Origin of the sequence: Leisingera sp. S232, from assembly GCF_049800895.1 — a bacterium.
Taxonomy (GTDB): Bacteria; Pseudomonadota; Alphaproteobacteria; order Rhodobacterales; family Rhodobacteraceae; genus Leisingera.
Map to the genome: position 1 here is coordinate 1 of NZ_JBNAFX010000016.1, position 56,663 is coordinate 56,663.

The window sequence follows — 56,663 nt, forward strand, 5'->3', positions numbered from 1 at the left end:
ATGGGGCTGGTTAATGATGCGGGCGCATGTGTAATGCGTTGTTAATAAACAAGGTTTCGCAGCGAAACCTCCGGTTGAAGATGGCTGTTTGCAGGCCGCCATACCGGTTGCAGCGTGTTGCCGGGGTCGGGGAGGTCAAATTGGGCGGGGCAATTCGGGGCGGGGCAATTTGGGCCGGTCAGCCCCGTCGGCTCTGCCGCGCCGGAGCTGTCGTGTCATTAGGGCCTACTATTAGGCCCTGTCGCATTGCGGGCCTGCCGGTCTGGGCCTGCTGCCCTCCTGCGCCCTGCCAAAGAAAAACCGCCGCAGGCCAAGGGGCCGCGGCGGTTTGCTGTTTCAGGTCCGGACCGGATCAGAGGTTCGGATACAGCGGGAACTGGCCGCAGAGATCGGCGACTTTGGCGCGCACCGATGCTTCCACATCCGCATTGCCCTCTTCACCGTTGGCCGCCAGCCCGTCGATCACCTCGATGATCAGGTCAGCGATCTGGCGGAACTCCGCCTCGCCAAAGCCGCGGGTGGTGCCGGCAGGCGTGCCCAGACGCAGGCCGGAAGTCACGGTGGGCTTTTCCGGGTCGAACGGGATGCCGTTCTTGTTGGTGGTGATATGGGCGCGTCCCAGCGCCTTGTCGGCGATGTTGCCGGTGACGCCTTTGGGGCGCAGATCGACCAGCATGACATGGGTGTCGGTGCCGCCGGTCACAATGTCCAGCCCGCCCTGGATCAGCTGATCCGCCAGCGCCGCCGCATTGGCCTTGACCTGCTGCTGGTAGGTCTTGAACTCCGGCTTCAGCGCCTCGCCAAAGGCCGCCGCCTTGCCGGCGATCACATGCATCAGCGGGCCGCCCTGGATGCCGGGGAAGATCGCCGAGTTCACTTTCTTGGCGATGGCCTCGTCATTGGTCAGGATCATGCCGCCACGCGGCCCGCGCAGGGTCTTGTGGGTGGTGGTGGTCGCCACATGCGCATGCGGGAACGGCGAGGGGTGCTCGCCGGCCGCAACCAGGCCTGCGAAATGCGCCATATCCACATGCAGGAGGGCGCCGACCTTGTCGGCAATGGCGCGGAACCGGGCAAAGTCGATGACCCGCGGGATCGCCGAGCCGCCGGCGATGATCAGCTTGGGCTGATGCTCCACGGCCAGCGCTTCCAGCTGGTCATAGTCGATCAGATTGTCGTCGCGGCGCACCCCGTAAGAGACCGCGTTGAACCATTTGCCCGACTGGTTGGGGGCGGCGCCGTGGGTCAGGTGGCCGCCAGAGGCCAGATCCATGCCCAGGATGGTGTCGCCGGGCTTCAGCAGCGCCTGGAACACGCCCTGGTTGGCCTGCGAGCCGGAGTTCGGCTGCACATTTGCGTATTCGCAGCCAAACAGCTGCTTGGCGCGGTCGATGGCCAGGTTTTCGGCAACATCAACATACTGGCAACCGCCATAATAGCGGCGTCCCGGATAGCCTTCGGCGTATTTGTTGGTCAGCACGGACCCCTGTGCTTCCATCACCGCGGCAGAGACGATGTTCTCAGAGGCAATCAGCTCGATCTCGTCGCGCTGGCGGCCCAGTTCCGCCGTGATCGACGCATAAAGCTCAGGATCGCGCTCAGACAGCGCTTGGGTGAAAAAGCCGGTGTCACGGGTCGCTTCAGTCATGGTGGCTCCGTTGGAGTTAGGTTCAGAATTGGGGATTTCCTATCGGAAACTTCCTTGGGCAGGAAGCCTGTAAAGCGACAATTCCCTGCGACAGAACGGCAACTATGGTCATCGGCGGAAAGCTGTGATTGTTTCGGAACCAGTTGCCTAATACCGGAAACAGATTTTATGAGTTTGAGAATCGCCTTTCTGGCCAGCGACGCCGGCGTGGCACAGGATGCCCTGGCGGAGCTGAGCTGCCGCTACGGCCATGTGCCGCCGGATGAGGCGCAGGTGATCGTGGCCCTTGGCGGTGACGGTTTCATGCTGCGGACCCTGCATGCGATGGTGGACCACCCGGCGCCGGTTTATGGCATGAACCGCGGCACGGTCGGGTTCCTGATGAATGAATACCGAGAAGACGGGCTGATCGAGCGGCTTGAAGAAGCCGTGCAGGAGATCATCAACCCGCTGTCGATGACAGCCATGGATCGCCGCGGCGACGTGCATAAGGCTTTGGCAATCAATGAGGTCTCGCTGTTGCGGGCGGGTCCGCAGGCGGCGCGGCTCCGGATTTCGGTGGACGGCAGAATGCGGTTGGAGGAGCTGGTCTGCGACGGGGCGCTGGTGGCAACGCCTGCAGGATCGACAGCATACAACTACTCCGCCCATGGCCCGATCCTGCCGATCGGCTCTGATGTGCTGGCGCTGACTGCCATCGCCGCGTTCCGGCCGCGGCGCTGGCGTGGGGCGCTGCTGCCCAGCAATGCAATGGTGCGTTTTGATGTTCTGGAAGCTGACAAACGCCCGGTGATGGCAGACGCTGATTCAATATCGGTGGCGGATATCGACTGGGTGGAGATCCGGACCGATACGCAAATTCGGCATAAAATCCTGTTCGATCCAGGCCACGGGCTGGAGGAAAGACTGATTTCCGAACAGTTTACCTAAGAATTTGATGCAGGCTTCACGTGACTGTGAACGCCCCGGTAACCATTCTATGGGAAGATTTTCCCACAGGCAGGTGCCGGGTGCATTTGCCTGCGGCTGCAATGCCGAAGTGCCAGACCAGCGGATTTAGTGTGTTTTAGTGTTGAGTTTCCCGCAGGCCTGGTCCGGTACACCTGCATCTTTGCATGTGGGTGGAAAATGCAGCGTTGGTAGCGAGTGTCTTAGGTCAGGAAGACCCCGGGGGCAGCTGGCCCTGCTCCCGGGGAGTTCGCTGTATATTTTCGCCATCACGCCAGCAGCATGATTGCTCCGTTCCGGCCATAGGCAGTGTTGGGCAGGGGTTAAAGGCTGCTGCCGTCTGCCATATTCTGCCACAGCGGCAGGCACATGCGGCCTGCGCGGGTCTCGATTGCAGCGCAGGCATCCACCGCCAGATCCTCGCGCCAGCGGCGGGCGGCGATCTGCACATTGATGGGCTGCGGCCCCTTGGGCAGGCTGGCCAGCCGGGCCGGAACCGAGGCCGCAGGCAGGCCAAGGAAATTCATCGCATAGGAATAGACAGCGCAGCCCAGCACTTCATGCACGCCGTCTGCGCCCTCGGTGTCGCGGTCCGGCTTGAAGAAAGGCTGCGGCAGGAAGGGCGACAACACCAGCGGGTAGTCCTCCATGAACAGCGACCACTGGCGTGCGTAATGGGTCCGCTTGGCCATCATCTGCAACAGTTCGTCACCGGCAAAAGGCGGGAATTCCTGAAAGTAGACGGCAAAGATGTCGCGCACGGTCTGCGAGCCGGCCGCATCCACATCGTGCTTCATCAAAGCGTAGATCTCGCCCATCAATGCACGGTAGCCGGTGCGGCCGGCCTCGAACACATTGGGCGGCTCCGCGTCTTCGACCACATAGCCCGCGTCGGTCAGCGCATCGCGGGCGAATTCCAGCGCGGCTTCGACTTCGGGATGCAGATCATATCCATGGGTGTTTCTGGTAAAGGCCACTTTGATGGGGCCGTCCAGCGGTGCGCCGCGCCAGGGCATCGGCACATGGAAAGGGTCGCGCGGGTCAGCCGCGATCAACGCCGGCATCGACAGATGCAGATCCGCCGCCGTGCGGGTGATCAGCCCCTGTACCGACATCATCTGTGCCAGCAATCCGCGTTCAGCCGTTTGGCTGGGGTTCCAGGCGGGCACCCGGCCAAGGCCCGGTTTGACCGTCACCGCGCCATTGGCGGCGGCAGGAAAGCGCAAGGAACCGCCGATGTCATTGCCATGCGCCAACGCGCCGATCCCGGCCATCACCGCAGCCCCGGCACCGCCGGAGGACCCGCCAGGCGAGATATGTCGCCCCCAGGGGTTGTGAGTGCGGCCAAACAGCGGGTTGTCAGTATCCGCGCGAAAGGAAAACTCCGGCGTGTTGGTGCGCCCAATCACCACGGCACCGGCTTTCTGCAGGTTCTCCACGACCGGGGCGTCCGCAGGGGCAAGCAGGTCCCTGAATGCGGTGACACCATTGGAGGTGGCATGGCCCTTCTGGTCGACATTGATCTTGATGGTGACAGGCACCCCGTGCAGCGGTCCGGGCGCCGCGCCGTTTGCGCGCATTTTGTCCAGGCCATGGGCGCGTTCCAGCGCTTTGGTGCTCAGGTCCTCGACGACGGCATTCAGGCCCGGGTTCACCGCGTTCATCCGGCTGATCGAGGCCTGTACCGCGTCTTCAGCGCTGACATCGCCGGTGCGGGTCAAAGCTGTCAATTCCGTTGCGCTCAGGCGCCATAAGTCATCATTTGCCATCTGCTCTTCTCCCTGACCCGCAGCCTAGGCGGGCAGGGCAGAGTTGCAAGCAAAACCGGGCGGAAAGCCCACCCGGTTTCAAGAATTTCACGGCTGATGCAGGATCAGCTCTTGGCGTAGCCGATGCTTTGCAGTGCTGCTGTGATTTCATCCAGGATTGCCGGGTCGTCGATTGTGGCAGGCATTTTCCACGGCGTGCCGTCGGCGATATTCACCATGGTGCCGCGCAGGATCTTGCCGGACCGGGTCTTGGGCAGCCGGTCGACCACCACCGCCAGTTTGAAGGCGGCCACCGGGCCGATTTTCTCGCGCACCAGTTTGACGACCTCGGACACCACCTCTGCATTGTCGCGGTCGACGCCTGCATTCAGGCAGAGAAAACCAACCGGCATCTGACCTTTGAGGCTGTCCGTGACGCCGATCACAGCGCATTCTGCAACATCCGGATGGCCCGCCAGCACTTCTTCCATGCCGCCGGTCGACAGCCGGTGGCCGGCCACGTTGATCACATCATCGGTGCGCGCCATGATATAGAGATAGCCATCCTCGTCCTTCATGCCGGCATCGCCGGTTTCATAATAGCCGGGGAAGGTGGTCAGGTAGCTTTTCCTGAAACGGTCCTCGGCATTCCACAGGGTCGGCAATGTGCCCGGCGGCAGCGGCAGTTTGACGGCAATGGCCCCCAGTTCGCCCGGCGCCACCGGGTTGCCGCCATCGTCCAGAATATCGACCTCATATCCCGGCATCGGCACCGCCGGAGAGCCCAGCTTGGTTGGCAGTTCCTCGATCCCCAAGGGGTTCGCCGCAATCGACCAGCCGGTTTCGGTCTGCCACCAGTGATCCACCACCGGCACCTTCAGCTGCGCCTGTGCCCAGGTGATGGTGTCCGGGTCTGCGCGCTCACCGGCCAGATAGACCTGGCAGAGATTGCTCAGGTCGTATTTGCCGACGAATTCGCCCTTTGGATCCTCCCGTTTCACGGCCCGAAATGCGGTTGGCGCGGTGAAGAAGCTTTTCACCTTATGCTCGGAGATCACCCGCCAGAAGGTGCTTGCATCGGGTGTGCCCACCGGTTTGCCTTCAAACACGATGGTGGTGTTGCCGTGAATGAGCGGCGCATAGCAGATATAGCTGTGGCCCACGACCCAGCCCACATCCGACGCCGCCCAGAACACATCGCCGGGATCGACGTTGTAGATGTTTTTCATGGTCCAGTTCAGCGCCACCAGCTGGCCCGCAGTGTGGCGGATCACGCCCTTGGGCTGGCCGGTGGTGCCAGAGGTATAGAGGATATAGGAGGGGTGGTTGCCCTCAACCGGTACACATTCGGCGGGGTCCACGCCATACTGAAAACCATGCCAGTTCACATCGCGGCCCGGGATCAGTTCCGCCACGTCCTGCTCGCGCTGGAAGATCACGCAGAACTCCGGTTTATGTGCGGCCAGATCAATGGCGCCGTCCAGCAGCGGTTTGTAATGCACGGTGCGGCCCGGCTCGATCCCGCAGGAGGCAGCGATGATCGCCTTGGGTTTGGAATCGTCGATCCGCACCGCCAGTTCATTGGCGGCAAAGCCGCCGAACACCACTGAATGCACAGCGCCGAGGCGGGCGCAGGCCAGCATCGCCTCCAGCGCCTCGGGGATCATCGGCATGTAAATGATGACCCGGTCGCCCTTTTCCACGCCTTTTGCGCGCAGGGCGCCGGCCAGGGTGGCAACACGGTTGCGCAGCTCAACATAGGAGATTTCACGTTTGGTCTGGGTCACCGGGCTGTCATAGATGATTGCGGTCTGCTCGCCGCGGCCCTGCTCGACATGGCGGTCGACAGCGTTGTAGCAGGTGTTCACCTTGGCATCGGCAAACCATTCGTAAAGCCCGTTGCCCTTGTCATACAGCGCCTGCTTCGGGGCCTCGTCCCAGCTGATTGCCTGAGCGGCCTCCATCCAGAAGCCTTCCGGATCCTGTTTCCAGGCGGCATAAATGTCCTGATATCCCATGGTGTTCATCTCCTCCTGCCTTCTGGGTAGGCGAGAAGGGGTTGAACGGGCAAGTTTTGCGCAGTCCGAATGCAAGGTTGGTCAAGGAATTTACAGGTTTTCGGCGGTGAATTCCTTCAAATTTACACAATTTACACACCTTGCGCGCTTTGCGGCAGTGATAGTTTGCAAACCGGGATTTGCTGCAGGAAATTCCTGTGAAACTGGGCGATTTTTGCAAATCTGCAAATCCATCCGCTGCAAACTGCCCGGATGGGCCGGATGGGCCGGGAATCACCTGTCGCAGGATTTGGCCTCCCTGAAAAGGGCGGCCAGACAGGGCATCTGCCGCCCGGCTTAACCGTAGTGTGCCACCGGGGTTCCGGCAATGGCGGCCATGTTCAAAAGCCCGCGGGCGGTGATTGAGGGCGAAACGATATGCGCCCGGTTGCCCATGCCCATCAGGATCGGCCCCACTTCCAACCCTCCGGCCCGCATTTTCAGAATGTTACGCACACCCGAGGCCGCATCCGCATGGGCAAAGATCAGTACATTCGCCGCCCCGTCCAGCCGGGAGTTCGGGAAGATCCGGGCCCGCAGCTCCGGGTCCAGCGCGGTGTCGATGTTCATCTCACCCTCATATGCGAAATCCCGGCGCTTATCGTCGAGGATCTCCAGCGCATCCCGCAGGCGAGATCCTGTATCGCAGGCGGTATTGCCGAACTGCGACTGCGAGCACAGCGCGATCTTCGGCTCTAAACCGAATCGGCGCACGTGACGGGCAGCGCCCAGAACCGTTTCGGCGATCTGCTCCGGTGTCGGTTCGATCCGCACATGGGTGTCGGCAATGAACAGCGGGCCGTCTTCCAGTATCATCATCGACAGCGCCCCATGCGGGGAATAGCTGTTGCCGCCCAGAACCTGCTCCACATAGTTCATATGCCAACGGTATTCGCCGAAGGTGCCGCAAATCAGTGAATCCGCCTCGCCCCGGTGCACCATGATGGCGCCGATGGCGGTGGTGTTGGTGCGCATGATTGCCTTGGCCAGATCCGGCGTCACACCCCGGCGTTGCATCACTTTGTGGTAGCTGTTCCAGTAGTCATAATAGCGCGGGTCGTTTTCCGGGTTCACCAGCTGGAAATCGCGGCCCGGACGCACATCCAGCCCCAGCCGTTCGCAGCGCCGTTCGATCACCTCAGGCCGGCCGATCAGCAGCGGGGTTTCGGTGGTTTCTTCCAGGATGGCTTGGGCTGCACGCAGCACCCGCTCGTCCTCACCCTCGGCAAAGACAATGCGGCGGGCGGCAGCGCGGGCAGCCTCGAACACCGGGCGCATCAGCAGGGCGGATTTGAATACTGTCTGGTTCAGCTTCTGGCGGTAGGCCTCCATGTCCTCGATCGGGCGGGTGGCCACGCCGCTGTCCATCGCGGCCTTGGCCACGGCAGAGGAAACAACCGCCACCAGGCGCGGGTCAAAAGGTTTGGGGATCAGGTAATCGGCCCCGAAATTCAGCTGCTCGCCCTTATAGGCCGCGGCGGCTTCGGCCGAGGTCGTGGCGCGGGCCAGCTCGGCGATGCCGTCGACGCAGGCGATCTGCATCGCGTCGTTTATCTCAGTTGCGCCGACGTCCAGCGCCCCGCGAAAGATGAAAGGAAAGCACAGCACGTTGTTGACCTGATTGGGAAAATCGCTGCGTCCAGTGGCGATAATCGCATTCGGCGCCACTTTGCGCGCGGCCTCCGGCATGATTTCCGGGTTTGGATTGGCCAGGGCAAAGATGATCGGGCGCTCTGCCATTTTCGCCGCCATTTCCGGCTTTAGCACATTGGGTCCAGAGAGGCCCAGGAACAGGTCGGCGCCATCAATCACCTCCTCTAGCGTGCGCAGGTCCGTGGCTTGGGCAAAGGCGGCTTTTTCCGGGTTCATATCCTCTTTGCGGCCTTCATAGACCAGCCCGTGAATGTCGCAGAGCCAGATATTCGTGCGCTTTACGCCCAGCTTTACCAGCATGTTGAGGCAGGCAATCCCCGCCGCGCCGCCGCCGGTGGAGACGATTTTGATATTTTCAAAAGACTTGCCCGCCACATGCAACGCGTTCTTGGCGGCAGCCCCCACAACAATTGCAGTGCCATGCTGATCGTCGTGAAAAACCGGGATGTTCATCCGCTCGCGGCAGAGTTTTTCGACCACAAAACAATCCGGTGCCTTGATGTCTTCAAGGTTGATCGCGCCGAAGGTCGGCTCCAGCGAGCAGACGATATCGGCCAGCTTTTCCGGATCGCTTTCGTTCACCTCAATGTCAAAACAGTCGATGCCTGCAAAATTCTTGAACAGGACGGCCTTGCCTTCCATCACAGGCTTGGAGGCCAGCGCGCCGATGTTGCCCAGCCCCAGAACCGCCGAACCGTTCGACACAACCGCCACCAGATTTCCGCGCGACGTATAGCGGGCGGCATTGGCGGCATCCGCCTTGATCTCGGTGCAGGCCTCGGCCACGCCGGGCGAATAGGCGCGGGCCAGATCCCGACCATTGGCCATTGGCTTGGTTGCGCGGATCTCCAGCTTACCGGGCTGCGGAAGCTCGTGATAGTTGAGCGCGGCTTGGCGCAGGTTCTGTGAATCGGACATCTGGCGCTCCTCGGGAAGGGTATTGTTTAGTGTTAAACCATTTTTCCTGCCGGAAACCTAGCTTAAACTGACGCAAATGGACGCGGCGGCAGAACAGGCGGCGGCTTCTTGCATTCACTCTGCCGCACGGCCACTCTTCTGCCAAATGAAATGGGAGTGAAAAATGAGCGGTGCAATCGCCGAATTCCGCCTGCCAACAGACGAGTTGCGCAACGATATTCCGTTTTTTACCAAGGTTTTGGGTATGAAAATGGATATGATTTATCCGGCAGATGATCCGCGCATCGCGGTCTTTTCGGGCTATGGGCTGCGGCTCAGGGTTGAAAAAGGGGCAGAGGAAAGCCCCGGCACACTCCGCATTCTGACGGAAGATCCTGATGGATTTGCCGCAGGGCAACGCCGCCTGACAGCGCCCAATGGCACCAGGATTGAAATCGAGGAGCGGTATCCGCCGATGGTGATGCCGCAAACCGTGCACAGTTTTGTGGTACGGCGCCTGAAAGACCAGGCGCCCTGGATCATCGGCCGGGCCGGCATGCACTACCGTGACCTGGTGCCGGACCGGCTGGGCGGGTCGATCATCGCCAGCCACATCCGCATTCCCGACGGCGGCCCGGTGCCGGACATGGTGCATTTCCACCGGGTCGGCTTTCAGCTGATTTTCTGCATCCACGGTTGGGTTGATGTGGTCTATGAGGATCAGGGCGAGACGATGCGTCTGACCGCGGGCGACTGTTTCATCCAGCCGCCGGAAATCCGCCACCGGGTGCTGGAGGCCAGCGACAATGTGCAGGTGATCGAGATTGGTGTGCCGGCGGAACATGTCACCGAGATCGACCACGAGATGACACTGCCGACGCCGCATTACCGCCCCGAGCGGGAATGGCAGGGCCAGCGCTTTGTCTACAACAAGGCTGAAGGCGCGGAATGGGTGCCGTTCCGCCTGCCGGGCTATATCTGCCGCGACACCACCATTGCTGAAAACACCAAGGGTGTTGCGGGCGTGCAAGTGGTGCGCCGGGGCGACGGCGTCCCCCAATGGGCGGCGCATGACACCGATATCCACTTTACCTTCGTGATGAATGGCACGGTGACGCTGGAGGGGGAGGGCCGCGCGCCGTTCCGGCTGGAGCAGGGCGATGCCTTTGTCATTCCGCCGGGCATGAAGACCCGCCTCAGCGACCCATCGCAGGATGTGGAGCTGCTGGAAGTGTCTTTGCCCGGTGTCTTCAACACCAGACTGGGCTGACAGCGCCGGTGTTCCTGCCTGCCACCACCGGGGCGGGCAGTGAATAGGCCGGAAAATCCAGCCGGCAGGGCTTCCCCTTTGCCTGCCACTGCCGTTATTCTGCATCATCTTGACCAATCGATCAAAAATGGGGAAACGCCATGAGCCTCAAGGCCGCTGCCACTGCCGTCCGTGAAAACGCCCACGCGCCATACTCCAACTTCAAGGTCGGCGCGGCCATCCGCGCGGCGTCCGGCCAGATCTATGTCGGCTGCAACGTCGAAAATGTGGCCTATCCCGAAGGCACCTGTGCGGAAGCCGGCGCCATTGCCGCCATGGTCGCAGCCGGAGAGACGGACCTGGCAGAGGTCTATGTGATCGCCGACTGCCCGACGCCGATCCCGCCCTGCGGCGGCTGCCGCCAGAAGCTCAAGGAGTTCGGCACCGGCGAGGTCAAGGTGACCATGGGCACCACGGATGGCGCAGAGCGGGAAACCACCATCGCGGACCTGCTGCCCGGCGCCTTTGATGCGGGCCATATGGAGCGCAGCTGATGGATGCCCGCGCCATAAACGCCAAGCTGCGGCGCCGCGAAGTGCCCAGCGAAGAGGAGCTGCGCTGGTTTGCCAATGGCCTGGCCAATGGCGACGTCACTGACGCCCAGGCGGCGGCCTTTGCCATGGCCGCCTGTTTCCAAAGCATCGGCACCGAAGGCTGCCGGGCGCTGACGCTGGCAATGCGTGACACCGGCGACGTGCTGACCTGGGATCTGAACGGGCCGGTGATCGACAAGCATTCGACCGGCGGTGTCGGCGACTGCGTCTCGCTGCTGCTGGCGCCGGCGCTGGCCGCCTGCGGCGCTTATGTCCCGATGATTTCGGGGCGCGGGCTGAGCCATACCGGAGGCACCCTGGACAAGCTGGAGGCGATCCCCGGCGTCTCCACCCAGGTGAGCGAAGATCATCTGCGGCGCATGATGCAGGACATCGGCTGCGCCATTGTTGGCGCCACTGCGCAGATTGCGCCGGCGGACAAACGGTTCTACGCCATCCGCGATGTCACCGCGACCGTTGAAAGCATTGAGCTGATCACCGCCTCGATCCTGTCCAAGAAACTTGCGGCCTCGCCGGATGCTCTGGTTCTGGACGTGAAAATCGGCTCTGGCGCGTTTATGAAAACCGCAGACGACGCGCGGGCGCTGGCGCAATCCATGTGCGACGTGGCCAATGCCGCAGGCTGCCGCACCTCGGCGCTGATCACCGATATGAACCAGCCGCTGGCGCCCGCGCTTGGCAATGCGCTGGAAGTGGCCTCGGTGATGCGGCTGCTGACCGGCACGGCAGAGGGGCGGCTGGTTGACATCAGCACAGCCCTGGGCGGCGAATTGCTGGGTCTTGCTGGATTGGCTGCAGATGCGACAGAGGGGGCCGCCAGGATTGCGGCTGCCCTGACGGATGGCCGCGCCGCAGAGATTTTCGCGCGGATGATTGCGGCGATGGGCGGGCCTGCGGATTTTGCTGCAAACTGGCAGCGCCATCTGCCCGGCGCAGAGGTGCAGCGCGCGGTCAAAGCGCCGTCTGCAGGCCGCATTGCGGCGATGAATGGCGAGGCGCTTGGCCTTGCGGTTGTTGGTCTGGGCGGCGGCCGCATGGTGGAAAGCGACAGAATTCATCCCGGCGTCGGGATCTCGGATATTGTCAGCCTGGGCCAGCAGGTGGGGGCAGGGGACAGGATTTGTCTGATCCACGCCGCCAGCGAAGATGCGGCAGACATGGCAGAGGCGGCGGTTCTTGCAGCTGTTTCCATCCGCGAGGCGCCGCTCTCCCCGCCGCCGCTGGTGCACGAAAGGATTTCCTGATGTCCCGGGCCTTTCTCGTGGTGATGGATTCCGTTGGCATCGGCGGCGCGCCGGATGCCGGGGCGTTCTTCAATGGTGATCTGCCGGATCTGGGGGCCAATACGCTGGCCCATATCGCCCAGGCCTGTGCTGCAGGCGTGGCAGCAGAGGGCCGCAGCGGGCCTTTGCAGCTGCCCAATATGGCGCGTCTTGGTCTTGGTGCAGCTATGCGGCTGGCGTCGGCGGTGCCATTTGCGGGCATGGACGCAGAGCCGCAGGGCCGCTGGGGCTGCGCCCGCGCGTTCAGCCGTGGCAAGGATACGCCTTCGGGCCACTGGGAACTGGCCGGCCTGCCGGTGCCCTGGGACTGGCATTACTTCCCGGACGCGGTGCAGTCTTTCCCAGAGGCGCTGACAGCCTTTGTGGCACAGCAGGCCGGCACGGATGGTATTCTTGGCAACTGCCATGCCTCCGGCACGGTGATCATCAATGTCCTGGGGGCCGAACATATGCGCAGCGGCAAGCCGATCTGCTACACGTCTGCCGACAGTGTCTTTCAGATTGCCGCGCATGAGGAGAGCTTTGGCCTCGGCCGTCTGCTGGCGCTTTGCGAGGCGGTCGCGCCGCGGCTGCACGCCATGAAGCTGGGCCGGGTCATCGCGCGTCCTTTTACCGGCTCGCCAGAGCAGGGGTTCACCCGCACCGTCAACCGCCGCGACTATGCCATCCTCCCGCCGGCCCCGGTGTTGACCAACTGGGTGCAGGCGGCAGGTGGCAAGGTTCATGCCATCGGCAAAATCGGTGATATCTTTACAATGTCCGGCATCGACACCTTGAAAAAAGGCACGGACGCCCGGCTGATGGAACATCTGTTCGATGCGGTGGAAACAGCCGAAGACGGCAGTCTGACCTTTGCCAATTTTGTCGAGTTCGACAGCCTGTTTGGCCACACCCGCGACATCTCCGGCTATGCCCGCGCGCTTGAATGGTTCGACCGCGCGCTAGGCCGCCTGCTGCCGAAGCTGCGAAAGAACGACATGCTGGTGCTAACGGCGGATCACGGGAATGATCCCAGCTGGCCCGGCTCCGACCACACCCGCGAACAGGTTCCGGTGCTGATTGCAGGGCTTGACGCCGGGGGCATCGGGCAGGTCAAATTCGCCGATGTGGCGGCGTCCATCGCAGGCCATCTGAATATTCCGGCCCAGGGTCCCGGCAAGAGCTTTCTTTGACCTCATGGTCAAAACCTGCTTGCCTGTCCCGGCCAAGCCCGTAAAAGCGCGCAGAACCAAATTTGAGGAGTGCCCCATGACCGACCACCTGACCGTTGTTGATCACCCGCTTGTGCAGCACAAGTTGACGCTGATGCGGGACAAAAGCACGTCCACCGCCGGTTTCCGCCGCCTGCTGCGCGAAATCACCCAGCTGCTGGCCTATGAGATCACCCGCGAAATGCCGCTGACCACCACCACCATCGACACTCCGATGGAGGAAATGGAGGCGCCGATCCTGGCCGGCAAGAAACTGGCGCTGGTGTCGATCCTGCGCGCGGGCAACGGCATGCTGGACGGGGTGCTGGAGCTGATCCCTTCGGCGCGTGTCGGCTTTGTCGGCCTTTACCGCGATGAAGAAACGCTGGAACCGGTGCAGTATTATTTCAAGGCGCCCGAAGGGCTGAAAGACCGCCTGGTGATTGCAGTGGACCCGATGCTGGCCACCGGCAACAGCTCGGCTGCTGCGATTGATCTTCTAAAGGATGCCGGTGCAAACGACATCCGTTTCCTGTGTCTGCTGGCCTCGCCTGAAGGTGTTGAACGCATGAAAGAGGCGCATCCCGATGTGCCGATTGTCACCGCTTCGATGGACCGGCAGCTGAATGAAAAAGGCTACATCCTGCCAGGGCTTGGCGACGCTGGCGACCGGATGTTCGGCACCAAATGATATCAGCCGCCAGGGCGGAATTTTCCGTCTTGGCGGCCCGGCACCGCGAATTCATTACAGTTTGCGCAAAAATTGCCGGTATGCGGCCTTATTGTTGTTCAAATTCTTTACTCACAGGCCAGAGTCAGGCATCCTGCTGCCACATTTTGTGGGGCTCAGGAATGAAAATAACTAGAATTATTGCACTGGCCATCATCGCGGGGGCAACCGGCGCCGCAGGGATACAAGCACAAACTCTGCGTGAAACCCGCCCGCCTGCGGAATATCCACCCCTGTCTTACACCGGCAAGCAATATGTCGACAGCCGTGGCTGTATCTATATCCGCGCGGGCATCGGCGGAGACGTCAACTGGGTGCCGCGCGTCAGCCGCTCACGCAAGCAGATCTGTGGCTACGCGCCGACCAACGTCCAAGGCACAACCCGTCAGCGGCAGCGGGCCGCAACCCCTGAGCTGATCACCCTTGAGCCCAGCCAGCAGCCGCAACAGGCGACAGCGGGCACTCCGCCGCGGACAGTGACCACCACCAAACCGCGCCGGGCACCGGCAGCCGCAGTCGAACAGCCGACCACGGCGGCGTCCAAACCTGTCGTCAAGAAAGTTGTGCGGGCAGCCCCTGCGCCAGCCGCAGCACCGCAACCCGCCGCGGCCGCGGCAGTACGGCAACCGGCAGGCAATTCGGCCTGCGCCGGGCTTTCGGATATCAGCCGCCAGTACACCAATTCCAGCGATGTGCGCTGCGGTCCGCAGGGGGAGGCGCCCGTGTCCTTCGGCGGCCAGGCCGTTGGGCCGCAAAGCTCCTTGCTGCTGACGCCGAACACCCGTGTGGTGCAAAAGCACATCTATCAGGACCGTCGGCTCAGCAACAGTTTCACGGTGCCGGAAGGCTACCGCCCGGTCTGGACCGATGGGCGGCTGAATCCGCAGCGGGCAGAGCGCACCGCTCGCTCTGCGGTGGTCACCGGATTTGTTGAAGCCCCGGCTGGTTATGAAACGGTTGAGCGCGCAGATGGAAGGATGAATCCGATGCGCGGTGTGCGCACGCCGGAAGGCGACGTGCAGATGGCGCGGATTTGGACTCGTGGCCTGCCGCGCAGGCTGGTTGAGCTGCCGCTGGACCGCCAGACTGTGACGCTGCCGCGCAAAGCCCGTGTCAGCGCGGCTGAAGCCCGGCACAGCGTGCTGCACCTGTCCACCCGTTCAGCACCGGGTGCCGAAGCGTCGGCAGCGCAAACCGCCAGCCGCCGTTATGTGCGGGCGGCGACCTATGCCGACCCGGCGCAGGCCAAGGCGGCCGCCCGGAAACTGGCTGCCGCCGGCCTCAGCGTGCGGCTTGGCACTGTCAGCCGCAAGGGGCAGCCTTACAAAGTGGTTCTGGCGGGGCCGTATCGGGACACAACCCAGGCAGCAGCGGCGCTGGCCGACATCCGCCAAGCCGGTTTCAGCGGCGCCCGTATCAGCAAGTAAGCGCGAAAAAATCATTGTATCAGGCCGGGCTGCAGCCCGGCCTTTTTCTTGAGCAGCCCCTTGCATATGGCGCGCGCGCCTGACCGCAGCTGTTGCCGGCCAGTTCATCGGCCTAGCGAATAAAGACAATCGGCCTCTGGCAGCCTCGGGCAGCCTCGGGCCGTTGCCGGAACAGCCGGGAATATCTCAGCAAAAACTGACAGAGTGGTCCGGCTTGGCTGGCTTAGGCCCCTGGATGTATGTGCGCGGCTTTGACGGTCCTGGTCGATCGGGCTGATATTTGCGATTGGGCAGCGGCGGAGGCAGCCGCAGGATCAGCCGCAAATATTTTGCAGCTGCACCCAGTCGCGATCATTCAGCACCGGCTGCAGCTCGCGACCGGCCATCGGGTCGGCCTCGATCAGCCCCAGCACGGTTTCCCCGGTAATATCCAGCGCATAGGCATAGGGAGAGGAGGGCAGGGCAGCACGGGCAAATTCCGCCAGCAGCACCTCGTCTGGGAGCTGCGGCCGGGCACTGGCCAATGTGGCCTCAGAATAGGCATCCAGCGCCGCACGGTCCAGTTCACCTGTGGTCAGCAGCTTGAACGTGGCGCCGAAACCCGCAGCGTCCAGCAGCTCCTGCATCGGATCGCTGGCCGCAGACCGCGCCCGTTCCACCAGCACCGCGCCTGCGGCGACTGCCGGGTCTTCGAAATCCTCCACAAAGGAGCGGTTCAAAAGCACGATGCCGCCGGGCAGATGCAGGCTGCCGGGGATGCCGGAGCGCAGGATCGCCAGTTGCCGCACGCCGGTGCGCTGTGCCAGGTTTTTCAGGATCGGAACGGCCTCGGGTGTGGCGCAGGCGGGGCCGGAAACCCGTTCGATCCGCCCCAACAGAGCTTGGCCGATCGCCTTGCGCTTGATGTCCGGCACGACGCTGACTGCATGGCGGGTCACCGCACCGGGCAGCCATAGCACCAGCAATGCGGCCAGCAGTGCCAGGGTGCCCAGGATGCTGACTGCCCGCAACCGCCCGGGCCGGGCGCGGGAGCGGCCAATGGCGTTCTGCACCCGCGCGATGGCCTCCAGCATGGCGGTTTCGTCCTCCGCCAGCTCCAGCGTTTCGCCGGCGTCTCCGTCAGGGTGGAACAGGGCGGGGAACGCGCCGGGATTGGCACGCTCTACGGCCGCCAGCGACCAATGTGCCAAAGGCTGGTCATTCATGCTGGCAATGGTCAGTGTCGCATCGCCCAGCGAGATGATCACATCCCGCCGCTGTGCCTCAGGGCCTGCGCGCCACAGGCCCGCAGCCTCCAGCCGCTCGAATTCCTTCAATGCCGTCATGCAGCCTGCCCGGTCCCCATCCGTATCGTTGGCATCAGAATAAGCACATAAAACAGGGGCGGCAATTTGCTTTGCCGCCCCGGAAGCTGTTTCACCGTGAAAAATCACAAAGACTTGGCGATTTTCCTCAGTTCGAACTTCTGGATCTTTCCGGTGGAGGTTTTAGGAAGCTCCTGGAACACAACTTTCTTGGGGGCTTTGAACCCGGCAAGCGTCTCGCGGGTGAATGCGATCAGTGCTGCGGCGTCCGCGCTTGCGCCCGGTTTCAGTTCCACAAAAGCGCATGGCACCTCGCCCCATTTCTCGTCCGGCATCGCAGCAACCGCGGCCAGCAGCACATCCGGATGCGCCATCAGCACACCCTCCACCTCGACCGATGAGATGTTCTCGCCGCCAGAGATGATGATATCCTTGGCCCGGTCAGCGATCTGAATGTAGCCATCGGGGTGCTGCACAGCGAGGTCGCCGGAGTTAAAGTACCCTCCCTTGAAAGCCTCTGCCGTTGCCTCGGGGTTCTTCAGATAGCCTTTCATCACCACATTGCCGCGCAGGGCGATCTCACCCTGGGCTTGGCCGTCCATCGGCAGCGGGTTATGCGCGCTGTCGCGCACCACCACCGGCTCCAGCATCGGCATGGCGACGCCCTGACGGGATTTTTTGGCAGCAATGCCAGCCTTGTCCAGCCCGTCCCATTCATCCGCCTTCCAGTAGCATTCGGTGACATGGCCAAAGGTTTCGGTCAGCCCGTAAACATGGGTGATGTTGAAGCCGAGGTTTTCGATCTTGGACAGGGTTGCAGGGGCCGGCGGGGCGCCGGCGGTGAAGACCTCAACCGTGTGATCAAAGCTGCGGCGTTCCTCGTCCAGCGCGTTGACGATCATGTTCAGCACAATCGGTGCGCCGCCGAAATGGGAGACGCCTTCGGAATGGATGGCATTGTAGATGGCCTGCGCAGAGATGTCGCGGCAGCAGACCAGCGTGCCGCCCACCACCGGCATCATCCAGGTGTGGTTCCAGCCGTTGCAATGAAACAGCGGCACAATGGTCAGGTATACGGGGTGCAGGGTCATCCGCCAGGAAATCACCGTGCCGGTGGTCATGAGGTAAGCGCCGCGGTGGTGATACACCACGCCCTTGGGCCGCCCGGTGGTGCCGGAGGTGTAATTCAGCGCCAGGCTTTCCCATTCATCCTCGGGCATGATCCACTGGAATTCCGGATCGCCGTCGGCCAGCAGCGCTTCATAGTCCAAGTGTTTGCCGGTGGCATGCCAGCCAGCCTGGTCATCCGCGACCTCGATCAGCACCGGGGCAGGGCCTTCCATTTCTTCCACGGCGGCCTCGGCCAGTTCCAGGAATTGCGGGTCGACCAGAACAGCCTTGGCCTCCCCGTGGCCAAAGATATAGGCCACAGTGCCGACATCTAGCCGCGTGTTGATGGTGTTCAGTACCGCACCGCAGGCCGGTACACCAAAATGCGCCTCGGCCTGGGCCGGGATGTTGGGCAGCAGCGTTGCCACCACGTCACCGGGCTTGACGCCCAGCTGCGCAAGGCCAGAGGCCAGCCGGCTGCAGCGTGCGTGGTATTCGGCATAGGTTTTGCGGTGTTTGCCATAGCTGACGGCCAGATGCTCCGGAAACACCTGCGCTGCCCGCTGCAGATGGCTGAGCGGCGTCAGCGGCACATAATTCGCGGCGGTCTTCTCCAGACCGGTCTCATCCGCCATCCACCCCATCAGTTTCCTCCCCTGAATCACTTTGGTGTCGCCTAGGGAACAGATATTGCGGAAAGTTGCTGGCAATGGAAAGAGCATGAAGCAAACAGCAACTCTTACCCATGACAGCAGCAGTCAGCCAGCCGCGGCACATTCCATGCTGGCTGCGATGCTGATTATCGGTGTGACAGACAACGCAGTGCCGCTGATGGCCGAGCAGATCGGCCTTGGCCAGTTCTATCTTCTGCGCACATTTGTCGCGCTGCCATTTCTGTGGATCATGGCCCGCGCCGGGCTGGGCGCGTTGGCCCCGCGGCGGTTCGCAGCTGTTCTGCTGCGAGCGGTTCTGGTGGCGGTGTCGATGGTGTTTTACTTCTCGGCAGTGGCGCTGATGCCGATTGCGCAGGCGCTGGCCGGGCTGTTTACCTCGCCCATTCTGATTGTCATCATTTCGGTGATCTTCCTGCGGATGCGGATCGGCTGGCTGAGGGTGGCGGCGGTGCTGTGCGGCTTTGCCGGAGTTCTTTTGGTGCTGCAGCTCAATCCTGGCGATTTCAATTGGCTGCTTCTGTTGCCGGTTGCGGGCGGGCTGTTCTATGCGCTTGGCTCCATGGCAACCGGGCTTTACTGCCAGGGGGAAAGCACGGTTTCGATGCTGTTTTTCTATCTGCTGGTGCAGGGGGTTCTGGGGGCCATGCTGCTGCTGGGGCTGGAAATCTGGCCACAGCCCGTGCCGCAGGGGACGGATGGGTTTGTGACCCGGGGCTGGGTCTGGCCGCTGTGGGAGATGTCGCATCTGATCCTGCTGCAGGGCTGCGCGGCGGTGGGCGGTGTTTTCCTGATCACCAAAGCCTATCAGCTGGGTGAGGCCTCCTTTGTGGCGGTGTTCGAGTATGCGGTGATCATCATCGGACCGGGGGTTGCCTGGGCCTATTGGGGGCAGGCGCTCAATTCCTGGCAGATTTTTGGAATTGGCTTGATCATTGCGGCAGGGGCAACCATCGCGCTGCGGTCGAGATAGGCGAGGCTGAAGACACGGGAGGGGGCGCTGCCCCCGCCGCCCGTTGGGCGGCTCCCCCGGAGTATTTTTGCAAAGATGAAAAGCAGGGCGCTGCCATGCGGACGGGCATTTTCAACCCGTGGTCAATGCCCTAGGGTCGGCTTATGATCCTGTCCCTGGGCCGCAGATACGTCTTTATCCATATCCCCAAGACCGGTGGTACCGCTTTGGCGCTGGCGCTTGAGGCGCGCGCGATGGCGGATGACATGATGCTGGGCGATACGCCCAAAGCTGTGAAACGCCGCCGCCGCCTGCAGGGCGCTGAGACGCGCGGGCGGCTGTGGAAACACTCCACTCTGGCGGACATCGAAGGGCTGGTGCCGGATCAGACCCTGCGGAGCCTGTTTGCCTTTACATTGGTCCGCAATCCCTGGGATCGGGCGGTCAGCTATTATCACTGGCTGCGCGAACAGAGTTTTGATCATCCGGCAATCGGGCTGGCCCGGCGGCTGGATTTCCGGGCATTTGTGCAGCACCCGGGCATTGTTGCCGCCTTCAGCGGCACGCCGACCTCTTCCTATATGCGTCACGCTGACGGAACGGAGCAATGTCAGTTGTATATCCGGTTGGAACATTTCACCGACGACGCCCAGCCGTTGTTTGACCACCTGGGATTTTCCCTGCAGCTGCCGGTGGCCAATGAAAGCGGCCGGGAGCCGGATTGGCGGATCTATTACGATGACGCCGCGGCGGAGGCGATTGCAAAGGCCTGCGCACAGGAAATTGCCCAATTTGAATATTCTTTTAACGATTGTCCTCTATCCAAGGTACGCAAAGAGCGCTGAACGTGCCTGTCTGGAGGCTTATCCGGATACAGGTGGGTGATTGGTGCGAAAACGTGAACAATGCCCGGGTTTTGCCTGAACACCTCTTCTATTTGGTAAGGGGAGATAGGGCCGGGTCGGCTGACGGGTGCGATGCCTTGGCTGCAGGAAAGGAAGACGGATGCTGGATTGGCTTTTGAAACGGACAGACACGCCGGCTGGCGGGGTCATGAACAGCGGCTTTCCCCTGCTTCCGGTGGGGCAGGGCGGGTTTCTGGCAGGCACGCATGTGGCCTCTAATCTGGGTTGGCGCCCGGTAGAGGCGCTGACGCCTGGCGACAAGGTTCTGACTTTTGACCATGGCATGCAGACTGTTGTTGAGCTCCAGCGCGAAATTGTGATCCCGTCCGAAGGGGATCTGGAGCCGATGCGCTGTCCGTTGTTTGTGCCGCGCGATGCGCTGATGAACCGGGTGCCGATGTGGCTGATGCCGGATCAGGGGGTGCTTTTGGAGAGCGAACTGGTGGAAGACGCCCAGGGCGATCCCTTTGCCATCGTCCCGGGCTGCGCGCTGGAAGGGTTTCGCGGCATCCGGCGCATGCATCCGGGCGCCCAGCTGGAGCTGGTAACACCCCGCTTTGCCGAGGATCAGGTGATCTATCTGGAAGCCGGGATGCTGGGCTATTCAGCAGCGTCGGTCAATCTGATGTGCGGCCGGGTGTTCACGGAACGGGGCGCCTATCAGGTGCTGGGTACGGATGAGGCCCGCGGCCTGGTTCTGTCGATGATGGCAGAGGAAGACTATTGGCCAGCCGGACCTGCGGCAGACGCGGTTCAGCCCACCACCTGGATGTGAATTCAACTGCGCCCGGCAAGGGTTTGAAGCAGAATGAAAAAGGCCAGCGATTTCAGGCGCTGGCCTTTGCGATTTTTGGGCTGCTGTCAGGCCGCGGCGGAGTTATCCGGGGCAAAGCGGGAATAGAAGCTCTGACCTTTTTTGGCCATCTCGCGCAGCAGCGGCGGGCAGGCGAAGCGATCGCCGAATTGTTCCGTCAGGCTGTCGCAGCGCTCTGCCGCATAGGGCGTGCCCAGGATGTCCAGCCAGCTTAGCGGGCCGCCGGACCAGGGCGCAAAGCCCCAGGCCAGGATGGCGCCGACGTCGCCTTCGCGGATGTCCATCAGCACGCCTTCCTCCAGTGCGCGCACCGCTTCCAGCACCTGCGCGAACATCAGCCGCTCCTGCACTTCGATCAGATCGGGCTGTTCAGCCGCCTGCGGGAATTTCTCCTGTACGCCTTTCCAGTACTCGACCCGTTTGCCCTGGTCGTCATAGTCGAAGAAGCCGGCATTGGCCTTGCGGCCCAGACGGCCCTGTTCCTCCATCCAGAAGATCAGATCATCCGACGGGCTTTCCGGATAGGCATCGTCCATCGCGGCCTTGGTGGCGCGGGCAATCTTGGCGCCCAGATCAATCGAGGTCTCATCGGTCAGCTGCACCGGCCCCACCGGGAAACCCAGCTGGCGTGCGGCGTTGTCGATCAGCACCGGGCTGACGCCCTCGGTGATCATCCGCATGCCTTCGTTGATATAAGGAATGATGCAGCGGTTGGCGTAGAAGAACCGCGCGTCATTGACCACGATCGGTGTCTTGCGGATCTGGCGCACGTAATCCAGCGCCTTGGCCACGGCCCGGTCGCCGGTTTCCGTGCCCTTGATGATCTCCACCAGCAGCATCTTCTCGACGGGGGAGAAGAAATGGATGCCGATGAACTGCTCCGGCCGGCCGGAGGCCTTGGCCAGCTCGGTGATCGGCAGGGTGGAGGTGTTGGAGGCAAAGATGCAGTCCTCGGGGATGACGGCCTCGACCTTTTGGGTCATCTCGGCCTTGACACCGGGGTCTTCGAACACGGCTTCGATGATCAGGTCGCAGCCCTTCAGGGCGTCCAGATCAGGTGTTGCGGTGATCTGCGCCAGCAGCGCCTCTTTTTTCTCCTCGGTTGCCTTGCCGCGCTTGATACCCTTGTCCATATAGGCGGCGGAGTAGGCCTTGCCCTTGTCGGCGGCCTCCTGATCGCGGTCGATCAGCACAACCTCCATGCCGGCCTGCGCCGACACCAGCGCTATGCCCGCCCCCATCATGCCCGCCCCCAGCACGCCGATCTTCTTCACCGACTGGTCCGGCACATCCTTGGGCCGCACAGCACCTTTCTCCAGCGCCTGTTTGTTCAGAAACAGGCTGCGGATCATGGCGGAAGAGGAGGGGTTCATCAGAACAGAGGTGAAATGCCGCGCCTCGATCTTCAGCGCGGTGTCAAAATCGACCAGCGCGCCCTCATAGATCGAGCTGAGCAGCGCCTTGGCCGCCGGAAACGCGCCCTGGGTCTTGCCATTCACCATGGCAGAGGCACCGACAAAGGTCATGAATCCCGCCGGGTGATACGGCGCGCCGCCCGGCATTTTATAGCCCTTGGCGTCCCAGGGTTTGACCCGATCGGCGGGTTTGGCGTTCAGAACCCATTCCTTGGCCGCAGCCAGCGCATCATCGGCCACCGCGTCGATCAGTTGCGCGCCCTTGGCCTTTTTCGGCTCCATCATCTTGCCTTCCAGCAGCACCGGGGCCGCCGCCATGGCGCCCACCATGCGGGAATAGCGCGTGGTGCCGCCGCCGCCGGGGAAGATGCCGATCATGATTTCCGGCAGGCCAATCCTGGCCTTGGGGTTGGAGGTCATCACCCGGTGATGGCAGGCCAGCGCAATCTCGGTGCCAATGCCCGCACAGGTGCCGTTGATCGCACAGGCCACCGGCTTGCCGCCTTTTTTGGTCTTGGGGTCCATGCCTGCGAGTTCGAGTTTGCGCAGGATGCGGTGGCCGCCCATGGTGAAATCAAACAGCCCCTGCGCGGGGGTGTCACCGGATTCCTCACGGATGGTGGCCAGCACGTTCAGGTCCATGCCGCCGGCAAAATCCTTTTTGCCGCTGGTGATCACGATGCCCTTCACGGCGTCATCCGCCAGCGCCCGGTCCACGTATTCCTCCACCAGGCCAAAGGCCTCGCGGGTGAGGACATTCATGGACTTGCCGATCGCGTCCCAGGTGATGATTGCGACGCCGTCTGCGTCCACGTCGTATTTGAAATCGCTCATATGTCTTCTCCGGTCTGCTCTGCCGTCAGCGGGCTGCCGTCCTTGCGGGTGAAGGTGAAATCGCCGTTTGCAAATCTCACCATCATGTCCAATTCGCTGTAATAGCCGGTCTCGGTTGGGGTGCGGGTGCCCACCACCAGAAAGGCGGCGGGCTTGTCTGAGCGGTTCACCAGATGGTGGCCGTTCTCCTCGCCTGCCGGGAAGGCGGCGCAATCGCCGGGCAGCATGTCATGGGCGCCATCGTCGTCGATCAGCGTACAGGCGCCCTCGGTCACCATGACAAACTCGTCCTGCTCCATGTGGTAATGGCGCAGCGAGGACATCGCGCCCGGCTCCAGCCGCACGATGTTGACGCCATATTGGCTTAGGCCGCCCGCATCGCCCACCGGCTGCACGCTGCGCCCGTCACCGGCCCGGGCCAGTTTGCCCGGATAACCGGACCCTGTGCGCCAGTCGATGTGTGAAAGATCCAGTTTCGGCATCACACCCTCTCAATCACGGTGGCGGCACCCATGCCCGATGCAATGCAGAGCGTTGCCAGCCCGGTTTCCTTGTCCTGCCGCTCCAGCTCATCCAGCAGGGTGCCGATGATGATCGCGCCGGTGGCGCCCAGCGGGTGTCCCATGGCGATGGAACCGCCGTTGACGTTGACGAACTCGGGGTCGACGTCAAACGCCTGCTGGAAGCGCAGCACGACCGATGCAAAGGCCTCGTTCACCTCAAACAGGTCAAGATCGCCGATCTCCATGCCGGTGTCCGCCAGGATCTTCTCGGTCACTGGTACGGGGCCGGTCAGCATGATGGTCGGATCGGTGCCGATCTTGGCGGTTGCCTTGATCCGCGCGCGCGGTTTCAGCCCGTGACGCTCGCCGAATTCCTTGTTGCCGATCAGCAGTGCTGCAGCGCCGTCCACGATGCCAGAGGAGTTGCCCGCGTGGTGGATGTGGTTGATCCGCTCCAGATGCGGGTATTTCAGCATCGCCACCTTATCAAAGCCCGGCATCTGCTCGCCCATCATCTGGAACGCGGGGTTCAGCGACCCCAGCGCCTGCATATCGGTGCCGGGACGCATGTATTCATCATGGGCCAGGATCGGCAGGCCGTTCTGGTCGGTGACGGTGATCACCGATTTGCCGAACCGCTTCTCCTCCCATGCTTTGGCGGCCCGGCGCTGGCTCTCCATCGCCAATGCATCCGCCTGTTCGCGGGTAAAGCCATATTCGGTTGCGATGATATCGGCCGAGATCCCTTGCGGTACGAAATAGGTGTCCATCGCAAGGCTCGGGTCCACGGCAATTGCCGCACCGTCCGAACCCATGGCCACCCGGCCCATCATCTCAACTCCGCCAGCGATATAGGCATCGCCTGCGCCGCCTTTCACCTGGTTCGCCGCCAGGTTCACCGCCTCCATGCCAGAAGCGCAGAAACGGTTGATCGCCAGACCCGGTATGCGCTCATCCAGATCCGAGGCCAGCACGGCAGAGCGCGCCAGGCAGCCGCCCTGTTCCATCACCTGGGTCACGTTGCCCCAGATCACATCCTCAACCGCATGGCCCTCCAGATTGTTGCGCTCCTTGATCGCGTTCAGCGTCAGGGCGGACAGCCGGACTGAGGTCACCTCATGCAAGGAGCCATCCTTGCGCCCCTTGCCGCGCGGGGTGCGCAGCGCGTCATAGATATATGCGTCTGTCATTGTGCTCTCCTCAGGCCCGGTCCGAGGGGTTGCCGGGCATCAAGTCATAGGGATGTTTCCAGCCGGGCTGTGTGCTGATGCGGGTCAGCCAGGCGTCAATATTGGGCCATTCATTGCGGTCAAAGCCAAAGGGTTCGGGGTAGTAGAGATAGCTGCAGCAGCTGATGTCAGCATTGGTCAGAGCGCCGCCAACAATCCACTTGCGGCCCTCCAGATGGTGCTCCAGCGTGGCATAGGCGGCTTTGAGCCTTCCTTGCATGAAGCTGATCACCTCCTGCGAGCGGTGCTGCTCCGGCAGGAAGTTTGCCAGAAACCGCGTCATCCCGGCCTGGCTGGACATTTTGTGATTGTCCCACAGAACCCAGCGCAGCACCTCGTATTTATCTTCCGGAGCGCCGCCGAATTTGCCGGTCTGGTCGGTGATATACTGCTGGATCGCCCCCGACTGGCTGAGCGTCAGATCGCCGTCCACCAGAACAGGGGCTTCAGCCATGGCCGAGATGTCGCGAAATTCCGGCGTGCGCGCGGCGCCGCCGAAGAAATCAACAAAGACCGGCTCCCAGTCCAGCCCGGCCAGCTCCAGCGCCAGCGCAGCCTTGTAGGAGTTTCCGCTTTCACCAAAACAATGCAGTTTCATGGTCATATTCTGTTCCCTGTTGCTGGCGGCAGCGCGGGGGTTTCACACCCCCGCACCCCCGTGGAGTATTTTTGGAAAGATGATGCAGTGTTAACCCGCGTCCGCGGGCTGCCTGCTATTCTCGCGTTGCGGTACAGGCTGGAGAGCCGATGGCCGTGAAAGGTGAAGACGTCCCTGCCCATTTGGCCAAGGCTTTGGGGCAGGGACACTGCCCGTGCTTCATCTTTCTGAAAATACTCAAAATCCATCATCCGCCTCCAGCACGCCGTCGCGGTCCTTGCGCTTACAGGGACCGTGCAATCAGCTCCTTCATGATTTCATTGGTGCCGCCGTAAATTCGCTGTACCCGTGCGTCGGCCCACATTTCTCCCACGGCGTAGTCCTGCATGTAGCCATAGCCGCCGTGCAGCTGCAGGCATTCGTCCAGCACTTCGCCTTGGGTGTCGGTGATCCAGTATTTCGCCATTGCGGCCTTCTCGACGGTCAGTTTTCCCTGCAGGTGTTCGGCGATGCACTCGTCAAGGAACGCGCGCGCGACTTTGGTTTTGGTCAGGCATTCGGCCAGTTTGAACCGGGTGTTCTGGAACTGCATCAGCGGCCCGCCAAAGGCCTCGCGTTCCTGGCAATAGGTAATCGTGCGCGTCACTGCGCCTTCCATGGCGCCGACCGCGCCGCAGGCGATGATCAGACGCTCCTGCGGCAGCTGCTGCATCATCTGGTAGAAACCCTGGCCTTCAGTGCCGCCCAGAATGTTTTCCGGCGGAATTTCGACATCGCTGAAAAACAATTCAGAGGTATCCGCCGCGTGACAGCCGATTTTGTCGAGGTTGCGGCCGCGGCTAAAGCCTTCTGCACCGTCGGTCTCGACCGCTACCAGCGACACGCCTTTGGCACCCTGTGCTGGGTCGGTCTTGGCCGCCACCAGGATCAGATTGGCGTGCTGGCCGTTGGTGATGAAGGTTTTCTGGCCCGACAGACGGTAGGCGTTGCCGTCGCGCACTGCCTTGGTCTTGATCGCCTGCACATCCGAGCCGGTGGAGGGTTCGGTCATCGCCAATGCGCCGACCAGTGCGCCGCTGACCATCCTGGGCAGCCAGCGCTGCTTTTGCTCTTCTGTGCCATAGGCGAGGATGTAATGCGCGACGATGCCGGAATGGATGCCGTTGCCCCAGCTGGCCAGATTGGCGCGGCTGCCTTCCATCAGGATCACGGCTTCATGGCCGAAATCGCCGCCGGCGCCGCCGTATGCGGATGGGATCGACGGGCAGAGCAGGCCAAGTTCACCGGCCTGGGTCCAGGTTTCGCGCTCCATCATGCCCTGCTTGCGCCAGGTCTCAAAACGCGGCGCCCATTCATTGGTGATGAACTGAGCCGTCATTTCAGCAAGCATCTGGTGCTCTTGTGTCATCCATGCGGACTGCGTGCTGGTCATCTCTCTCCCCTTGGCGGTTACTTCCGGCCTATCTCTTGCGGTCCTCGAGCTCGGCATTGAACAGCCGCAGCCGGTGGCTCAGGTTCTCGTGGTCTGTCACGCTGTCGAAATTCTCGAACAGGAATGACAGGGCTTCTCCCTCATCCAGCCCGGCCTCCTGGGCAAAACGTTTGAGCCTGCGATAGCCGTCCTCGGTCATCGCGATCGGCAGGCGGCGGGTCAGGCGGAAACGTTTCGGCATATCTGGTCCTTAAGCTGTCAAAAGCACCGGCCGGGGCTGGGCAGGGCGCCCCTTGGAACAGGGGCGCCACAAGGCATCAAAAGGCCTCTGCATCCAGCGCCATCACTGTATCTGCACCGCTTTCGATACGGGCAAGATGCAGTTTGGTCGCGGGCAGACGCCGTGCCATATAGTATCGGCCGGTTGCGAGTTTCGTCTCATAGAAGGCCGCGTCAGGCGACCCGGCGTCAAGCGCTTCCTGCGCAGCCTTGCCCATCTTGGCCCACATCAGCCCCAGGCAGACCTGCCCGAACAGATGCATGAAATCGTAAGAGCCCGCCAGCGCATGGTTGGGATCCTTCATGCCGTTTTGCATAAAGAACATGCCAGCCGCCTGCAGATCCTTGGAGGCCGCTTTCAGAGGGTCAATGAAGTCCTTGGTGAAAGTCTCTGAAATATCTTTGTTTTCCTGGCAGAACGTCTTCACCTGGTCAAAGAAGGCAAGCACGTATTTGCCGCCGTGCTGGCCCAGCTTGCGGCCCACCAGATCCAGCGCCTGCACGCCGTTGGCGCCCTCATAGATCATCGCGATGCGGGCGTCGCGAGTGTATTGCGACATGCCCCATTCCTCAATGTAGCCATGGCCGCCATAGACCTGCTGTGCCTGCACTGTCATGTCATAGCCCTGATCGGTCAGGAAGCCCTTGATCACCGGTGTCATCAGCGAGATCAGCCCGTCGGCGTCCTTGTCTTCGCCGCGGTGCGCCTGGTCGATCAGGGTGGCTCCCCACAGCAGGAAGGCGCGCGCGCCCTCGGCAAAGCTTTTCTGGTCCATCAGCGAGCGGCGGATGTCCGGATGCACGATCAGCGGATCGGCGGGGCCGTCCGGGTTCTTGGCGCCGGTCACATCGCGGCCCTGCAGCCGGTCCTTGGCATAATCCAGCGCGTTCTGATAGGCCGCCTCGGCCTGTGCCAGCCCCTGCATGCCCACGCCCAAACGCGCCTCGTTCATCATGGTGAACATGGCGCGCATGCCCTTGTGTTCCTCGCCCAGCAGATACCCGGTGGCGCCGTCATAATTCATCACGCAGGTCGAATTGCCGTGGATGCCCATTTTCTCTTCGATCTTGCCGACGGCAACGCCGTTGCGTTCGCCCAGGCTGCCGTCATCCTTCACCAGGAATTTGGGCACGATGAACAGGCTGACGCCCTTGATGCCTTCGGGGCCGCCGGGGATCTTGGCCAGCACCAGATGCACGATGTTTTCAGCCATGTCGTGTTCGCCGGCAGAGATAAAGATCTTCTGCCCCGAAATCCGGTAGCTGCCGTCATCCTGCGGTTCTGCCTTGGTGCGCATCAGCCCCAGATCGGTGCCGCAATGCGGCTCGGTCAGGTTCATGGTGCCGGTCCACTGGCAGCTGATCATATTGGGCAGATAGGTGGCCTTCTGCGCCTCGGTGCCATGTGCCAGAATGGCAGAGGCCGCGCCATGGGTCAGGCCCTGGTACATGGTAAAAGCCTGGTTGGCGGCAGAGAAGAACTCGCCCACTGCGGTGCCCATCACATAGGGCATGTTCTGGCCGCCGAACTCTTCGGGCATGTCCAGCCCGGTCCAGCCGCCTTCTTTCACCTGTTCAAAAGCTTCCTTGAACCCCGCCGGCGTGTAGACCACGCCGTTTTCCAGCCGGCAGCCCTCCTGGTCGCCCACCGTGTTCAGCGGGTGCAGCACTTCGCTGGCGATCTTGCCGGCCTCGTCCAGCACCGCGCCGGTGAATTCCGGCTCCAGCTCGTTGTATCCGGGAATGTCCTGGCCGGAAATCTTCAGTACATCGTGCAGAATGAACTGGGCGTCTTTGGCGGGGGCTCGATAGGAAGGCATGGCGGTCCTCTTCAGGGTCTTGTTGCTTTGATCAGGGCCAGGCGGGCCGGCGGGGTCGGGGCAGGGCGGCAGCCTATTCTGCTGCCGCCTGCTTGGCCTTCATCGAGGCGATCACCTTTTCGCCCCAGGCCAGCTGGTCTTTCAGGTCTTCGATTGCCTCGGTCAGCTCCTCGCGCTGGCGTTCCATATCGGCAAGCCGCGCGTTGGCGATCTCATAGGTCTTGGTGTATTGCGTCACCTGCTGGTCGCCCACATGATACAGATCCAGCAGCTGGCGGATCTCCTCCAGGCTGAACCCGAACCGCTTGCCGCGCAGGATCAGCTTCAGCCGGGCGCGGTCGCGTTTGGTGAACAGCCGCTTCTGCCCGTCGCGGATCGGGAACAGCAGTTCCTTGGCTTCATAGAACCGCAGCGTGCGGGGGGTCACATCAAACGCCTCGCACATCTCGCGGATGGTCATGGTATCTTCGGTCATCATCGTTACTCTTACGGCTTGGTGCAGGGCCAAGCTGGGTGCAGTTGGGGTCTCGATCAAGACTGACTTTACGTTTACGTAAGTTGTACGTTACGTCACTTTTTTAGGTGTTACTGGCGCGCAAAACGAACGCAAAGTGACGTAACGTTATGGCGCGACTGCAAAGCAGCAGGCTGTTTGTGCACCGGGGTGGATGCTGCGTGCTGCCGATTCCGGTGCGATCCAGATAAACAGAACCCCCCGCCACGAAGGGCGGGGGGCACATTTCTGCAAAGATGCAGTCGGCCTACTTCAGAATCGCCTTGGTGCTTTCGCGCAGCGCGCTCAGCTCGGTGATGGCCTCGTTGATCTGATCGCGCTGCTTTTCCAGCTCAACCAGCTGACGGTCGGCCATCTCCAGAAAGGCATGGTTCTGGGCGTCGTTGCCCTCTTTTTCGTAGATCAGCAGCCATTGGCGGATCTCTTCCAACTGGAAGCCAAACTTGCGTCCGCGCAGGATCAGCTTCATCCGCGCCCGTTCACGTGCGCCATAAAACCGGGACCGCCCTTCGCGGTCCGGCTGCAGCAATTCGATGTATTCATAATAGCGCAACGTCCGCGGCGTGACCTCGAACGCGGCGCACATATCCTTGAATGACAATCTGTTGTCGGCCATCCACCTTCTCCCTTGCCGGGAACCTATGCACTTGCAGCGACCATGGCAACCACCTGCGGCGGCACTCTTGCGCTTGGGCGGTGCGGGGTCCAAAGATGAGGCAGACAATCCGAAAGGAAAGCCGCATGGCCGACAAGACAGAGTTCGCCCGTCAGTTCATCGAAGCCATCCCCCATGCCAAACAGCTGGGTATGAAACTGACGGAAATCGGCGAGGGTTCTGCCGAAATCCGCATGGCCTATGACGCGAAACTGGTGGGGGATCCGGCCACTGGTGTGATCCACGGCGGCGCGGTCTCGGCGTTGATGGACACCTGCTGCGGCGCGGCGGTGATGGCGCACCCTGCGGCGCCCGGTGGCACCGCCACCATCGACCTGCGGATCGACTACATGCGGCCAGCCACGCCGGGACAGGCGATCACCACCCGCGCCACCTGCCACCAGATCACCCGCAGCGTTGCCTTTGTCCGCGCGGTGGCCATGGACGAGGACACCGAGCGCCCCGTCGCCACTGCCGCAGGTGCCTTTACCGTGGAGGGCACGTTTTGAGCCGCCCCCGTCCCGAACCCATACAGGTGGTCAAGCAGCGCCGCGATGCGGCCCTGTCGGCGCTGGTGGGTTCCGTGCCTTATATCCGATTCTTGAACGTGACCTTTGACCGCCGCGGCGATGAGCTGACGGCAGTGCTGAATTTCGACGACAAGCTGATCGGCAATCCCTTCCTGCCGGCCATCCATGGCGGGGCGACGGCGGCCTTTCTGGAGATCACGGCGATGATCACGCTCAACTGGGCGCATCTGTGGCAGCGCATCGAAAGCGGTGATCTGGACCCGTCGGAAATGGCCAAGGGCAATCTGCCGCGCCAGCCCAAGACCATTGATTTCACCGTCGACTACCTGCGCTCTGGCCTGCCGCGCGATGCCTATGCGCGGGCGCGGGTCAACCGGTCGGGCCGCCGCTATGCCTCGGTGCATGTGGAGGCCTGGCAAGATCGCAAGGACAAGCTGTTTGCCCAGGCCACCGGTCATTTCCTGATGCCACAGGACCAGAACGACGAAGGCTGAGGACATGACAGGCGCAGACACGGATATCACCCACAAACGGGTGCTCAAGATCGCTTTGCCGATTGTGCTGTCAAATGCCACGGTCCCCATTCTGGGCGCCGTCGACACCGGCGTGGTCGGCCAGATGGGCGCGGCTGCACCGATTGGCGCCGTTGGCATCGGCGCGGTGATCCTGGCGACGATCTATTGGGTCTTTGGTTTCCTGCGCATGGGCACCACCGGCCTCGCTGCGCAGGCACGCGGGGCGGGGGATTGGGCGGAAACAGGTGCGCTTTTGATGCGCGGACTGCTGCTGGCCTTTGCTGCCGGAGGTGTGTTCATTATCGCGCAGGGCGCCGTGTTCTGGGGGGCCTTTGCGCTGGCGCCTGCCAGTGCCGAGGTCGAAGGGCTGGCGCGAAACTACCTGCAGATCCGCATTTGGGGCGCGCCTGCCACCATTTCGCTATATGCGGTCACCGGCTGGCTGATCGCGGTGGAGCGCACCCGCGGTGTGTTTCTGCTGCAGGTCTGGATGAATGGGTTGAACATCGTTCTGGACCTGTGGTTCGTACTGGGCCTCGGCTGGGGGGTAGAGGGCGTTGCAATTGCCACGCTGATTGCCGAATGGAGCGGACTGGCTCTGGGGCTGTACCTGTGCAGGGATGCCTTTACCGGTGATCAATGGCGGGATTGGGGGCGGGTTTTCGACCGCGCGCGGCTCAGGCGGATGATGCAGGTGAACGGCGACATCATGGTGCGGTCTGTGCTGCTGACTGGGTCTTTCACCACCTTTCTGTTCATCGGCTCGGGGATCGGCGATGTGAACCTTGCCGCCAATCAGATCCTCTTGCAGTTTGTCGAGATCACCGCCTTTGCGCTGGACGGGTTCGCCTTCTCTGCCGAGGCGCTGGTGGGCGGAGCCGTCGGCGCCGGGAAACGCGTACGGTTGCGCCGTGCGTCGGTGATCACATCGCAATGGGGCATCGGTGGTGCGGTTCTCTTGGGGGTCGCCTTTGCCGCTGGCGGCCCCTGGCTGATTGACCTGATGTCGACCTCGCCCGATGTGCGCGAAGCGGGGCGTGTGTTCCTGATCTGGGCTGCTGTTCTGCCGGTGCTCAGTGTGGCCAGCTATATGTTTGACGGCATCTACATCGGTGCCACCTGGACCCGGGATATGCGGTGGGCGATGCTGCAATCGGTGGCCATCTATCTGGCAGCGCTGCTGCTTCTTGTGCCGGCCTTTGGCAACCACGGTCTGTGGGCGTCGCTGGTGATTCTGAACCTGGCCCGCGGTGTGACCCTTGGCCTGCGCTATCCGCGGCTGGAGGCGCAGGTGGGCGTATAAAATGTGCAAGGCGGGCCAACAGGCCCGCTGCAATTTTATACAGCAGCCGTTTACAGCAGTGTTTCGATCGCTTCGGTCGGGCGACCGATCACGGCCTTGCCATCCTTGATCGCAATCGGGCGCTCGATCAGGATTGGATGTGCGGCCATGGCGGCCAGCAGGGCGTCTTCCGGACTGTCCTTGCTCAGGCCCAGGTCCTTGAACAGTTTCTCGCCGGTGCGCATCATTTCGATTGTGGAAACACCCAATGCGGCCTGCGCCGCTTTCAGCTCATCCACCGACGGCGCATTTTCCAGGTAAACACGGATCTGTACCTCTGCGCCGCGGTCTTCGATCAGGGCAAGACCCGCGCGGGATTTTGAACATTTCGGGTAGTGCCAATAGGTGATCACAGCCAATCCTTCCGTTTGGTTCCAACCGCTTCTGCGACGTTCTCAAACCCGTCCCGGGCCAGCAGATCGTCCAGCCCGCGGGCGATGTCGCCGGCCAGCGACAGCCCGCCATAGACCATCGCAGTATAGAACTGCACCGCAGAGGCCCCGGCGCAGATTTTGGCATAGGCCTGCTCAGCTGTGCTGATGCCGCCCACACCGATCAGCGGCACCTTGCCGTCCAGAAGCTCCGACAGCTGCGCCAGAACCCGGGTGGATTTTTCAAATAAGGGCGCGCCGGACAGCCCGCCTGCTTCGCCCTTGTGGGCGCTCTGCAGCCCGTCGCGCGACAGGGTGGTGTTGGTGGCAATCACCGCGTCGATGCCGGTTTCCAGCGCAACGGCGGCGATGTCTTCGATCCCAGCGCGGTCCAGATCCGGGGCGATTTTCAGGAACACGGGCACCCGACGGCTGAGGCCCTCGCGGGTTTCAATGACGCCTGCCAGCAGCGCCGAAAGTGCTGCCTTGCCCTGCAGGTCGCGCAGTTTCTCGGTGTTGGGAGAGGATACGTTGACGGTGGCAAAATCCAGATGCGCGCCACAGTGCGCCAGCACCTTGGCGAAATCCGCAGCGCGGTCCTCGCTGTCCTTGTTGGCGCCAAGGTTCAGGCCAATGACTGCATCGCGCGGACGCTGCGCCAGCCGGGCGCCAATGGCCTCCATGCCTTCGTTGTTGAAGCCGAAACGGTTGATTGCCGCCTTGTCTTCGGTCAGGCGGAACAGGCGCGGCTTGGGGTTGCCGGGCTGGGCGCGCGGGGTGGCGGCGCCAACCTCGATGAAGCCGAAGCCGGATGTCGCCAGCGGCGCCAGTGCTTCGGCGTTTTTGTCAAAGCCAGCGGCCAGCCCCACCGGGTTCGGCAGGTCGATGCCTGCCAGTGAGGTTTTCAGCCGGGCAGAGGTCACCGGACCGGGCGACGGCGCCAGCCCCAGGGTCAGCGCCTTGATGGACAGGCCATGCGCGGCCTCGGGATCGACCTTGTGCAAGGCGGCCAGGGCCAGTTTCTCAGGAAACTTCATACCATTTCCTCCGGGAACTGGTGCGCGCCATTCGCCAGCGGCAGCGGTTTGGCCCAGACCACATCCGACATACGGATGTTGCGGTAGAGATGCGGGAATTCCGCACCGCCGCGGGACACTTCCCATTTCAGGTCCGCGCCCATTGCCCCAGCATCACAGGCCAGCAGGGTCAGCCCCTCGGCGCCGGCAAAATGCTTGGCTGCGGTTTCGGCCGCCTGGGTCGCGGTGGAGAAATGGACATAGCCGTCCGCCACATCAATCGGCGCGCCCTGGGTTTCGCCCGCCGCCTGCAGGGCGGCCCATTCGTCCGCCCGGAAAATCTTGTAAATCAGCATAAGCGCCTGATGCCCTGCGATTGCAAAGGAATCAAGGGGGATTGGTCGCGGCGGCTGCGCAATGCTGACGTCACGAGAGGCTGATTGGCAGCTTTTCCCCTTTGACGGGCGCGGGCTTTGGGCGCAGGCTCTGCTTGAAACAGATCAACGGGAGCCTTCCTCATGATTGCACGAATTCTCACATCGGTTGCAGCCCTTGCCCTGACCGCTGGCGCTGCGGCGGCGGAGTATAAGCTGACCATCCTGCACACAAATGATTTTCATTCCCGGTTTGAGCCGATCAACAAATATGACAGCGCCTGCGACGCAGAGGATCAGGCCGAGGACAAATGTTTCGGCGGCACCGCGCGGCTGGTGACGGCCATTGCAGATGCCCGCGCGCGGGCCGGGAATTCGATCCTGGTGGATGGCGGCGACCAGTTCCAGGGCTCGCTGTTTTATACCTACTACAAGGGCAAGGCCGCGGCGGAGTTCATGAACAAGCTGGGTTATGACGGGATGACTGTCGGCAACCATGAATTCGACGATGGGCCAGAGGTGCTGCGCGGGTTCATGGATGCGGTGGGTTTTCCGGTCCTGATGTCCAATGCGGATGTGTCACAGGAGCCAGCACTGGCGGGCGTGCTGAAGAAATCCACGGTGATAGAGCGCGGTGGCGGGAAGATCGGCCTGATTGGGTTGACGCCAGAGGATACGCATGAGCTGGCAAGCCCTGGTAAACACGTGCATTTCTCTGATCCAGTGGCAGCAGTGCAGGCCGAGGTGGACCGGCTGACGGCTGCTGGCGTGAAGATGATCGTGGTGCTGAGCCACTCTGGCTATGGCGTTGACCAGCGGGTGGCGGCAGAGACCACGGGGGTGGATGTGATCGTCGGCGGCCATTCCAACACCTATTTGTCCAACACCTCGCAAAAGGCTGTGGGGCCGTACCCGACTGTGGTGAACGGGGTGCAGATTGTGCAGGCCTATGCCTATGGCAAGTTCCTGGGTGAACTAAATGTGACGTTTGACGATGCGGGCAATGTTGTCAGCGCCACAGGGGAGCCGCTGATTATGGATGCCGGCGTCAACGAGGATGCGGCTACCCTTGGCCGGATCGCCGAACTGGCACAGCCGCTGGATGAGATCCGCAACAAAGTGGTGGCAGAGGCTGGGGAACCCATCGAAGGTGGCCGCGATGTGTGCCGGGTGCAGGAATGCGAGATGGGCAATCTGGTGGCCGATGCGATGCTTGACCGGGTGAAGGATCAGGGCGTGACCATTGCCATCGCCAATTCCGGCGGTATCCGTGCCAGTCTGGATGCGGGCGCTGTCACCACGGGCGAAGTGCTGAGCATTCTGCCGTTCCAGAACACGCTGTCGACCTTTGAAATTGACGGCAAGACGCTGGTTGAGGCGCTGGAGAACGGTGTCAGCCAAGTGGAGGACGTCAAGGGGCGTTTCCCGCAGGTGGCGGGGCTGAAATTTAGCTGGGATGCCTCTGCTGCCCCCAATGAAGGGCGGGTGCAGGAGGTGCTGGTGGCCGAGGGCGCGGGCTTTGTGCCGATTGATCCTGCCAAAACCTATGTGGTGGTCACCAATGACTATGTTCGCAACGGCGGTGACGGCTATGCGATGTTTGAGGGCGACGACAAGAATGCCTATGATTTCGGCCCGGATCTGGCGGATGTGCTGGCAGAGTATCTGGCCGCGCAAGGCCCCTATACGCCCTATACCGACGGGCGGATTTCGCAGGTCAAATAGGCTGGCAAAAATAGGTAAGCCTTACTGCCTGAATGTTTCGCGCGCGAAACATTCAGGCAGTATATCTGCCGCATTTTGTTAAGGTAAATTAAACCTTTATGTCATGTTTCTAAACGGGTTTGCGGGGGCTTTCGCTGGCTGGGCTAGCATGGCAGAATGCCCCCATGGACCATCCTTTGATCGACCTTATCAATGCTCGGATTGAAGCCGCCGAAAAGGACGGCGCCTTTGACAATCTGCAGGGCGCAGGCAAGCCGCTGCCGGACTGTGATGATCCGGAGAATGCGCTGGTGAACCGGCTGGTGCGCGAAAGCGGCGGGGTGCCGGAGTTTGTCAGCCTGTCGCGTGAGCTGCATCGGCTGCGGGCAGAACTACGCGAGGCCGGCGACCGCAGTCGCCGGCAGGAGATCCTGAAAGAGATGTCGATGATGGATGCGCGGATCGAAATCGCCCGCAAATCCTACACCAGGTAACGCCCGTTAGTCTTTGATTTCAGGCTGAAATTCAGGCTGAAGCTCAGGCGAGAGTTCGGGCCAGATTTCTGGGTCCAGCCCGTCGATGAAGGGGGCCAGAACGTCGGCGTAATTCTCCCATTTGCCGATCGAACGGGTGTGCGCCGTCTGCCTGACCTGGGTGTTCGACAATGTCAGCACCTGGCCCTGGTGGCGTTCCGGGTGGGCCATGTCCTCAACCCACTCCAGCCCGCAGAACTCCGCCAGTTTGCGGCTTTGGCCTTCGATGTCGGCCACGAAGTCTTCGTAGCGCAGGTCATAGATCCGCCCCGGCATCACCTGCCGCCAGTGCTGCATCAGCCGGCCATAGAGGTTGAAGCGATGCGCCATCGCCTTGAGGTCATAGGCGTAGGTGAGCGAGCTGCCGGAGAAATAGCCGCGCCAGATCGACATTGCGACATCGCGCGGGTCGCGACAAAGATGAACAAAGCGTGCATCCGGATAGGCGGCCGCCAGATGGCCCAGCAGGCGGTAGTTGTCGGGCATTTTGTCGACATAGGCTGCGGTGCTCTGGGGCATTTCCGGCAGGCGGCTGATGTCTTCTGCCACGAAATTGTGGGCGGCATCAGCGGTAAAACCCTGATCGTTGTCCAGATAGGGGTGCAGCAGGAAGGCCGGCACGCCGCGTTCGCCCAGGGGGAACACATCCGGGTGCAATCCGATCACGGTCTCGGTCAGGGTGGTACCAGAGCGCGGCATCCCCACCACATAGATCGGGCGGGGGCCTTCGGGCTTGGCTTGCACCGGGGTAATCGGATCCGGGAAGGCGGCGATGATGCGGCTGAACTGGCGTTCGCTTTCCGCATAATCATAGGGGTTTTGCGCCGCCATACAGGCGTTGGCCTCGTCGTTATGGGCGGCAAAGGCGTGTTTGTCGCCGGCCTGATCGCTGATCCGGGCCAGCGCAAAGCTGACGTTGGCGCGGTCCAGCGAGCGGGGGGGGGCAGCCTTCAGCGCTTTTTGCACGATCGGCAGCAGGTCCGCATTCTGGTCGCGGTTGTTGATCCGGGCCAGCATTTCCAGCACCTGGGTGTCCTTGGGGTCCAGCTCCATCAGGGCCAGGCATTGTTCCCGTGCCGCAGCAGTATCGCCGTTGGAAATCAGCTGGCTGGCCAGTCGCCGCCGCGCCTCGACGTGCTGGGGGGCAACGGCCACGGCTTTCTCAGCGGCTGCGGTGGCTTCCTCCTGTCGCATCAGGCGGGCCAGCGGCAGGCTGATGTTCTGCAGGGCGTCTGCATCGTTGGGGTCGATCTTCAGGGCGGCCTGATAATCCGCCAGCATGGCTTTTTCGTCGCCCAGGGTGCTCCAGGCGGTGGCGCGCAGCCGCAGCATGCGGGGCTGGCGGGCATCCCGCGCAAGGGCTGCGGTGGCGGTGTCTATGGCCGCTTTGGCGTCATTCAGGACCAACTGCGCCTGCGCCTTCAGATAAAGCGCTGCCTGATCGCCAGGCTGGTCCTTCAGCACCCGTTCCACCAGTTTTATGGCACTGTCGCCCTGCTGCAGGAACAGCAGCGTCTGGGCCATGTTCTTGCGGGCATCGTGAAAGCCAGGGGCCAGCGCCAGCGCCTTCTTGAAATAAGGCACCGCATCGCGGTGTTTGCCGAGGCCCGACAGGCAAATGCCGGCGATATTGGGGAAATCCGGGTGGTTCTTGTGCCGCTTCATGCCGCCCTTGGACTGCTTCAGCGCCTGTTTGAACTTGCCCTGGTTGAGAAAACCCAAGGCGGACTGGAGATCATTCTGCAGAGTCATGAGGCCTATCTATCATCCTGTCGAGGCGGCTGAAGACTGCGGGTCGGGGCATGTTTTGCAATTGCGCCCCGGGCCGGGTTAGAAATCAGCATGTGCGGACGATTTGCCATAACCCTGCCCACGGATGCAATGGCGCAGCTGTTTGCGGCGCAGCCGGCAAATGATTTGCCGAAGGTGCCGGACTACAATGTTTGTCCGACCCGCCCGGTGCATGCTGTTCAGATGGGCGATGCCGGGCGTCAGCTGGTTGCGATGCGCTGGGGGTTCCTGCCGCAGTGGTACAAGTCTGAGACCGCAGGACCGCTGCTGATCAACGCGCGGGCTGAGACGATTGCGGAGAAACCAGCCTTTGCGGCCGCCGCCCGCACCCGGCGCTGTCTGATCCCGGCGACGGGGTTCTATGAATGGACCAAATCCGGGGAGGGCGCTCGGCTGCCGTGGTATATCCATCGCAGTGACGCGGCCCCGATCGCCTTTGCTGCCGTGTGGCAAAGCTGGGGCGATGCCGATCCGGTCAAGACCTGCGCCATTGTCACCACGGCTGCCAATCAGGGTCTGTCCGCCATCCATCACCGGATGCCGCTGATCCTGGAACCTGGCGACTGGGGCAAATGGCTGGGCGAGGCGGGCCATGGCGCCGCCAGGCTGATGCAGCCGGGGCCAGAGGGCGTGCTGGACTTCCACCGGGTCGATCCGGCGGTGAACGCCAACCGGGCAGCAGGGCCAGAGCTGATCGAGCCGTTTGGGGAAGATGATATTCCCCGCGGCCAGCTGATCTGAGGCTTATTCGGCGGCGTGGCCGGTTGGCAGGTCGCGCTGGGGCGCCCGGCTGAGATCATTGGCGGCATGGGTCGCCTTCTTCAGAAGCGCCACGAAGATGTCCTGCTCCTCTTCCGTCAGGCCAGTCAGGATGCCGGGCTGGGCGGCTTGCACGATGGGCTGGATGCGCTGCAGCAGCGCTGCGCCGTCGTGGGTCAGGCTGACCTCGCGGGCACGGCGGTCGGCCTTGGACACCAGGCGTTCCACCAGCCCTTTGTCCACCAGCCGGTCGATCACCTTGCCGAGCGTGGCGCGGTCATAGGCGATCAGGCCTGCGACAGAGGCCTGGTCGATGCCGGGGTAGCGGTGGATGGCGGCCATGGCAGAGAACTGAACCGGGGTCAGGTCCACGCCCGCTGCCGTCATGTGGTCCATGAACTGGGCCACAGAAATCTGGTGCAGCCGCCGGATCAGGTGGCCGGGCAGGGTGTGAATGATCAATGGGTCAGTTGTCATGGGCTTACCGGTCCTTGGCGGTCCTGTTCCCGGCAATGCGTGCGGGGGATTGCTTTGCGAGAAATGCCATAGCGCCCCGTGCGCATTGCGCGCAAGACTTATCACCGTGGGGTGGCGATTGCAGCTTTTCCTTGCTCAAATCGCAGGGTAGAGCTTGGGGATGTCACTGAAATTCACTTCCCTGCAAGAATTCTATGCCCACGGCTTTGACACTGTGATCGATGTGCGCAGCCCGGCTGAACATGCCGAGGACCATGTTCCGGGCGCCATAAGCCTGCCGGTTCTGAACAATCACGAACGGGCTGAGGTCGGCACCATCTATGTGCAGGATAGCCCTTTCAAGGCGCGCAAACTGGGTGCTGCGCTGGTGTTCCGCAATGCAGCAAACCACATTGAGCAGAGCCTGAGCCATCACGAGGGGGGCTGGAAGCCGCTGGTCTACTGCTGGCGCGGCGGTCAGCGGTCGGGGTCGTTCACCTGGATGCTGCAGCAGATCGGCTGGCGTGCAGAGGTGGTCGAAGGCGGCTATCAAAGCTATCGCCGTCTGGTCCACAAGGCGATGTATGAAACCGCGTTGCCGATCCGGCTGGTGGCGCTGGACGGCTATACCGGATCGGCCAAGACAGAGGTGCTGAAACGGGCGGGTGCTTTGGGCGTGCAGGTGCTGGATCTGGAGGGGCTGGCCAATCACCGGGGCTCGCTGCTGGGGGAAATGCCGACGCCGCAGCCTTCGCAGAAGGGGTTTGAATCGGCAGTGGCGGGAGCGCTGATGCAGCTGGATCCCGCCCGGCCGGTGCTGGTGGAAGCGGAATCGAACAAAATCGGCCAGCGGATCATTCCGCCTGCCGTCTGGGAGGCGATGAAACAGGCCCCACGTATTGAACTGCAGGTGCCGGTTGCGGCGCGCTGCCGCTATCTGGTGCAGGCCTATGACGACATCCTGTCTGACGCCGGGCGGCTGCGCGACAAGCTGGGACCGTTGCGAGCGCATCGCTCTGGCGCAATCGTTGACGGCTGGTTTTCCAGCATTGAGGCCGGCGACAAGGCAGGCCTGACGGCAGCACTGATGGCGGAGCACTATGATCCGGCCTACCGAAAATCCCGTGCCGCAATCGGCGCCAAGGTCGCCGCGGCAGTGGAAGCCGTTGCTCTGGATGAGGCGGGCCTTGATGCTGCTGCCACACAGGTGGCGGCTGTTATGTCCAGTCTCTGACGGGAGCCCCTCCCGCCCGTCGCCGGTGCATCTGCGATGCACCGCTCCCGTTGGGCGCAGCGCTGCGCTGGCGCGCAGCGGGCCTCCGGCGGGGGTATTTCCAACCAGAAAGAAGCGGGCGCGAAAGGGCTTCTTTCTGGTTAAAAATACCCCGTGGTGAATTGGCCGTCAGGCCAAGAGGGGCCGGCCCCTTTCTATCTGTTGCTGCTACTGGCTGCTCAGCGTTATGGCGCCTGGGGTCGCGGTCACTTTGCCAATGCGCGCCGCCGGATATCCCGCGGAGCGGAGCTGGCCGAGCAGATCGTCAGCAGTTTCGGCGCTGACCGCTGCCAACAGGCCGCCAGCGGTCTGGGGATCAAAGAGTAGTTCCTGCCAGCCGGATGTGTTCAGCTCGGCAAGCGCCGCCTGATTGGCGGCGAACAGGGAAGACCGGATGCCGCGGTCGGCCAGTTCGGCAGCGCCCGGCATCAGCGGGATCCGGCCGGTCCACAGCTGGGCACCGGCGCCGGAGGCTTCACAGATGCCCAGCAGATGGCCGAGGAGGCCAAAGCCGGTCACATCGGTCATCGCATGGGCGTTCTGCAATAGGCCCGAGGCTGTTCCCTGCGGCTGGCTCATAAGATTCAGGGCGGAGGCGATCCATTCGCCTCTGGCATCACCTGTCATTTCTGCGGCCATCAGAACACCGGAGCCGATGGGTTTGGTCAGGATCAGCGCATCCCCCGGTTTGGCGCCTGCGAGGGTGACCGGGGGGCGGGGGCAGAGGCCAGTGACGGTGAACCCTATTGTCAGCTCATCCCCGAGCGAGGTGTGGCCACCGACAATGGCGGCGCCGGCCTGCTGCATGACCTCTGACGCAGCACCCATGATCTCTGCCAGGGTCCGGGCCTGCAGATCGCTCGACATGCGCGGCAGGATCAGGCTGGCGGTTGCGGCCTGCGGCTTTGCCCCCATTGCCCAGATGTCACCAAGCGCGTGGATGGCGGCGATTCGGCTCATCAAGACCGGGTCATTGGTGAAGCTGCGCAGATGGTCGGTGCTGATCACCTGGCGTGCGCCGCCGGTGGTCAGCAGGGCCGCGTCATCTCCGGGCAGCGGGGTGATGTCGCTGCGGTCTGTTGTGCCGAGCCCCGCAAGAGTGCCGAGCAGCGCATCGCGGCCGACCTTGGCGCCGCAACCGCCGCACATCGGTTTTGCGCCCAGGGCCTGTTCCATGTCCAGCGTGTGTTCAGCGGGCAGGTCTGGTGGCTCCATTGCTGGCAGGTCGCGGAATTTCTCCATGAAGGCCTGATCGATGCGGTCCTTCCATGTCCACATTAGCGGGCCTGACAGCGCGGCGCCGAAGCGCTCGCCGAGCGCCTCTTTGCTGCCCATGGAAATCAATTTCAGGTAGTCTTTCTGCGGTTTATAGCGTCGCAGGGGGTCGCCGGTCATCAGGGCGCGCAGATTGTGGCAGAGCACCGGCGCCTGTCGGACGGCATAAACCCCGGCCTTGGGACGTGGGGCAAATTCCATATGGGCGCAGTCGCCTGCAGCAAAAACATTGGCGGCGGAGCTTTGCAGGGTTTCGCTGACGCGGATGAACCCGTCCTGCACGTCGAGCCCGCTGTCTGCAAGCCAGCCATAGGGGCGGGCGCCGGCCGCGCCGGTGGTGAAATCCGACAGGATCTCTCGCCCGTCGGCCAGCAGGATGTAGCCCTTTTTGATGCGCTCAATAGTGGCGTTTTCCTCCAGCCGGACGCCCTGTTCGACCAAGGCGCGGCGGAGTGTCTGGCGGGCTTTGGTGCCGATGGCACGGAAAGCTGCGCCGCTGTCGATCAGGGTTGCCTGGGCCAGCCTGCCACGGGATCTGAGCGCATAGGCCATGGCCAGGACCAGCTCTGCACCCGCCACGCCGCCGCCGATCACGGCGACATGCGCCGGGCTGTCGCACTCGCGGAAGGCGGCCCATGTTTCTGCGAACTGGCCCAGCGGTTTGGCTGGGATGCCATGTTCGGCAAAGCCCGGCAGCTCCGGCATGGCGGAGGTGATGCCGATATCAACCGAAGCCAAGTCATAGGCAATCGGCGGGCGGCCTGGAACATGAACCGTTTGCGCTGCGGTATCAATGTGCTCTGCTGCGCCCAGCACCACGCGGGCGCCGGCAAAGCGGGCGAGGCGGACCAGGTCGATGTCCAGTTCTTCGCGCCCGTAGTGGCCTGCCACGAAACCGGGCAGCATGCCGGAATAGGGGGCGGTCGGTCCGGGGTTGATCACTGTCAGCCGGGCGCCGGGCAGGGGGGACATCCCCCATTTGCGCAGCACCAGCGCGTGGGTGTGGCCGCCGCCGATCAGGACCAGATCGCGGGTGAGCGGCAGGCGGGAGGTGTCGATCAAGAGGCTGGCCTTCCTGAGAGCAGTGGGTTCAGTCTTCGGCGGGCGGAGTATGGGCCGTTTGGCGGCGTTCTTCGTCCTCGGGCGTGTCATGGGTGGCCCAGTGATCGTCGCCGCCGGCCTCTGGCATAGAGGCGCGGGTTTCCTGCCGGTGGATGTGCACCTTGGCAATGAAATTTGCCGTGACCGGAGCGGTCAGGAACAGGAACAGGGTGATCATCAGCTCATGGTAGGAGACGTATTTTTCAAATGCCGCTGCGTGCAGCATCGAGGCCAGAAGCACCCCGCCGACGCCCAGCGTGGTGGCTTTGGTCGGGGCATGCAGCCGCGACATCTGGTCGTTCAGCTTGATCAGCCCGTAAGAGCCGACAAAGCCGAAAATGCCTGCCATCACCAAGAGGGCGGCCACAAGAAATTCCAGAAGGGTTTCCATGCGTCTTCCCCTTACTCGATGATATTGCCGCGCAGGATAAAGCGCGCATAGGCCACGGTGGAAACAAAGCCGAGCATGGCGATGATCATGGCGGCCTCAAAGAAGATCTCGGACCCCAGCGCCAGGCCGTAAAGCACCATCAGCGCGATGGCGTTGATGAACATGGTGTCGAGCGCCAGGATGCGGTCGGCCACATCGGGGGCGGTGACGACTTTCCACAAATTCATCAGCAAGGCCAGCGCGAAGCAGGCAAAGGCAAAGGTGGCAGCGCTTGCGATCATTCGAAAATCTCCATCAGCCGGCGCTCGTAGCGCTGTTTGATTTCATCCCGCACCGCATCCGGGTTGGGGGCGTCCAGGCAGTGAACCAAGAGGGCGTGGCCTTCGTCCGAGACATCGGCAGACAGGGTGCCGGGCGTCATGGTGATGGTGCCTGCAAGGGCGGTGATCGCCTCGGGTGTTTTCAGGTCCAGTGGGACGGTGATCCAGTTCGGGCGGCGGTCTGCATTGGGTTTGAACAGCACGATGCGGGCGACGATGATGTTGGCCAGCACAATGTCCAAAAGCACCACCAGGATATATTCCGCGATTTTCAGCGGGTTCCGCAGCCGGGGCCGGTTGGGCCAGTAGGGCTGGGTCACAAAGGGGATCAGCACGCCCAGCAGGAAGCCGAAGACCAGCGAGTTCAGAGACCATCGGTTGACCAGCAAGAGCCAGGTGAGGGTCAGCAGGAGCGTGAGCAGAGGGTGCGGGAACAGCCGCCGGATCAGTTTCATTCAGCGGTCCTCCCAAGCACGGTGTCGATATAGGCCGATGGCGCATAGAGCTGAGCCGCCGTTGCCTCGGCATAGCGGGTGGCAGGGCCTGCAAAGACGGTGAGCGCGATCAGGCCGCCCAGCAGGCCGAAACAGGCGACAAAGGGCAGCTGTGCCGGTTTGGCGGGCAGGCTGTCTGCGGGCAGGCCTTTGGATGGGTCCTGTTCGTCTGCTGGCAGACCATGGCCTTTCCAGAACAGCAGGGAGCCTGCGCGGGCCATTCCGAGGATGGTGATCAGCGAGCCCAGCAGAACCACGCCCCAGATCCAGGGCGCCAGATCGGCGTTGCGGGTGGCGTCCAGCACCAAAAGCTTGCCCAGAAAGCCCGACAGCGGCGGCATCCCTGCCAGCGCGATGGCGGCAGCGAAAAACAGCGCCGAGATCAGCCCGGTCTGCGGCATCGGCCGCTGCGGCTGAATCCACTGGCCCTGACGCTCCATCACCAGATCAGCGACCAGGAACAGCAATGCTGCCGCAAGAGTGGAATGCACCAGATAATAGAGCGCGGCTGCGGCGGCGGTCTGGGTGAACAGTGAAATGGCAATCAGCAGCGTCCCCATGGAGGCGATGGCGCCAAAGGCGGCAAGGCGGCCCAGCTTTTTCGACCCCAGCACGCCCACGGCGCCGGCGCCAAGGGTCAAAAGGGCCGCAGGCAGCAGCCAGGCCTCTGTCAGGCCGGCGGTGGCCTCGACCTCGGGGCCGAAGACCAGGGTATAGAGGCGCAGGATCGAATAGGCGCCGACTTTGGTCATGATGGCAAACAGCGCCGCCACCGGCATCGGGGCGTTGGCATAGGCCGAGGGTAGCCAGAAATGCAGCGGCAGCAGCGACGCCTTGATGGCAAAGACCAGCAGAAGCATCACCGCGCCAACGCGCAAGAGGGCGGTGTCCTCAGCCGGGATCTGGGCGACCTTCACTGCTAGGTCGGCCATGTTGAGGGTGCCGGTCACCGAATACAGCGTGCCAAGTGCAAACAGAAACAGGGTGGAGCCCAGGAGGTTGAACACCACATATTGCACGCCGGCCTGAAACCGCCGGGTGCTGCCAGAGTGGATCATCAGGCCATAAGAGGCGATCAGCAGCACCTCGAAGAAGACAAACAGGTTGAAGGCGTCGCCGGTCAGGAAGGCGCCCATGATCCCCATCAGCTGAAACTGAAACAGCGCGTGGAAATTGGCGCCGCGGGTGTCCCAGCCGGAGCCGATGGCATAGAGCAGAACCGGCAGCGCCAAGAGCGACGTCAGCACGATCATCATGGCCGACAGCCGGTCCAGAACCAGCACGATGCCAAAGGGCGCGGGCCAGTCGCCCAGCTCATAGACCTTGACGGTGCCGTCGGCGGCCTGTGCGGCCAGGGTCAGGGAGACAGCGGCCAGCAGTACCACGCTGGCCAGCGAGAAGATCCGTTGCAGGTCCAGATGATGACGCAGCACCATGATGATAAAGGGCGCAACAAGGGCGGGCAGCACCACTGGCGCGATCAGCAGGTGCTCCATTATGCGTCCTCCCCTGCGCCGTCGGTTTCGGTTGGCATCGCGGTGCCGTCATCGCGTGACGACAGATACGCCCCCAGGGCAATCATCACCACCACGGCGGTCATGCCAAAGGAAATCACGATGGCGGTCAGAACCAGCGCCTGCGGCAGCGGATCGGTATAGGCGACCTCTTGGTATTTGTTGAGGATCGGCGGCGCGCCGGTCACCAGCCTGCCGGTGGCAAACAGGAACACGTTGACCGCATAGGTCAGCAGCGACAGGCCCAGGATCACCGGAAAGCTGCGGCGGCGCAGGATCAGGTAGATGCCAGCCGCCGTCAGGATGCCCACGGCTGAGGCAACAAGAAGTTCCATGCTTAGTCCTCCGTCCCGGTCTTGGCCGCTTCGTCGCGTGCCGGGTTGATGTCCATTGCGTGCTCAGAGCTGATGCCGGGCTGCCAGGCAAAGCGCGACAGGCTTTCCAGCGCCAAGAGCACCGCACCGACCACGGCCAGGAAGACGCCAAGGTCGAAAAGCGCCGCAGTGGCCCATTCAAACTCTTCCAGCGGCGGCCAGTGCAGATAGCCGAAATCGCTGGTCAAGAAGGGCATGCCGTTGAACCAGGCGCCCATGCCGGTGGCGGCGGCGATCAGCACGCCAGAGCCGATGATGGCGTGATAGGGGTAGCGCTGACGCTCAGCCGCCCAGGAAAAGCCCGAGGCCATATACTGCATGATGATGGCGATGGCCGCGATCAGCCCGGCGATGAAGCCGCCGCCCGGCAGGTTGTGGCCACGAAAGAAGATATAGGCCGCAACCATCAGCGCCAGCGGCATCATCACCCGGGTCGCCACCACCATCATCAAAGGGTGCGCGTCGCCGGCCTGCGGTAGGTCGGGTTCGCGGTTCAAGAGGTAGGCGCGGACCTTGGAGCCCAGGACAGCTTCGGTCAGGGCAAAGATCACCATGGCGGCAATGCCCAGAACGATGATCTCGCCAAAGGTGTCATAGCCACGGAAATCGACCAGGATCACGTTCACCACATTGGTGCCGCCGCCGCCTTTGTAGGAATTGGCGAGGTGGAAATCCGAGATCGTCGGAAAGGCAAAATCGCGCATCAGGAGCGCATAAATCAGCCCGCCTGCGCCCAGCCCCGCAACCACCGCAATCGCGCCGTCACGAAGGCGGGTGAGGGCCGGGGTTTCAACCGGGGTTTCCTTGGGCATGAAGTTGAGGGCCAGAAGCATCAGGATGATGGTGACGACCTCAACCGAGATTTGGGTCAGCGCCAGATCGGGGGCGGAAAGGTAGTTGAAGGACAGAGACACCACGAGGCCCACCACGCCGATCAGCACCAGCGACAGCAGGCGGTTGCGGTGTTTGGCGACGATGAACAGAGTCGCAATCACCAATGCAAACCAGCCGACAACCGGCAACAGCCCGGGGTCCTGGATCTGGCGGGTCTCAGCGCCCAGCGTACCACTGCGGTAAGCAAGATAGCTGATGGCCACGGTGAAGGTGATCATGATCGCCGCATAGCGGGTCAGAACGCCGTTGTGCAGGCCTTCGGTCACCGATTGGCTGACGCGGGTAAAGGCGCCGATCAGGGCTTCAAAGAGGGGCTTGGCCTCTGGCCGTGGCAGGGCATTCCATGTCCTTTGCAAAGGGGCATGCAGGGCCAGCAGGGTCAGGCCGCCGATGGTGGCTGCCACGGACATGTAAAGCGCCGGAGTCAGCCCGTGCCAGAGCTTGAGCGAATAATAGGGCAGCGTCTCGGTGCCGATGACGGCGGCTGCGGCGGTGGCGACCATCGGGCCTGCGATCTTGGCCGAGGCCAGGCCGATCAGCACCACCAGAACCACCAGCAAGGCGGGGCCGATCCACATGCCGGTGCCCGGATCATGGGGCTGGGCCGGGTAATCTGCCCGTTTAGGTCCAAGGAACACATGCACGATGAAGCGGAAGGAATAGGCGGCTGAGAACAGCGCGGCCACAGTGGCAAGAACCGGCACCACGCTGTGTGATCCGTTCCAGATCGTGTGGGCTGCCTCCTCCAGCATCATCTCCTTGGACAGGAAGCCATTGAGGGGCGGGATGCCTGCCATCGACAGCGCCGCCACCGTACCGATGGCGAAGGTGACCGGCATCAGGTGGCGCAATCCGCCGAGCCGTTTGATGTCGCGGGTGCCGGCCTCGTGGTCGACGATGCCTGCGGTCATGAACAGCGCCGCCTTGAAAGTGGCATGGTTGATGATGTGAAACACCGCGGCAACGGCGGCAATCTTGGTGCCAAAGCCCAAGAGCATGGTGATCAGGCCCAGGTGGCTGACGGTGGAAAACGCCAGCAGCGCCTTGAGATCGTCCTTGAACAGCGCAATCACCGCCCCCAGCAGCATGGTGACAAGGCCGGTGGTGGCGACGATATAGAACCATTCAGGCGTGCCAGCGAGCACTGGCCAGAGCCGGGCCATCAGGAACAGGCCGGCCTTTACCATGGTGGCAGAATGCAGATAGGCCGAAACCGGCGTTGGCGCCGCCATCGCGTGCGGCAGCCAGAAATGGAAGGGGAACTGCGCCGACTTGGTGAAGGCGCCCAAGAGGATCAGTATCAGCGCAGGCAGATAGAGATCCGAGGACTGGATCGCGTCCTTGTTCTGCAAAATGATGCTGAGGTCATAAGACCCTGCGATATGGCCCAGCATCAGCATGCCTGCGATCATCGCCAGCCCGCCGGAGCCGGTCACGGTCAGCGCCATGCGCGCCCCCTGGCGGCCTTCGGGCAGGTGTTTCCAATAGCCGATCAGCAGGAAAGAGCTGAGCGAGGTGAGTTCCCAGAAAACCAGCAAAAGCAATATGTTGTCAGACAGAACGATGCCAACCATCGCCCCCTGAAACAGCAGCAGGTAGCTGTAGAACTGGCCCATCGGGTCTTCGCGTGACAGGTAGTAGCGGGCGTAGAGGATGATCAGGAGGCCAATGCCAAGGATCATCGCGGCAAACAGAAAGCCCAGCCCGTCCAGAAAGAAATGCGCATTCAGGCCCAGACCGGGCAACCAGTCCACGGCGGCAAAGACCGTCTCGCCGCGGAACACGGCCGGGATGTGCAGCATCAGCCCGATAAAGGCGAGCAGCGTTGTCAGCCCGGCGGCAGAGGCCGCAGCGTTGCGTCCGGCGCGGATCAATAACGCGGGGAAGACGGCTCCGATAAAGGGCAGGGCCGCAATCAAGAATAGGGACACGTGCAAGTCTCCTGTCGGGTTGGCGCGTCGTTTTTGAACCAGTGCTAAGCAATTTTGTAACTTAGAACCAGCCCTGCCGTCCTGATTGCGGTAAGAATGCCGCAGGCCATGGCGGGGGGAATACGTCCTTTACCAGCATAATTGGTCAGCAGACGCACAATAACAAGAACTTGACCGGTGGATTTGATCTGTTTCTGATGATTGAGAAGGCGCAGGCTGTTAGACCGGACAGGCAAACCAGGCGGCGGAGGCACAATGGCTGGCAGTGAGAAGAGGGGTCCGAATCTTACCCGGCGGCGGATGCTGCTGGCAGGTGCGGCTGCCGCGGCGGGTTTTGGGTACTGGTGGCAGCGACGTCAGCCGCCGGATCATGACTATCCACGGCTGACGGCGGCTGAGGCGTTTGTCCAGGCTCAGGCGGGGGAGATCATCCTGGTGGATATCCGCACCCCGCGGGAATGGCGCGCCTCGGGGGTGCCTGCGGGCAGCCACCAGATCGACATGCGGCGGGACGATTTCATTGACGCGCTGCAGGCGGTGGCTGGGCCGGACCTGGCGGCACCCGTGGCGCTGATTTGTGCCCGTGGGGTGCGCTCGGCCCGGATCACGCTAAAGCTGGCCGAGGCGGGTTACACCAATGTCATAGATGTGCCGGAAGGAATGCTGGGATCTGCGGCGGGGATGGGCTGGATTGCGGGCAACCTGCCGGTGGCGCGATGGAACGGGTGAGGCGCAAAGGATGATGTCACGGGTGAAACAGGCAGTGGCAGCCGCTGTGTTGGCGGCTGCCTGGGGTGGCAGCGCGGCAGCGGGCTGCGGCGGGGCGCCGGACGCCTGCAAGGTGGATGGCGGAGAGTATCATATCGTGATGCCAGACCCGGCAGTTGCGGCCGGCCCGGTGCCTGTGGTGATGTTCCTGCATGGCTATGGCGGCAGCGGCCGCAGTGTCCTGCGCAACCAAGATATGGTTGAGGGGCTGACACAGCGCGGCTATGCGGTGATTGCGCCGGAAGGGCGCAGGCGGGACGGCAGCGGCCCGCAATCCTGGGGTTTCGGTCCGTTTGACGCAGGCCGTGACGAAGGCGCATTCTTTGCTGCGGTGCTGGCAGATGCAGCTGAGCAGTTCGGCACCTCCAAGGCGCAGACGGTGCTGGCCGGATTTTCCGCCGGCGCTTTCATGGTGCATTACCTGGCCTGCCGTGATCCGGAGGCCTTTGCCGCCTATGCGCCGGTCTCGGGGGCCTTCTGGCGGCCGCAGCCGGATGGCTGCAGCGGGCCGGTGCGGCTTTTGCAGGTGCATGGCTGGCGCGACGAGGTGGTGCCGCTGGAAGGCCGGATCCTGGGCGGCGGTCGGTTTGAGCAGGGCGATGTGTTTGCTGCGCTGGAGCTGTGGCGCGACGCCAATTCTTGTTCCTCCCACGCGCCGGACAGGGCCTGGAGCGCCAATGGCCTGATGCGCCGCCGCTGGGACTGCGGGCCGGAAGCGGATATCGGACTGGTGCTGTTTGACGGCGGCCACAGGGTGCCCAAAGGCTGGGCCGGGCTAATGGCAGACTGGTTCGAGACCCGGCCTGCGCTGCGCTGAAGCGAGCGGGCCGCGTCAGGCTGCAGCGGCGATCTCCCGCCCCTTTGCCTGTCAATCAGAGATTTCCGGCAAAGCGTTGGGCCTGGCAGCGCGCCCTTGCGGGCGCGCTGCGGGTGGCTCTGCCGCCGGCCGCGCCGCACGTCAGCGCGGCGCCGGGCCCAAGGCCGCCAAGGTTGTTCCGGCACTAGCCGGGGCAGCCTGCGGGCGCGGGAGCCCCTTGTCTGCGGGATTTACTCGGCTGGGGTTCTGAAAGGGGCGTTGCCGTCCAGCAGTGCCTTCAGGTCAGCGCGGGCCACACGGGCGGCGCGGGTGATCTGGGGTTCGCTGAATTCTTCCCGTGTGGCCATCCAGTGGCGGATGCGGTTCACCGTCTTGACACCGGACAGCGCCGACAGCGGCACCGCCAGCACCAGCGACAAGGCGATGGGGGCCAGCCACAGCGACACTGTGCCGGTGAGTATCCCGGCCCAAATCGCCACACCGCTGATGGTTTCCAACGCATGGCAGGCGATCAGCGTGCGCCAGGAGTAGCTGCCGCCGTCGCGCGCCTGTGGTGCCCAGCCGCGTTGCAGGCCAAGGGCGGTGCGTAGCACGGCAATCATCTGCTGCACCATCAGGATTGGTGCATAGAGAATGGCCAGCACGACCTCGGACAGGAAAGACAGCACGAAATGCACCGGGCCGCCATATTCAGAAAACCTGCTGCCGGTCAGTGGCAGCGCCATGGCTGCCAGCAGCTTGGGCGCCAGCAACATGGCATAGATCAGGATAATCACCAGAACATGCTTGGGTTCGGTCATATCCGGCCAGCTGGGGCGGAACGGGTTGGCTTCGCTGAAATAGCTGATCACCGAGGCGTCCTGGCTGCGGCCGATCACGGCCCAAAGCACCAGAAGCGCAAACCAGACCGGGGCCATCAGATAGCCGATGGCGCCGGCAAAGAGATGGAAGCGGGAGATTGCGCGAAACCCCCTGGCATGCAGCAGGTTCAGATGCTGCAGGTTGCCCTGGCACCAGCGGCGGTCGCGCAGGATGTGGTCAATCAGCGTGGCTGGGGTTTCCTCGTAGGAGCCGCGGATGCGGGGCAGGAAACGCACGGACCATCCCGCCCGGCGCAGCAGGCCGGCCTCGACAAAATCATGGCTCATGATCAGCTTGTCGCCGCCGCCAAAGCGTGAACGCAGCAGCGGCAGGCCGGCGCAGGCGGCAAAGGCGCGGGTGCGGATGATGGCATTATGCCCCCAGTAATTGCCCTCGTGACCTGCCCAGCGGGCCAGTCCTTCGGCCAGTGCCAGGCCGTAGACGCCATTGGCAAACTGCTGCATGCGGCCAAAGACGGACTGGGCGCCAATCAGCTGCGGGTAGCTCTGGATCAGGCCGGCGCCGGGATCGCGGGCCAGCGCATCGGACAGGCGGGCAATGGCGCGGCCGGTCATCAGACTGTCGGCGTCCAACACCAGCATCGCCTCGTACCCGGCGCCCCAGCGGCGCACCCAGTCGGTGATATTGCCGACCTTGCGGCCTTCGTTGTCGTCGCGGCGGCGGTAATAAAGCTCAGCGCCTTGCGGCAGCATGCTGCGCAGCGCCTCGACGCTGGCGCGCTCCTGTTCGGCAATCGCATCATCGCGGGTGTCTGACAGGATGAACATGGCATATTCATGCAGGCCGCCGCGACCATGCAGCTCCTGCAGCATGGTCTGGGCGTTGCCCAGCACATACCAGGGCACCTCGTTGTAGACCGGCATCAGCAGCGCGACTTTCATCGGGCGGGCCGGGCGGCGGTCTACGGTCTTCTGGCGGCGTGACAGGCCATAGAGACCCAGCAGCACGGTCGAGACCGTGAAGGCGATCCAGAAGAAATTGAAGGCAATCAGCCCCAGAAGCACCATTTCCAGCACGGAAAAGCCGCCATCGGTGAACCAGCCTGCCATGATCCATGTCAGAATGCTGGTCGCCGTCATTGCGGGCGAAAAGGCAAGAAGGCGCCAAAGCGCTATTTGCCGGGGGGCGGAGCCGCCCGGAGCGGATGCATCCCTGAAATCCTTGCTGAAATCCTGCTCTGGCATTGCCAGAGGCTGTTCCGGGGGCATCAGGTCACAGGGTGTCATGCGGTCCACCTGTAGAGCCAGACTTCGGACGCGGGCTGGCCGTCTTTTCTGAGCTGGGCGCGCAGTTCGACGTGGTCCCGTTCGCCGGGGTCGAAATAGAAAGCCAGCCGCAGGCCGCCGGTTTCCGGGTTGCGCTGCAGCACGCCGTCGCTGGTTTCAGCGTGAGGCGAATGAATGTGGATGTCGAGACTGTCGGGGCCGTCCTGGAACAGCGGGTGTTCGCCATAGTCGATGGTGACGATGCGGCCCGGTCCGCCAAAGATGCGCGCGCCTTCGGCGGTGTCGATCACCTTTGGCAGCGGCAGGTCCGGCTGGCGGCCCCAGGTGAGCCGGTAGTTCAGGTCGATCTGGGAGCCGGGCGCATAAGGCTCGCGCGGGCGCCAGTAGGCGACGATATTGTCGTAGATTTCCTTGTCCGCCGGGATCTCCACCAGGGTGACGGCGCCTTTGCCCCAGTCGCCCCTAGGTTCCACCCAGAGCGAGGGGCGGTTGTGATAGAAGGCTTCGAGGTCGTTGAAATCCGACAGTTTGCGCGATCGCTGCATCAGGCCGAAACCTTTGGGATTTTCGTCCACAAAGGAGGAGACCTGCAGCCGTTTGGGATTGGCCAGCGGCCGCCAAAGGGTTTCGCCGTTGCCGTTCAGCACCAAAAGACCGTCACTATCATGCACCGCCGGGCGGAAGTCATCGAAGCGATTGCGGTTGGTTGCATCGAACAGGAACATCGAAGTGAGCGGCGCAAGGCCAGCATGGCTCAGCTCTTCGCGGGCGAACAGTGTTGCTTCGACATCCATCACTGCGCTGCTGCCGGGCGTGATCGTAAAGCGGTAGGCGCCGGTCACAGACGGGGAATCCATCAGCGCATGCACCACCATGTGGCGCTGACCCGGGGCCGGGGTTTCCAGCCAGAATTCGATGAACTCGGGAAATTCCTCGCCCTCGGGGTCGGCGGTTTTCAGGGCCAGGCCGCGGGCGGACAGGCCATAGGCGTTGCCAATTCCGATGGCGCGGAAATAGCTGGCGCCCTGGAAAACGCAGAACTCAGTCTTTTTGGTGGGATCGTCGAGATCGGTGCGCAGGCGCAGGCCGGAATAGCCCAGGTTGCCTTCGGTCGAGAGATCCGGTGCTTTTTCGTTTTTGTCAAACAGCGACAAGTCGAAGGGGATGCGGCTGGACAGGCCCTCGGTCACGGTATTGATCTGGATCGCGCGCGGGAAATAGAGGCCGGGCAGGAAGAAATCGACGTTATAGCTGCGGCTGGTGTCCGACCACAGCGCGTCCTTGGTCCGGAACCAGCGCGCCTTGTAGTCGTCATAGGACTGATCAAGCCAGTCCTGCGGTACCATCGGCCGTTCGGCATAATCCCTGGCAGCCAGGCTGCGGGCCAGGGCGATCACCACATCCCGGCTGAAGGGCACGGCCTCACTTGCGGTGCCGGGCAGAGCGGCCAAAGCCGTGCTGCCAAGCGCAGCAGCCAGAAAGGAACGGCGGGTAAAAGAGCTCATCGTTTGGCTCTCCAAGGTTGAGACTTGAACCAGGCTGCGGTGTAAGCGCAGGCAATGATTAGCAAAAAGCCAACCAGATTGGCGAATGCCGTGGTCATAACCGCGCGGTCGGTCTGGTCAAGCGCAAAGCCGATAAAACGCGCCAGAGCCATGGAAAAAACAAACACCGCAAGCGATTGCTGGCCGACTTTGGTGATGATTTTCAGCAGTACTTCCCAGACCCGCGCCGCCATGGAGGAGCCAGACGCGATCAACCGTTTGCCACCTTCACCTGCTGCAGCCCAGCCGAGATAGGCCAGTGCCAGAAAATGAGCGTAGCGCAGCAGGCCGAAGTCGGTTTTCTCACGCCATTCGCCGATGGCGTCGCGGCCGGGCTTGATCAGCTCTGCCAGTTCCGGGCTGGCGGCCTTGATCCAGGTGAACACCTTCCACGAGCCATAAGGGGCGGACAGGATCAGGAAGGCTGCGGCCAGCACGATCAGAAGTCTGGACACGGGCGGTTTCGGCAGCCAGCCTTTCATAAAGGCAAATCCGGTGAAGAACAGCAGCTGCCAGCCAAAGGGGTTGAAGAACCATTCACGCTCTGACCAGGGTTCGGCCGGTAGCGACAGGCCATCCGGCCCGAGACCGATGAAATAGGGGTTGGCGGTCAGCCAGATCAGGACAGAGGCCATGCCAACCGCCCAAAGCCCCACCTTTTCCAGCCCCATCAACAGCGGCATCAGCATCAGCACCACCAGATACATCGGCAGGATGTCAAAGTAGTTGGGCACATAGGTAAGGGTAAACAATCCCACCAGCTGGGGCATCGGGTCCTTGAAGAAATGCCCCAAATTCAGCGAGTTAACATAGCTTTTTTCAAACCCGCCATACAGGTCGATTGCGGCCATGGAAACGGCGATGAAGACAAAGAGGCCGATGTGGGCCCAGAAGACCTGCCAACAGCGGAAGAGGACGCGGGCGGTGCCCAGGAACCAGCCCTGCCGGGCAAAAGAGCCACCAAAGGCGATGGCAGAGGCCATGCCGGAACAGAAGACGAAGATTTCGGTTGCATCGGAGAACCCGAAACGGGCAGGGATCCAGCCGGTCCAGCGGTTGCCCGGGATATGGGCGATCAGGATGATGAACATCGCAATGCCGCGAAAGAAGTCGAGCCGCAGGTCGCGCACGCGCGGCTGTGCCGCGTGCGGCGGAGGAGCTGCGCGGTTGGCAGCTGCGGGGTCATTCTGAGGCCCGGGGAAGGGCGCAACACTGGACATCTTTGGTCTCTGGTCCTTGAAGTCTTATTCGGCAGGCACGCTGGCAGCGCCGGGAGAATTCCGGCCTTCGGCGATCAGGGTGCGCCGGGCGAGGGCATAGTTGTCCTCGGCGCCGCCGCGCTTTGCACGGCGGTCATCCAGGATTGCTTCGGCTTCGTCAAGCCGTCCTGCGCGCAGACCGGCGTCGATCGTTATGCGTTCGAAAACATCGCGTTGTGCGTGGCTGCCGCCAGCCAGCTGCAATGTGCTGCGGGCAGCGGACAAATGTGCGAATGCAGCCTTGTAATTCCCGTCCCCGAAGGCCTCCAGCCCGTCAGCTGCGGCGCAGCCGGGGGCCGCCATCCGCTCTTTTGCTTCATTTCCGCCATCGCGGGCATCGGTGTGAATGCGCTGCACCAGCTTGTGGGCGTCTTCCTTGCGGTGGCCGGTCAGCGCCAGCAGGTAATGAAGGTCGGCAAAGATCAGGCTGCCATCTTCGGTTCTGTTGGCGCAAAGCTCTGACAGTTCCTGCCAGCGGGCGCCGACATCGACGCCTTCCAGTTCCAGCCGTGACAGCAGCGAAGTGGCGTTGGAGATGTCGCGGTAGTCGTCGGTCTTGTCCTTGCGCACTTGGGTATCATAAAGCGCGATGGCTTCGTCCATCTGGCCCAGGTCCAGATGCATCAGCGCCTTGTGCCACCAGACGTGGTAGCGGAAATTGTTGCAATGGGCCCAGGCCTGCTCGCGGCCGTGCAGCCACTCCAGCCCGGACCGCGCGTTGCCGGTCATG

At 62.6% G+C, this 56,663-nt stretch carries 50 protein-coding genes (1 of these 50 running past the window's edge); 19 read left to right on the forward strand and 31 right to left on the reverse strand.

Features of this window, described 5'->3' with window-relative positions:
- Positions 1-352: 352 nt before the first annotated feature.
- Positions 353-1,648 (reverse strand): serine hydroxymethyltransferase, encoded by a 1,296-nt coding sequence (gene glyA / locus ACP151_RS11315; protein ID WP_424979004.1) that lies wholly within the window; start codon positions 1,646-1,648, stop codon positions 353-355.
- A gap of 168 nt (positions 1,649-1,816) precedes the next feature.
- Between glyA and ACP151_RS11320 the strand changes: the two genes are divergently transcribed.
- Positions 1,817-2,578 carry an NAD kinase gene (locus ACP151_RS11320; protein WP_424979005.1) on the forward strand — a complete coding sequence of 254 codons (762 nt, stop codon included), beginning with the start codon at positions 1,817-1,819 and terminating at the stop codon, positions 2,576-2,578.
- A gap of 341 nt (positions 2,579-2,919) precedes the next feature.
- Here the strand turns inward: ACP151_RS11320 and ACP151_RS11325 are convergent, their stop codons facing one another.
- The 3 genes from ACP151_RS11325 to ACP151_RS11335 form a co-directional block, all read right to left on the reverse strand.
- Entirely contained in the window at positions 2,920-4,365 is a 1,446-nt protein-coding gene (locus tag ACP151_RS11325; RefSeq protein WP_424979006.1) for an amidase family protein, read from the reverse strand.
- Between the two features lie 104 nt (positions 4,366-4,469).
- Positions 4,470-6,362, reverse strand: coding sequence for a propionate-CoA ligase PrpE (gene prpE, locus ACP151_RS11330; protein ID WP_424979007.1), 1,893 nt, complete (start codon positions 6,360-6,362; stop codon positions 4,470-4,472).
- 336 nt (positions 6,363-6,698) lie between these two features.
- On the reverse strand, positions 6,699-8,972 hold the full coding sequence (locus ACP151_RS11335; RefSeq protein WP_424979008.1) for an NADP-dependent malic enzyme: 2,274 nt from the start codon (positions 8,970-8,972) through the stop codon (positions 6,699-6,701).
- Positions 8,973-9,135: 163 nt separating this feature from the next.
- Between ACP151_RS11335 and ACP151_RS11340 the strand changes: the two genes are divergently transcribed.
- The 6 genes from ACP151_RS11340 (at position 9,136) to ACP151_RS11365 (ending at position 15,444) form a co-directional block, all read left to right on the forward strand.
- Positions 9,136-10,221, forward strand: a complete 1,086-nt coding sequence (locus tag ACP151_RS11340; RefSeq protein ID WP_424979009.1) for a cupin domain-containing protein — start codon at positions 9,136-9,138, stop codon at positions 10,219-10,221.
- A gap of 140 nt (positions 10,222-10,361) precedes the next feature.
- The gene (locus tag ACP151_RS11345) at positions 10,362-10,754 is read left to right on the forward strand and encodes a cytidine deaminase (RefSeq protein ID WP_424979010.1); all 393 of its coding nucleotides are present in this window, start codon (positions 10,362-10,364) and stop codon (positions 10,752-10,754) included.
- Positions 10,754-12,058, forward strand: coding sequence for a thymidine phosphorylase (locus tag ACP151_RS11350; protein ID WP_424979011.1), 1,305 nt, complete (start codon positions 10,754-10,756; stop codon positions 12,056-12,058). Before ACP151_RS11345 ends, ACP151_RS11350 begins: the two co-directional genes overlap by 1 nt.
- Positions 12,058-13,269: a phosphopentomutase gene (locus ACP151_RS11355; protein ID WP_424979012.1), complete on the forward strand. Its 1,212-nt coding sequence runs from the start codon at positions 12,058-12,060 to the stop codon at positions 13,267-13,269. The genes ACP151_RS11350 and ACP151_RS11355 overlap by 1 nt, the downstream gene beginning before the upstream one ends.
- Positions 13,270-13,345: 76 nt before the next feature.
- Positions 13,346-13,978 (forward strand): uracil phosphoribosyltransferase, encoded by a 633-nt coding sequence (gene upp, locus ACP151_RS11360; RefSeq protein WP_424979013.1) that lies wholly within the window; start codon positions 13,346-13,348, stop codon positions 13,976-13,978.
- 161 nt (positions 13,979-14,139) lie between these two features.
- Positions 14,140-15,444 (forward strand): SPOR domain-containing protein, encoded by a 1,305-nt coding sequence (locus ACP151_RS11365; protein WP_424979014.1) that lies wholly within the window; start codon positions 14,140-14,142, stop codon positions 15,442-15,444.
- Between the two features lie 314 nt (positions 15,445-15,758).
- On the opposite strand, the gene ACP151_RS11370 is transcribed toward ACP151_RS11365, so the two are convergent.
- A complete protein-coding gene (locus ACP151_RS11370; protein WP_424979015.1) occupies positions 15,759-16,769 on the reverse strand; it encodes a hypothetical protein in 1,011 nt (336 codons plus the stop codon).
- 104 nt (positions 16,770-16,873) lie between these two features.
- Positions 16,874-18,502, reverse strand: coding sequence for an AMP-binding protein (locus ACP151_RS11375; RefSeq protein WP_424979016.1), 1,629 nt, complete (start codon positions 18,500-18,502; stop codon positions 16,874-16,876).
- Between the two features lie 76 nt (positions 18,503-18,578).
- Here ACP151_RS11375 and ACP151_RS11380 point away from each other — a divergent pair, with 76 nt between their 5' ends.
- From ACP151_RS11380 to ACP151_RS11390, 3 genes are all read left to right on the forward strand, one after another.
- Positions 18,579-19,502 (forward strand): DMT family transporter, encoded by a 924-nt coding sequence (locus tag ACP151_RS11380; RefSeq protein ID WP_424979017.1) that lies wholly within the window; start codon positions 18,579-18,581, stop codon positions 19,500-19,502.
- 143 nt (positions 19,503-19,645) lie between these two features.
- Positions 19,646-20,326, forward strand: a complete 681-nt coding sequence (locus ACP151_RS11385; protein WP_424979018.1) for a sulfotransferase family 2 domain-containing protein — start codon at positions 19,646-19,648, stop codon at positions 20,324-20,326.
- Positions 20,327-20,486: 160 nt separating this feature from the next.
- Positions 20,487-21,161, forward strand: a complete 675-nt coding sequence (locus tag ACP151_RS11390; protein ID WP_424979019.1) for a Hint domain-containing protein — start codon at positions 20,487-20,489, stop codon at positions 21,159-21,161.
- An 86-nt stretch (positions 21,162-21,247) separates the two neighbouring features.
- Here ACP151_RS11390 and ACP151_RS11395 read toward each other — a convergent pair whose 3' ends face one another.
- The 9 genes from ACP151_RS11395 to ACP151_RS11435 form a co-directional block, all read right to left on the reverse strand.
- Entirely contained in the window at positions 21,248-23,449 is a 2,202-nt protein-coding gene (locus tag ACP151_RS11395; protein WP_424979020.1) for a 3-hydroxyacyl-CoA dehydrogenase NAD-binding domain-containing protein, read from the reverse strand.
- Positions 23,446-23,931 (reverse strand): cupin domain-containing protein, encoded by a 486-nt coding sequence (locus ACP151_RS11400; RefSeq protein ID WP_424979021.1) that lies wholly within the window; start codon positions 23,929-23,931, stop codon positions 23,446-23,448. Before ACP151_RS11400 ends, ACP151_RS11395 begins: the two co-directional genes overlap by 4 nt.
- Positions 23,931-25,142: an acetyl-CoA C-acetyltransferase gene (locus ACP151_RS11405; RefSeq protein ID WP_424979022.1), complete on the reverse strand. Its 1,212-nt coding sequence runs from the start codon at positions 25,140-25,142 to the stop codon at positions 23,931-23,933. The genes ACP151_RS11400 and ACP151_RS11405 overlap by 1 nt, the downstream gene beginning before the upstream one ends.
- Positions 25,143-25,152: 10 nt before the next feature.
- The gene (locus ACP151_RS11410) at positions 25,153-25,785 is read right to left on the reverse strand and encodes a glutathione S-transferase family protein (protein WP_424979023.1); all 633 of its coding nucleotides are present in this window, start codon (positions 25,783-25,785) and stop codon (positions 25,153-25,155) included.
- Between the two features lie 277 nt (positions 25,786-26,062).
- Positions 26,063-27,211: an acyl-CoA dehydrogenase family protein gene (locus tag ACP151_RS11415; RefSeq protein WP_424979024.1), complete on the reverse strand. Its 1,149-nt coding sequence runs from the start codon at positions 27,209-27,211 to the stop codon at positions 26,063-26,065.
- Positions 27,212-27,239: 28 nt separating this feature from the next.
- Entirely contained in the window at positions 27,240-27,452 is a 213-nt protein-coding gene (locus tag ACP151_RS11420) for a hypothetical protein (protein ID WP_424979025.1), read from the reverse strand.
- Positions 27,453-27,528: 76 nt separating this feature from the next.
- Entirely contained in the window at positions 27,529-29,310 is a 1,782-nt protein-coding gene (locus tag ACP151_RS11425) for an acyl-CoA dehydrogenase C-terminal domain-containing protein (protein WP_424979026.1), read from the reverse strand.
- Positions 29,311-29,383: 73 nt separating this feature from the next.
- A complete protein-coding gene (locus ACP151_RS11430) occupies positions 29,384-29,785 on the reverse strand; it encodes a MerR family transcriptional regulator (RefSeq protein WP_424979027.1) in 402 nt (133 codons plus the stop codon).
- 286 nt (positions 29,786-30,071) lie between these two features.
- Positions 30,072-30,440 carry a MerR family transcriptional regulator gene (locus tag ACP151_RS11435; RefSeq protein ID WP_424979028.1) on the reverse strand — a complete coding sequence of 123 codons (369 nt, stop codon included), beginning with the start codon at positions 30,438-30,440 and terminating at the stop codon, positions 30,072-30,074.
- A gap of 125 nt (positions 30,441-30,565) precedes the next feature.
- Here ACP151_RS11435 and ACP151_RS11440 point away from each other — a divergent pair, with 125 nt between their 5' ends.
- The 3 genes from ACP151_RS11440 to ACP151_RS11450 are packed head-to-tail and all read left to right on the forward strand — an operon-like array spanning position 30,566 to position 32,827.
- Complete coding sequence (locus ACP151_RS11440; protein WP_424979029.1) at positions 30,566-30,988, forward strand: PaaI family thioesterase; 423 nt, start codon at positions 30,566-30,568, stop codon at positions 30,986-30,988.
- Positions 30,985-31,503: a PaaI family thioesterase gene (locus ACP151_RS11445; protein ID WP_424979030.1), complete on the forward strand. Its 519-nt coding sequence runs from the start codon at positions 30,985-30,987 to the stop codon at positions 31,501-31,503. Before ACP151_RS11440 ends, ACP151_RS11445 begins: the two co-directional genes overlap by 4 nt.
- A 4-nt stretch (positions 31,504-31,507) precedes the next feature.
- The gene (locus ACP151_RS11450; protein WP_424979032.1) at positions 31,508-32,827 is read left to right on the forward strand and encodes an MATE family efflux transporter; all 1,320 of its coding nucleotides are present in this window, start codon (positions 31,508-31,510) and stop codon (positions 32,825-32,827) included.
- Positions 32,828-32,877: 50 nt separating this feature from the next.
- Here ACP151_RS11450 and arsC read toward each other — a convergent pair whose 3' ends face one another.
- From arsC to ACP151_RS11465, 3 genes are read right to left on the reverse strand one after another with little or no spacing between them, the layout of a single operon-like run.
- Positions 32,878-33,219, reverse strand: a complete 342-nt coding sequence (gene arsC / locus ACP151_RS11455; protein WP_424979033.1) for an arsenate reductase (glutaredoxin) — start codon at positions 33,217-33,219, stop codon at positions 32,878-32,880.
- The gene (locus ACP151_RS11460) at positions 33,216-34,274 is read right to left on the reverse strand and encodes a quinone-dependent dihydroorotate dehydrogenase (protein ID WP_424979034.1); all 1,059 of its coding nucleotides are present in this window, start codon (positions 34,272-34,274) and stop codon (positions 33,216-33,218) included. Before ACP151_RS11460 ends, arsC begins: the two co-directional genes overlap by 4 nt.
- A complete protein-coding gene (locus tag ACP151_RS11465) occupies positions 34,271-34,609 on the reverse strand; it encodes a DUF952 domain-containing protein (protein ID WP_424979036.1) in 339 nt (112 codons plus the stop codon). The genes ACP151_RS11460 and ACP151_RS11465 overlap by 4 nt, the downstream gene beginning before the upstream one ends.
- 162 nt (positions 34,610-34,771) lie before the next feature.
- On the opposite strand from ACP151_RS11465, the gene ACP151_RS11470 reads away from it, so the two are divergent.
- Positions 34,772-36,352 carry a bifunctional metallophosphatase/5'-nucleotidase gene (locus tag ACP151_RS11470; protein ID WP_424979038.1) on the forward strand — a complete coding sequence of 527 codons (1,581 nt, stop codon included), beginning with the start codon at positions 34,772-34,774 and terminating at the stop codon, positions 36,350-36,352.
- 164 nt (positions 36,353-36,516) lie between these two features.
- On the forward strand, positions 36,517-36,825 hold the full coding sequence (locus tag ACP151_RS11475; protein ID WP_424979039.1) for a DUF1992 domain-containing protein: 309 nt from the start codon (positions 36,517-36,519) through the stop codon (positions 36,823-36,825).
- A gap of 6 nt (positions 36,826-36,831) precedes the next feature.
- On the opposite strand, the gene ACP151_RS11480 is transcribed toward ACP151_RS11475, so the two are convergent.
- Positions 36,832-38,616, reverse strand: a complete 1,785-nt coding sequence (locus ACP151_RS11480) for a tetratricopeptide repeat-containing sulfotransferase family protein (protein WP_424979040.1) — start codon at positions 38,614-38,616, stop codon at positions 36,832-36,834.
- Positions 38,617-38,706: 90 nt separating this feature from the next.
- Between ACP151_RS11480 and ACP151_RS11485 the strand changes: the two genes are divergently transcribed.
- Entirely contained in the window at positions 38,707-39,396 is a 690-nt protein-coding gene (locus tag ACP151_RS11485) for an SOS response-associated peptidase (RefSeq protein WP_424979041.1), read from the forward strand.
- 3 nt (positions 39,397-39,399) lie between these two features.
- On the opposite strand, the gene ACP151_RS11490 is transcribed toward ACP151_RS11485, so the two are convergent.
- The gene (locus ACP151_RS11490; protein ID WP_424979043.1) at positions 39,400-39,891 is read right to left on the reverse strand and encodes a MarR family winged helix-turn-helix transcriptional regulator; all 492 of its coding nucleotides are present in this window, start codon (positions 39,889-39,891) and stop codon (positions 39,400-39,402) included.
- Positions 39,892-40,051: 160 nt separating this feature from the next.
- Between ACP151_RS11490 and mnmH the strand changes: the two genes are divergently transcribed.
- Positions 40,052-41,104, forward strand: a complete 1,053-nt coding sequence (gene mnmH / locus ACP151_RS11495; RefSeq protein WP_424979044.1) for a tRNA 2-selenouridine(34) synthase MnmH — start codon at positions 40,052-40,054, stop codon at positions 41,102-41,104.
- Positions 41,105-41,311: 207 nt separating this feature from the next.
- Here mnmH and selD read toward each other — a convergent pair whose 3' ends face one another.
- From selD to ACP151_RS11530, 7 genes are read right to left on the reverse strand one after another with little or no spacing between them, the layout of a single operon-like run.
- Positions 41,312-43,477 carry a selenide, water dikinase SelD gene (gene selD / locus ACP151_RS11500; protein ID WP_424979089.1) on the reverse strand — a complete coding sequence of 722 codons (2,166 nt, stop codon included), beginning with the start codon at positions 43,475-43,477 and terminating at the stop codon, positions 41,312-41,314.
- A 31-nt stretch (positions 43,478-43,508) separates the two neighbouring features.
- Positions 43,509-43,910, reverse strand: coding sequence for a Na+/H+ antiporter subunit G (locus tag ACP151_RS11505; RefSeq protein WP_424979045.1), 402 nt, complete (start codon positions 43,908-43,910; stop codon positions 43,509-43,511).
- 11 nt (positions 43,911-43,921) lie between these two features.
- On the reverse strand, positions 43,922-44,191 hold the full coding sequence (locus ACP151_RS11510) for a K+/H+ antiporter subunit F (protein WP_424979046.1): 270 nt from the start codon (positions 44,189-44,191) through the stop codon (positions 43,922-43,924).
- Complete coding sequence (locus tag ACP151_RS11515) at positions 44,188-44,685, reverse strand: Na+/H+ antiporter subunit E (RefSeq protein ID WP_424979047.1); 498 nt, start codon at positions 44,683-44,685, stop codon at positions 44,188-44,190. Before ACP151_RS11515 ends, ACP151_RS11510 begins: the two co-directional genes overlap by 4 nt.
- Positions 44,682-46,220, reverse strand: coding sequence for a monovalent cation/H+ antiporter subunit D (locus ACP151_RS11520; RefSeq protein ID WP_424979048.1), 1,539 nt, complete (start codon positions 46,218-46,220; stop codon positions 44,682-44,684). Before ACP151_RS11520 ends, ACP151_RS11515 begins: the two co-directional genes overlap by 4 nt.
- Positions 46,220-46,573, reverse strand: coding sequence for a Na+/H+ antiporter subunit C (locus tag ACP151_RS11525; RefSeq protein ID WP_424979049.1), 354 nt, complete (start codon positions 46,571-46,573; stop codon positions 46,220-46,222). Before ACP151_RS11525 ends, ACP151_RS11520 begins: the two co-directional genes overlap by 1 nt.
- 2 nt (positions 46,574-46,575) lie before the next feature.
- Positions 46,576-49,437 (reverse strand): monovalent cation/H+ antiporter subunit A, encoded by a 2,862-nt coding sequence (locus ACP151_RS11530; protein WP_424979050.1) that lies wholly within the window; start codon positions 49,435-49,437, stop codon positions 46,576-46,578.
- 255 nt (positions 49,438-49,692) lie between these two features.
- On the opposite strand from ACP151_RS11530, the gene ACP151_RS11535 reads away from it, so the two are divergent.
- Together ACP151_RS11535 and ACP151_RS11540 are read left to right on the forward strand one after the other, a co-directional pair.
- Entirely contained in the window at positions 49,693-50,166 is a 474-nt protein-coding gene (locus ACP151_RS11535) for a rhodanese-like domain-containing protein (RefSeq protein ID WP_424979051.1), read from the forward strand.
- Between the two features lie 22 nt (positions 50,167-50,188).
- A complete protein-coding gene (locus ACP151_RS11540) occupies positions 50,189-51,022 on the forward strand; it encodes an alpha/beta hydrolase family esterase (RefSeq protein WP_424979052.1) in 834 nt (277 codons plus the stop codon).
- Between the two features lie 230 nt (positions 51,023-51,252).
- On the opposite strand, the gene mdoH is transcribed toward ACP151_RS11540, so the two are convergent.
- The 4 genes in view from mdoH to ACP151_RS11560 are tightly spaced (at most 24 nt apart) and all read right to left on the reverse strand, a layout consistent with a single transcriptional unit that may run on beyond the window.
- Positions 51,253-53,130, reverse strand: a complete 1,878-nt coding sequence (gene mdoH / locus ACP151_RS11545) for a glucans biosynthesis glucosyltransferase MdoH (protein ID WP_424979054.1) — start codon at positions 53,128-53,130, stop codon at positions 51,253-51,255.
- Positions 53,127-54,635 carry a glucan biosynthesis protein gene (locus tag ACP151_RS11550; RefSeq protein WP_424979055.1) on the reverse strand — a complete coding sequence of 503 codons (1,509 nt, stop codon included), beginning with the start codon at positions 54,633-54,635 and terminating at the stop codon, positions 53,127-53,129. Before ACP151_RS11550 ends, mdoH begins: the two co-directional genes overlap by 4 nt.
- Positions 54,632-55,894: an OpgC family protein gene (locus ACP151_RS11555; protein WP_424979056.1), complete on the reverse strand. Its 1,263-nt coding sequence runs from the start codon at positions 55,892-55,894 to the stop codon at positions 54,632-54,634. Before ACP151_RS11555 ends, ACP151_RS11550 begins: the two co-directional genes overlap by 4 nt.
- Positions 55,895-55,918: 24 nt before the next feature.
- Positions 55,919-56,663, reverse strand: partial view of a tetratricopeptide repeat protein gene (locus ACP151_RS11560; RefSeq protein WP_424979057.1) — the 3' portion only. The gene runs 617 nt beyond the window's last position; only the last 745 of its 1,362 coding nucleotides appear in the window; the start codon falls outside the window, past its right edge; its stop codon occupies positions 55,919-55,921.

Bases quoted from the DNA above. Each gene is read 5' to 3' on its own strand.
- glyA (WP_424979004.1), bottom strand. From the start codon at position 1,648: ATGACTGAAGCGACCCGTGACACCGGCTTTTTCACCCAAGCGCTGTCT.
- ACP151_RS11320 (WP_424979005.1), top strand. From the start codon at position 1,817: ATGAGTTTGAGAATCGCCTTTCTGGCCAGCGACGCCGGCGTGGCACAG.
- ACP151_RS11325 (WP_424979006.1), bottom strand. From the start codon at position 4,365: ATGGCAAATGATGACTTATGGCGCCTGAGCGCAACGGAATTGACAGCT.
- prpE (WP_424979007.1), bottom strand. From the start codon at position 6,362: ATGGGATATCAGGACATTTATGCCGCCTGGAAACAGGATCCGGAAGGC.
- ACP151_RS11335 (WP_424979008.1), bottom strand. From the start codon at position 8,972: ATGTCCGATTCACAGAACCTGCGCCAAGCCGCGCTCAACTATCACGAG.
- ACP151_RS11340 (WP_424979009.1), top strand. From the start codon at position 9,136: ATGAGCGGTGCAATCGCCGAATTCCGCCTGCCAACAGACGAGTTGCGC.
- ACP151_RS11345 (WP_424979010.1), top strand. From the start codon at position 10,362: ATGAGCCTCAAGGCCGCTGCCACTGCCGTCCGTGAAAACGCCCACGCG.
- ACP151_RS11350 (WP_424979011.1), top strand. From the start codon at position 10,754: ATGGATGCCCGCGCCATAAACGCCAAGCTGCGGCGCCGCGAAGTGCCC.
- ACP151_RS11355 (WP_424979012.1), top strand. From the start codon at position 12,058: ATGTCCCGGGCCTTTCTCGTGGTGATGGATTCCGTTGGCATCGGCGGC.
- upp (WP_424979013.1), top strand. From the start codon at position 13,346: ATGACCGACCACCTGACCGTTGTTGATCACCCGCTTGTGCAGCACAAG.
- ACP151_RS11365 (WP_424979014.1), top strand. From the start codon at position 14,140: ATGAAAATAACTAGAATTATTGCACTGGCCATCATCGCGGGGGCAACC.
- ACP151_RS11370 (WP_424979015.1), bottom strand. From the start codon at position 16,769: ATGACGGCATTGAAGGAATTCGAGCGGCTGGAGGCTGCGGGCCTGTGG.
- ACP151_RS11375 (WP_424979016.1), bottom strand. From the start codon at position 18,502: ATGGGGTGGATGGCGGATGAGACCGGTCTGGAGAAGACCGCCGCGAAT.
- ACP151_RS11380 (WP_424979017.1), top strand. From the start codon at position 18,579: ATGAAGCAAACAGCAACTCTTACCCATGACAGCAGCAGTCAGCCAGCC.
- ACP151_RS11385 (WP_424979018.1), top strand. From the start codon at position 19,646: ATGATCCTGTCCCTGGGCCGCAGATACGTCTTTATCCATATCCCCAAG.
- ACP151_RS11390 (WP_424979019.1), top strand. From the start codon at position 20,487: ATGCTGGATTGGCTTTTGAAACGGACAGACACGCCGGCTGGCGGGGTC.
- ACP151_RS11395 (WP_424979020.1), bottom strand. From the start codon at position 23,449: ATGAGCGATTTCAAATACGACGTGGACGCAGACGGCGTCGCAATCATC.
- ACP151_RS11400 (WP_424979021.1), bottom strand. From the start codon at position 23,931: ATGCCGAAACTGGATCTTTCACACATCGACTGGCGCACAGGGTCCGGT.
- ACP151_RS11405 (WP_424979022.1), bottom strand. From the start codon at position 25,142: ATGACAGACGCATATATCTATGACGCGCTGCGCACCCCGCGCGGCAAG.
- ACP151_RS11410 (WP_424979023.1), bottom strand. From the start codon at position 25,785: ATGACCATGAAACTGCATTGTTTTGGTGAAAGCGGAAACTCCTACAAG.
- ACP151_RS11415 (WP_424979024.1), bottom strand. From the start codon at position 27,211: ATGACCAGCACGCAGTCCGCATGGATGACACAAGAGCACCAGATGCTT.
- ACP151_RS11420 (WP_424979025.1), bottom strand. From the start codon at position 27,452: ATGCCGAAACGTTTCCGCCTGACCCGCCGCCTGCCGATCGCGATGACC.
- ACP151_RS11425 (WP_424979026.1), bottom strand. From the start codon at position 29,310: ATGCCTTCCTATCGAGCCCCCGCCAAAGACGCCCAGTTCATTCTGCAC.
- ACP151_RS11430 (WP_424979027.1), bottom strand. From the start codon at position 29,785: ATGACCGAAGATACCATGACCATCCGCGAGATGTGCGAGGCGTTTGAT.
- ACP151_RS11435 (WP_424979028.1), bottom strand. From the start codon at position 30,440: ATGGCCGACAACAGATTGTCATTCAAGGATATGTGCGCCGCGTTCGAG.
- ACP151_RS11440 (WP_424979029.1), top strand. From the start codon at position 30,566: ATGGCCGACAAGACAGAGTTCGCCCGTCAGTTCATCGAAGCCATCCCC.
- ACP151_RS11450 (WP_424979032.1), top strand. From the start codon at position 31,508: ATGACAGGCGCAGACACGGATATCACCCACAAACGGGTGCTCAAGATC.
- ACP151_RS11460 (WP_424979034.1), bottom strand. From the start codon at position 34,274: ATGAAGTTTCCTGAGAAACTGGCCCTGGCCGCCTTGCACAAGGTCGAT.
- ACP151_RS11465 (WP_424979036.1), bottom strand. From the start codon at position 34,609: ATGCTGATTTACAAGATTTTCCGGGCGGACGAATGGGCCGCCCTGCAG.
- ACP151_RS11470 (WP_424979038.1), top strand. From the start codon at position 34,772: ATGATTGCACGAATTCTCACATCGGTTGCAGCCCTTGCCCTGACCGCT.
- ACP151_RS11475 (WP_424979039.1), top strand. From the start codon at position 36,517: ATGGACCATCCTTTGATCGACCTTATCAATGCTCGGATTGAAGCCGCC.
- ACP151_RS11480 (WP_424979040.1), bottom strand. From the start codon at position 38,616: ATGACTCTGCAGAATGATCTCCAGTCCGCCTTGGGTTTTCTCAACCAG.
- ACP151_RS11485 (WP_424979041.1), top strand. From the start codon at position 38,707: ATGTGCGGACGATTTGCCATAACCCTGCCCACGGATGCAATGGCGCAG.
- ACP151_RS11490 (WP_424979043.1), bottom strand. From the start codon at position 39,891: ATGACAACTGACCCATTGATCATTCACACCCTGCCCGGCCACCTGATC.
- mnmH (WP_424979044.1), top strand. From the start codon at position 40,052: ATGTCACTGAAATTCACTTCCCTGCAAGAATTCTATGCCCACGGCTTT.
- ACP151_RS11505 (WP_424979045.1), bottom strand. From the start codon at position 43,910: ATGGAAACCCTTCTGGAATTTCTTGTGGCCGCCCTCTTGGTGATGGCA.
- ACP151_RS11510 (WP_424979046.1), bottom strand. From the start codon at position 44,191: ATGATCGCAAGCGCTGCCACCTTTGCCTTTGCCTGCTTCGCGCTGGCC.
- ACP151_RS11515 (WP_424979047.1), bottom strand. From the start codon at position 44,685: ATGAAACTGATCCGGCGGCTGTTCCCGCACCCTCTGCTCACGCTCCTG.
- ACP151_RS11520 (WP_424979048.1), bottom strand. From the start codon at position 46,220: ATGGAGCACCTGCTGATCGCGCCAGTGGTGCTGCCCGCCCTTGTTGCG.
- ACP151_RS11525 (WP_424979049.1), bottom strand. From the start codon at position 46,573: ATGGAACTTCTTGTTGCCTCAGCCGTGGGCATCCTGACGGCGGCTGGC.
- ACP151_RS11535 (WP_424979051.1), top strand. From the start codon at position 49,693: ATGGCTGGCAGTGAGAAGAGGGGTCCGAATCTTACCCGGCGGCGGATG.
- mdoH (WP_424979054.1), bottom strand. From the start codon at position 53,130: ATGACACCCTGTGACCTGATGCCCCCGGAACAGCCTCTGGCAATGCCA.
- ACP151_RS11550 (WP_424979055.1), bottom strand. From the start codon at position 54,635: ATGAGCTCTTTTACCCGCCGTTCCTTTCTGGCTGCTGCGCTTGGCAGC.
- ACP151_RS11555 (WP_424979056.1), bottom strand. From the start codon at position 55,894: ATGTCCAGTGTTGCGCCCTTCCCCGGGCCTCAGAATGACCCCGCAGCT.